44 protein-coding genes, 1 tRNA gene and 1 riboswitch (1 of these 46 cut by a window edge) are annotated in these 52,981 nt (G+C 63.6%); of the genes, 19 read left to right on the top strand and 26 right to left on the bottom strand.

Annotated features, from left to right (window positions below):
• Positions 1-74 precede the first annotated feature (74 nt).
• From OQE62_RS04535 to rlmE, 7 genes are all read right to left on the bottom strand, one after another.
• Positions 75-160: transfer RNA gene (locus tag OQE62_RS04535), tRNA-Leu, on the bottom strand.
• A 9-nt stretch (positions 161-169) separates the two neighbouring features.
• Complete coding sequence (gene secG, locus OQE62_RS04530; protein WP_265720803.1) at positions 170-574, bottom strand: preprotein translocase subunit SecG; 405 nt, start codon at positions 572-574, stop codon at positions 170-172.
• 70 nt (positions 575-644) lie between these two features.
• Complete coding sequence (gene tpiA, locus OQE62_RS04525; RefSeq protein WP_265720802.1) at positions 645-1,376, bottom strand: triose-phosphate isomerase; 732 nt, start codon at positions 1,374-1,376, stop codon at positions 645-647.
• A 211-nt stretch (positions 1,377-1,587) separates the two neighbouring features.
• Entirely contained in the window at positions 1,588-2,940 is a 1,353-nt protein-coding gene (gene glmM, locus OQE62_RS04520; protein WP_265720801.1) for a phosphoglucosamine mutase, read from the bottom strand.
• Between the two features lie 94 nt (positions 2,941-3,034).
• Entirely contained in the window at positions 3,035-3,883 is an 849-nt protein-coding gene (gene folP, locus OQE62_RS04515; RefSeq protein WP_265720800.1) for a dihydropteroate synthase, read from the bottom strand.
• A gap of 108 nt (positions 3,884-3,991) precedes the next feature.
• Positions 3,992-5,887: an ATP-dependent zinc metalloprotease FtsH gene (gene ftsH, locus OQE62_RS04510; protein WP_265720810.1), complete on the bottom strand. Its 1,896-nt coding sequence runs from the start codon at positions 5,885-5,887 to the stop codon at positions 3,992-3,994.
• A gap of 186 nt (positions 5,888-6,073) precedes the next feature.
• Complete coding sequence (gene rlmE / locus OQE62_RS04505) at positions 6,074-6,694, bottom strand: 23S rRNA (uridine(2552)-2'-O)-methyltransferase RlmE (protein WP_265720799.1); 621 nt, start codon at positions 6,692-6,694, stop codon at positions 6,074-6,076.
• 143 nt (positions 6,695-6,837) lie between these two features.
• Here rlmE and OQE62_RS04500 point away from each other — a divergent pair, with 143 nt between their 5' ends.
• Complete coding sequence (locus OQE62_RS04500) at positions 6,838-7,140, top strand: YhbY family RNA-binding protein (RefSeq protein WP_265720798.1); 303 nt, start codon at positions 6,838-6,840, stop codon at positions 7,138-7,140.
• A gap of 75 nt (positions 7,141-7,215) precedes the next feature.
• On the opposite strand, the gene OQE62_RS04495 is transcribed toward OQE62_RS04500, so the two are convergent.
• From OQE62_RS04495 to moaA, 10 genes are all read right to left on the bottom strand, one after another.
• Complete coding sequence (locus OQE62_RS04495) at positions 7,216-7,566, bottom strand: hypothetical protein (RefSeq protein ID WP_265720797.1); 351 nt, start codon at positions 7,564-7,566, stop codon at positions 7,216-7,218.
• Positions 7,567-7,582: 16 nt separating this feature from the next.
• Positions 7,583-9,169: a S41 family peptidase gene (locus OQE62_RS04490; RefSeq protein WP_265720796.1), complete on the bottom strand. Its 1,587-nt coding sequence runs from the start codon at positions 9,167-9,169 to the stop codon at positions 7,583-7,585.
• Between the two features lie 74 nt (positions 9,170-9,243).
• Positions 9,244-10,635, bottom strand: coding sequence for a Re/Si-specific NAD(P)(+) transhydrogenase subunit beta (gene pntB / locus OQE62_RS04485; protein ID WP_265720795.1), 1,392 nt, complete (start codon positions 10,633-10,635; stop codon positions 9,244-9,246).
• A 15-nt stretch (positions 10,636-10,650) separates the two neighbouring features.
• Positions 10,651-12,204, bottom strand: a complete 1,554-nt coding sequence (locus OQE62_RS04480) for a Re/Si-specific NAD(P)(+) transhydrogenase subunit alpha (RefSeq protein WP_265720794.1) — start codon at positions 12,202-12,204, stop codon at positions 10,651-10,653.
• A gap of 604 nt (positions 12,205-12,808) precedes the next feature.
• A complete protein-coding gene (gene moaE / locus OQE62_RS04475) occupies positions 12,809-13,261 on the bottom strand; it encodes a molybdopterin synthase catalytic subunit MoaE (protein ID WP_377535676.1) in 453 nt (150 codons plus the stop codon).
• Between the two features lie 2 nt (positions 13,262-13,263).
• Entirely contained in the window at positions 13,264-13,512 is a 249-nt protein-coding gene (gene moaD, locus OQE62_RS04470; protein WP_265720793.1) for a molybdopterin converting factor subunit 1, read from the bottom strand.
• The gene (gene moaC, locus OQE62_RS04465; RefSeq protein WP_265720808.1) at positions 13,509-14,024 is read right to left on the bottom strand and encodes a cyclic pyranopterin monophosphate synthase MoaC; all 516 of its coding nucleotides are present in this window, start codon (positions 14,022-14,024) and stop codon (positions 13,509-13,511) included. The genes moaD and moaC overlap by 4 nt, the downstream gene beginning before the upstream one ends.
• Before the next feature lie 10 nt (positions 14,025-14,034).
• On the bottom strand, positions 14,035-14,547 hold the full coding sequence (gene moaB / locus OQE62_RS04460; RefSeq protein ID WP_265720792.1) for a molybdenum cofactor biosynthesis protein B: 513 nt from the start codon (positions 14,545-14,547) through the stop codon (positions 14,035-14,037).
• Between the two features lie 42 nt (positions 14,548-14,589).
• Positions 14,590-15,165, bottom strand: a complete 576-nt coding sequence (mobA, locus tag OQE62_RS04455; RefSeq protein ID WP_265720791.1) for a molybdenum cofactor guanylyltransferase — start codon at positions 15,163-15,165, stop codon at positions 14,590-14,592.
• 1 nt (position 15,166) lies between these two features.
• Positions 15,167-16,135, bottom strand: coding sequence for a GTP 3',8-cyclase MoaA (gene moaA, locus OQE62_RS04450; protein WP_265720790.1), 969 nt, complete (start codon positions 16,133-16,135; stop codon positions 15,167-15,169).
• Positions 16,124-16,299: riboswitch (molybdenum cofactor riboswitch) on the bottom strand. It overlaps the preceding gene by 12 nt.
• Before the next feature lie 408 nt (positions 16,300-16,707).
• Between moaA and OQE62_RS04445 the strand changes: the two genes are divergently transcribed.
• The 12 genes from OQE62_RS04445 to OQE62_RS04390 all read left to right on the top strand — a co-directional run bounded on the left by OQE62_RS04445 (position 16,708) and on the right by OQE62_RS04390 (position 34,217).
• A complete protein-coding gene (locus tag OQE62_RS04445; RefSeq protein ID WP_265720789.1) occupies positions 16,708-17,292 on the top strand; it encodes an ANTAR domain-containing response regulator in 585 nt (194 codons plus the stop codon).
• The gene (locus OQE62_RS04440) at positions 17,289-18,356 is read left to right on the top strand and encodes a CmpA/NrtA family ABC transporter substrate-binding protein (protein WP_265720788.1); all 1,068 of its coding nucleotides are present in this window, start codon (positions 17,289-17,291) and stop codon (positions 18,354-18,356) included. Before OQE62_RS04445 ends, OQE62_RS04440 begins: the two co-directional genes overlap by 4 nt.
• Positions 18,357-18,648: 292 nt before the next feature.
• Complete coding sequence (locus OQE62_RS04435) at positions 18,649-20,115, top strand: NarK family nitrate/nitrite MFS transporter (RefSeq protein WP_265720787.1); 1,467 nt, start codon at positions 18,649-18,651, stop codon at positions 20,113-20,115.
• A gap of 121 nt (positions 20,116-20,236) precedes the next feature.
• On the top strand, positions 20,237-21,700 hold the full coding sequence (locus OQE62_RS04430) for a NarK family nitrate/nitrite MFS transporter (RefSeq protein ID WP_265720786.1): 1,464 nt from the start codon (positions 20,237-20,239) through the stop codon (positions 21,698-21,700).
• A gap of 15 nt (positions 21,701-21,715) precedes the next feature.
• The gene (locus OQE62_RS04425) at positions 21,716-23,467 is read left to right on the top strand and encodes a bifunctional protein-serine/threonine kinase/phosphatase (RefSeq protein ID WP_265720785.1); all 1,752 of its coding nucleotides are present in this window, start codon (positions 21,716-21,718) and stop codon (positions 23,465-23,467) included.
• A gap of 73 nt (positions 23,468-23,540) precedes the next feature.
• Positions 23,541-25,547, top strand: a complete 2,007-nt coding sequence (locus OQE62_RS04420; protein WP_265720784.1) for a clostripain-related cysteine peptidase — start codon at positions 23,541-23,543, stop codon at positions 25,545-25,547.
• Positions 25,548-25,834: 287 nt separating this feature from the next.
• On the top strand, positions 25,835-28,360 hold the full coding sequence (gene nirB, locus OQE62_RS04415; RefSeq protein ID WP_265720783.1) for a nitrite reductase large subunit NirB: 2,526 nt from the start codon (positions 25,835-25,837) through the stop codon (positions 28,358-28,360).
• Positions 28,361-28,526: 166 nt separating this feature from the next.
• A complete protein-coding gene (nirD, locus tag OQE62_RS04410) occupies positions 28,527-28,919 on the top strand; it encodes a nitrite reductase small subunit NirD (RefSeq protein WP_265720782.1) in 393 nt (130 codons plus the stop codon).
• A gap of 2 nt (positions 28,920-28,921) precedes the next feature.
• Positions 28,922-31,600, top strand: a complete 2,679-nt coding sequence (locus OQE62_RS04405; RefSeq protein ID WP_265720781.1) for a nitrate reductase — start codon at positions 28,922-28,924, stop codon at positions 31,598-31,600.
• Between the two features lie 107 nt (positions 31,601-31,707).
• Positions 31,708-32,958 (top strand): molybdopterin molybdotransferase MoeA, encoded by a 1,251-nt coding sequence (moeA, locus tag OQE62_RS04400; RefSeq protein ID WP_265720780.1) that lies wholly within the window; start codon positions 31,708-31,710, stop codon positions 32,956-32,958.
• A gap of 1 nt (position 32,959) precedes the next feature.
• Positions 32,960-33,376: a VOC family protein gene (locus OQE62_RS04395; RefSeq protein ID WP_265720779.1), complete on the top strand. Its 417-nt coding sequence runs from the start codon at positions 32,960-32,962 to the stop codon at positions 33,374-33,376.
• 115 nt (positions 33,377-33,491) lie between these two features.
• Positions 33,492-34,217, top strand: a complete 726-nt coding sequence (locus OQE62_RS04390) for a dienelactone hydrolase family protein (RefSeq protein WP_265720778.1) — start codon at positions 33,492-33,494, stop codon at positions 34,215-34,217.
• A gap of 216 nt (positions 34,218-34,433) precedes the next feature.
• Here OQE62_RS04390 and soxR read toward each other — a convergent pair whose 3' ends face one another.
• Positions 34,434-34,910, bottom strand: coding sequence for a redox-sensitive transcriptional activator SoxR (soxR, locus tag OQE62_RS04385; protein WP_265720777.1), 477 nt, complete (start codon positions 34,908-34,910; stop codon positions 34,434-34,436).
• A gap of 119 nt (positions 34,911-35,029) precedes the next feature.
• Here soxR and OQE62_RS04380 point away from each other — a divergent pair, with 119 nt between their 5' ends.
• The 4 genes from OQE62_RS04380 (at position 35,030) to OQE62_RS04365 (ending at position 38,691) form a co-directional block, all read left to right on the top strand.
• Positions 35,030-35,572: an NADPH-dependent FMN reductase gene (locus OQE62_RS04380; protein ID WP_265720776.1), complete on the top strand. Its 543-nt coding sequence runs from the start codon at positions 35,030-35,032 to the stop codon at positions 35,570-35,572.
• A complete protein-coding gene (locus OQE62_RS04375) occupies positions 35,569-36,798 on the top strand; it encodes an MFS transporter (RefSeq protein WP_265720775.1) in 1,230 nt (409 codons plus the stop codon). Before OQE62_RS04380 ends, OQE62_RS04375 begins: the two co-directional genes overlap by 4 nt.
• A 169-nt stretch (positions 36,799-36,967) precedes the next feature.
• Positions 36,968-37,933 carry an ABC transporter ATP-binding protein gene (locus tag OQE62_RS04370; RefSeq protein ID WP_265720774.1) on the top strand — a complete coding sequence of 322 codons (966 nt, stop codon included), beginning with the start codon at positions 36,968-36,970 and terminating at the stop codon, positions 37,931-37,933.
• A complete protein-coding gene (locus OQE62_RS04365; RefSeq protein WP_265720773.1) occupies positions 37,930-38,691 on the top strand; it encodes an ABC transporter permease in 762 nt (253 codons plus the stop codon). The genes OQE62_RS04370 and OQE62_RS04365 overlap by 4 nt, the downstream gene beginning before the upstream one ends.
• Positions 38,692-38,742: 51 nt before the next feature.
• Here the strand turns inward: OQE62_RS04365 and OQE62_RS04360 are convergent, their stop codons facing one another.
• Positions 38,743-39,378 (bottom strand): TetR/AcrR family transcriptional regulator, encoded by a 636-nt coding sequence (locus tag OQE62_RS04360; RefSeq protein ID WP_265720772.1) that lies wholly within the window; start codon positions 39,376-39,378, stop codon positions 38,743-38,745.
• A 105-nt stretch (positions 39,379-39,483) separates the two neighbouring features.
• Between OQE62_RS04360 and OQE62_RS04355 the strand changes: the two genes are divergently transcribed.
• Both OQE62_RS04355 and OQE62_RS04350 read left to right on the top strand, forming a co-directional pair.
• Entirely contained in the window at positions 39,484-40,614 is a 1,131-nt protein-coding gene (locus OQE62_RS04355; protein ID WP_265720771.1) for an efflux RND transporter periplasmic adaptor subunit, read from the top strand.
• Between the two features lie 293 nt (positions 40,615-40,907).
• On the top strand, positions 40,908-44,015 hold the full coding sequence (locus tag OQE62_RS04350) for an efflux RND transporter permease subunit (protein WP_265720770.1): 3,108 nt from the start codon (positions 40,908-40,910) through the stop codon (positions 44,013-44,015).
• 101 nt (positions 44,016-44,116) lie between these two features.
• Here OQE62_RS04350 and OQE62_RS04345 read toward each other — a convergent pair whose 3' ends face one another.
• The 7 genes from OQE62_RS04345 to OQE62_RS04315 form a co-directional block, all read right to left on the bottom strand.
• Complete coding sequence (locus OQE62_RS04345) at positions 44,117-44,986, bottom strand: glycerophosphodiester phosphodiesterase (protein ID WP_265720769.1); 870 nt, start codon at positions 44,984-44,986, stop codon at positions 44,117-44,119.
• Between the two features lie 92 nt (positions 44,987-45,078).
• Complete coding sequence (locus tag OQE62_RS04340) at positions 45,079-45,729, bottom strand: vWA domain-containing protein (RefSeq protein WP_265720768.1); 651 nt, start codon at positions 45,727-45,729, stop codon at positions 45,079-45,081.
• Positions 45,726-47,135 (bottom strand): hypothetical protein, encoded by a 1,410-nt coding sequence (locus OQE62_RS04335; RefSeq protein WP_265720767.1) that lies wholly within the window; start codon positions 47,133-47,135, stop codon positions 45,726-45,728. Before OQE62_RS04335 ends, OQE62_RS04340 begins: the two co-directional genes overlap by 4 nt.
• 223 nt (positions 47,136-47,358) lie before the next feature.
• A complete protein-coding gene (gene greA / locus OQE62_RS04330) occupies positions 47,359-47,835 on the bottom strand; it encodes a transcription elongation factor GreA (protein WP_265720766.1) in 477 nt (158 codons plus the stop codon).
• A 122-nt stretch (positions 47,836-47,957) separates the two neighbouring features.
• A complete protein-coding gene (carB, locus tag OQE62_RS04325; RefSeq protein ID WP_265720765.1) occupies positions 47,958-51,188 on the bottom strand; it encodes a carbamoyl-phosphate synthase large subunit in 3,231 nt (1,076 codons plus the stop codon).
• A 135-nt stretch (positions 51,189-51,323) separates the two neighbouring features.
• Positions 51,324-52,475, bottom strand: a complete 1,152-nt coding sequence (gene carA / locus OQE62_RS04320; RefSeq protein ID WP_265720807.1) for a glutamine-hydrolyzing carbamoyl-phosphate synthase small subunit — start codon at positions 52,473-52,475, stop codon at positions 51,324-51,326.
• 419 nt (positions 52,476-52,894) lie between these two features.
• Positions 52,895-52,981: the 3' end of a YfiR family protein gene (locus OQE62_RS04315; protein WP_265720764.1), read on the bottom strand. 501 nt of this gene lie beyond the right edge of the window; only the last 87 of its 588 coding nucleotides appear in the window; the start codon falls outside the window, past its right edge — the gene reads right to left on this strand; it ends in the stop codon at positions 52,895-52,897.

Below are 52,981 nucleotides of genomic sequence, written 5' to 3'. Positions count from 1 at the left end.
CCAGTCACGGCGCTACGCGCCATGCCTGGCACACATAAAAAAAGGCACTCGCTCTCGCGAGTGCCTTTCGATGTTGGTGCCCAGGGCGGGACTTGAACCCGCACGGCCAGAGGCCACTACCCCCTCAAGATAGCGTGTCTACCAATTCCACCACCTGGGCTGAAAACTGTTACTGCGGCTCCCCTTCCGGTTCACCTGTCTGCGGAATCTCGTCGGCGGACGGCACCTCTGCGGCGGGCTCGTCCAGCTCGGGAATATCGCTCTCCATCGCCGGCACTTCGCTCGGCTGGCTTTCCTCAATGGCCGGCGCCTGCGGCATGTCCGTGTCGATACCCGCACCGGCATCGCGCTTGGCCAGCAGTGCCAGGCCGAGACTGGTGACGAAGAAAACGGTGGCCATGATGGCGGTCAGGCGGGAGAAAAAGTTGCCGCTGCCCTGGCTGCCGAACACGGTCTGGGAGGCGCCGGCGCCGAAAGAGGCCCCCGCTTCAGCGCCCTTGCCCTGCTGCAGCAGGATCAGGGCGATAATGCTGAGCGCGGTCAGGACGTGAAAGATTAAAACCAATTTTTCCATTTTCAGGAAGCTCGCTATCGGGGCCCGAAAGCCCGTTGTTCAATATTCCGTTGTACCTGCGCGCCGGATTCTAACCCGCGGCGCGGCAGATTTGGGCAAACTCTTCCGCATCCAGGGATGCGCCGCCCACCAGCGCACCGTCAATATCCGGCTGCGCGAACAGGGTCTCGGCATTGCCGCTCTTGACGCTGCCGCCGTACAGGATCTGTACTGCAGCGCCGGCTTCACCGAGCTGCCCCCGTATGAATTCATGCACCTGCTGCGCCTGTTCCGGCGTGGCTGTCTTGCCGGTGCCGATAGCCCAGACCGGTTCATAGGCGACGACCGCCCTGTTCCAGATGCCCGGGCCGGCCGCGTCGATCACGGCCTCGATCTGGGAGCCAATCACCGCCAGGGTGCGCTCCTCTTCGCGCTCCTCCAGGGTCTCCCCGACACAGAGTATCGGCACCAGGCCGGCCGCCTGGGCGGCGATAAACTTGCCCGCCACCAGCTCACTGCTCTCGCCGTAGAGGCTGCGGCGCTCGGAGTGCCCCACTATCGCGTAGCGGGCGCCGATATCCTGCAGCATCTCTGCGGAAACCTCGCCGGTAAAGGCCCCGGAGGTCTCCCGGCTGAGGTTCTGGGCACCCAGTGCCACCCCGAGCCCTTTCAGCTTCTCCCCCACCAGTGGCAGGTAGGGGAACGGGGGGCAGATGGCCACCTCGGCAGTAGCGCCACCGAGATCGAGCCCGGCAAAAAATTGTTCGGCAAACTCGCGGCTGCCGTTCATTTTCCAGTTGGCTGCTACCAGCGGTGTACGCATGTGTGCTCCTTCAAGGGGCGCAGATCTTAGCGATATTGCCGGGGAATGTAAATGCGGAATGCGGAATACGCGCGCCGACTCCGTGCTGCAGGGCGGTCCGGCCGGGAGCGGCCGCTGGCCGCGATCGAGTTGCCGGGCTCCTCAGTCGCCGGGTCGCGGCCCCGGCCATATCCACCGCGCAGTGTCGCGCCGCGTATTCCGCACTCCGCATTTATGCGTTCCCGACCCGCTCGACCACCGCCGAGATCTGTCCGGCGAGCTCTTCCACCTGCACGCTGTCCTCGCCCTCGACCATGACCCGGATCAGGGGCTCGGTGCCGGACGGGCGCAGCAGCACCCGGCCGCGACCGGCCAGTTCGGTCTCGGCGGCGCCGACGGCGGCCTTGACGTCCCCGTGATCCAGCACCCCGTCCCGGTGCGCCAGGCGCACGTTGATCATATGCTGGGGCAACATCTTCATGCGCCCTTTCAACTGTTCGAGCGGCTCGCCAAAATCGCACACGGCCCGCAGCACCTGCAGGGCGGAGATGATGCCATCACCGGTGGTGGTGGCATCGGCGCAGATGATATGGCCGGAGGATTCACCGCCGAGTTTCCAGCCGTTGGCATACATTTTCTCCAGCACATAGCGGTCGCCCACCTTGGCCCGCGCGAACGGAATCTGGAGCTCGCCCAGGGCCAGCTCGAAGCCGTAGTTACTCATCAGGGTACCGACAACGCCGCTGCAGCCGCCGAGGAACTGATGGCGGTGGATGGCGATCAGGAACAGCAACTGGTCGCCGTCCACGAGCTCGCCGTTGCGGTCGACGAACAGGACGCGGTCGCCGTCGCCGTCGAAAGCAATTCCCAGGTCGGCGCCCTCTTCCCGCACCGCCTGCTGCAACCGCTGCGGTTTGGTGGAGCCGCACTCCAGGTTGATATTGACACCGTCCGGACTCACACCGATGGACGAGACCTCGGCGCCCAGCTCGCGGAACACCTTGGGCGCGATGTGATAGGTGGCACCGTTGGCGCAGTCCAGCACGACTTTCAGTCCCTCCAGGGAGAAGCCCCAGGGCGCCGAGGCCTTGCAGAATTCGATGTAGCGGGCGGCGGCGTCGTCGATACGCCAGGCCTTGCCCAGATCCGGGGCGGTGGTCATCGGCTCTTCCAGCGCCGCCTCGATCTGCTGTTCCAGCCGGTCCGGCAGCTTGCTGCCCTCGGCGCCGAAGAACTTGATACCGTTGTCCTGGTAGGGATTGTGGGAGGCGCTGATCACGATACCGGCGCTGGCGTGGAAGGTCTGCGTCAGGTAGGCGATGGCCGGCGTGGGCATGGGCCCCAGCAGGCCCACGTCGACACCGGCACTGATCAGGCCCGCCTCCAGCGCCGCCTCAAACATATAGCCGGATACGCGGGTGTCCTTGCCGATCAGGATGCTGGGACGGCCGGCGCGCTTGTCGGCGGCCATTTCGCCGAACACCTTGCCGGCGGCATAGCCGAGGCGCAGCATGAAATCGGGCGTGATCACGCCCTCGCCTACGCGGCCGCGAATGCCGTCGGTGCCGAAATATTTTCTCGCCATGTTTTGTACTTCTCTGTTTTTCCGGGTTTGCGGTGCGCGCGGCGCACCCTACGGCTGGTTTCGGGGCGGCCGTCGGCGGCCCTCTCCCCTCGGTTCAATTGCCTTGGGCGTCCACCAGCTGTTGCATTTTGAGGACATCCACCGTGGCGGCGACGTCGTGGACCCGCAGGATTTTTGCGCCGCGCTGGGCGGACAGCATGGCCAAGGCCAGGCTGCCGGGCAGGCGGTCCTCCACGTCCCGGTCCAGCAGGCGGCCGACCATCGACTTGCGCGATACACCCACCAGCAGCGGGATATCCGACGGCGCCAGTTGCGGGAGGTTCCGCATCAGCGCCAGGTGGTGCGCGTCGTTCTTGCCGAAGCCGAAGCCGGGATCGAAGACCAGCCGCCCGCGCGGGATACCGGCATCCTCGCAGGCGTGCAGCCGTTGCAGCAGGTAAGCGCCCACTTCGGCCACCACGTCGTCGTAGTGCGGGTCCCGCTGCATGGTGCCGGGTTGCCCCTGCATATGCATGACACAGACCGGCAGGTCGGTCTGCGCCGCAGACTCCAGGGCGCCGTGGCGCTCCAGGGCCCGCACGTCGTTGATCATACCGGCACCGGCGGCGGCCGACTCGGCAATCACCGCCGGTGTGCTGGTGTCCACGGATACGATGGCGCCCAGTCGGGAGACGATGGCCTCCACCACCGGCACCACGCGATCCAGCTCCTCCTGTTCGGACACGGGCGCCGCGCCGGGGCGGGTGGATTCCCCACCCACGTCGATGATGGCCGCGCCTTCCGCCAGCATCTGCTCGGCACGCTTCAGCGCCAGCTCCGGATCCAGCCGGTCGCCGGCGTAGTAGCTGCCGCCGTCGGAAAAGGAGTCCGGGGTAATGTTGAGAATGCCCATGACCGCCGGGCGGGTGAGGTCCAGGGTGTGGTTGCCGCAGGTTAGATGCATTGGATGAGGTGTTATTGGTGTAGGTAGGGAAGCCGGGGAGGCACCGGCAGGCCCCTCTCCCGGCGGGAGAGGGGAGCTCGCTTTCGGGTTTCCGGGAATCCCGGTCAATCAGTGGTCGCTGACGGGGCCGCCGATGGGCTTCTCGCCCTCGCCGGTGGTCTCGCCGCTGGCGCTGCCGCCGGGGCCCAGGTCGCTGTCGTGCCAATCCTGTGGCGGGCGCACCTTGCGGCGCGCCATCAGGTCGCCCACCTGCTCGGCGTCCAGGGTTTCGAATTCCATCAGCGCGTCTTTCATTGCCTCGAGGATATCGCGGTTCTCCTCCAGAAGCGTCTGCGCTCGCTCGTAGCAGCCGTCGATAATACGGCGCACCTCGGCCTCGATCTCGTAGGTGGTCTTGCCGGACACCGGGTTGCCGGCGCCGGGCTGGCCTCTCTCGTCCTCGCCGTAGTGCAGCGGGCCGAGCTTCTCGGACAGGCCCCACTTGGTGACCATATTGCGCGCCAGTTCGGTGGCCCTCTCGATATCGTTGGAGGCGCCGGTGGTGACGCCGTCGACGCCCAGGGTCATCTCCTCGGCGATGCGGCCGCCGAACAGGGAGCACAGCTGCGACTCGATGGCGCGCTTGGAGATGCTGTACTTGTCCTCCTCCGGCAGGAACTGGGTCACCCCCAGGGCGCGGCCGCGGGGAATGATGGTGACCTTGTGCACCGGGTCGTGCTCCGGCACCAGGCGGCCGATGATCGCGTGGCCGGACTCGTGGTAGGCGGTGTTCACCTTTTCCTTCTCGCTCATGACCATGGACTTGCGCTCGGCGCCCATCATGATCTTGTCGCGGGCCCGCTCGAACTCCTCCATGGTCACGGTGCGGCGGTTGGCGCGGGCGGCGAACAGCGCCGCCTCGTTGACCAGGTTGGCTAGGTCGGCACCGGAAAAGCCGGGGGTGCCGCGGGCGATGGTCTGCGCGGACACCTTGTCGTCCACCGGCACCTTGCGCATATGGACTTTCAGGATCTGCTCGCGGCCGCGGATATCCGGCAGGCTGACGACCACCTGGCGGTCGAAACGGCCCGGGCGCAGCAGCGCGTGGTCGAGCACATCCGGGCGGTTGGTGGCGGCGATGACGATCACGCCCTCGTTGCCCTCGAAGCCGTCCATTTCCACCAGCAACTGGTTCAGGGTCTGCTCGCGCTCGTCGTGACCGCCGCCCATTCCGGCGCCGCGGTGGCGACCGACGGCGTCGATCTCATCGATAAAGATGATGCAGGGGGCCTGCTTCTTGGCCTGCTCGAACATATCGCGCACGCGGGACGCGCCCACGCCCACGAACATCTCCACGAAGTCGGAACCGGAGATGGAGAAGAAGGGCACCTTGGCCTCGCCGGCGATGGCCTTGGCCAGCAGCGTCTTGCCGGTGCCGGGCGGGCCCGCCATCAGCACGCCGCGGGGGATGGCGCCGCCCAGGCGCTGGAATTTGCTCGGGTCGCGCAGGAACTCCACCAGTTCCTGAACGTCCTCCTTGGCCTCGTCCACACCCGCCACGTCGGAGAAGGTGGTCTTGATCTGGTCGTCGCCCAGCAGGCGGGCCTTGCTCTTGCCGAACGACATGGGGCCGGAGCGGCCGCCACCTCCGCCCTGCATCTGGCGCATGAAGAACATGAACACGGCGATAATGATCAGGATCGGGAAGCTGGCCACCAGCAACTGCTGCCAGATGCTGGGGGATTCCGGCTCGCGACCGACGAACTCCACATTGCCGCGCACCAGCTCGTTGGTCAGCTCGTCGTCGATGATCCGCGGCTGGATGGTCTTGAAGTGGCTGCCGTCGTTCTTCTCGCCGGTGATGGTGAGGCCGTCGACGACCACACTTTCCACCTGTCCGGCCTGCACATCCTGCACGAACTGGGAATAGCTGAGGGACTCGTCCCGGGACTGTGGTTTGAAGTTCTGGAATACCATCAGCAGCACCGCCGCGATGATCAACCACAGTACAAGATTCTTTGCCATATCGTTCAAAGGGATCGCCCTCTTGCGTTGTTTACCCTGTCGCCGGGCGGGCCCGGCAGGCGGCACGCCCTGTGCCGCAATACTATTCAGCCACACCAGTATAGGCATGTGCATCTCCGCGCCCGCTGGCGCAGGAACGCTTATACCATACCGGGGCGTCGGCCAGAAATGGCCCGGACCGGCCTTTCAGCCCCTGAAGCCCCGCGCCACCAGATAGACCTCGCGCGAGCGGGGCCTGGAGGCGCCGGGCTTGCGGGTCACCACGCTGCTGTAGCTGGCCCGCAGGTCGCGGATCAGCGCGTCGAACCCCTCGCCCTGAAACACCTTGGCGACGAAGGCGCCGCCGGGTTTCAGTACCTGTCGCGCCATGTCCACCGCCAGCTCCACCAGGTACATAGAGGCCGGCTGGTCGACGTCGCGCACACCACTCATATTGGGGGCCATATCGGAAATCACAAGGTCGGCCCGCTCTTCGCCCAGGCGGTCGAGCAGCTCGTTGAGGACCGACTCCTCGGTAAAGTCGCCCAGCACGAATTCCACGCCGGCCAGCGCGTCCATGGGCAGGATATCGGAGGCCAGCACCCGGCCCTTGTGACCCACCAGTTCCATCGCCACCTGGGACCAGCCGCCCGGCGCCGCGCCCAGGTCCACCACCGTCATGCCCGGCTTGATCAGCCGGTCCTTCTTCTGCAGCTCCCACAGTTTGTAGCTGGCGCGGGAGCGATAACCCTCTTTCTGCGACTGCTTGACGTATTGGTCGTTGAAATGCTCTCGCAGCCAGCGGTGACTGCTCTTGGATCGGCCCATCGGGTACNCCAGCGGTGACTGCTCTTGGATCGGCCCATCGGGTACAATGCTCTGTTTACAACATCCGTTGCAGGAGCGGCGGGGCGGCCATCCGCCCCGCCGCTCCTACAATAGGTATCTATATAGTGGTAATGGAGTATTGTATGCCTTTAACCGCCGACCGCAAAAAAACCCTGCGCACCGTGGGGCACAACCTGAAACCGGTGGTTACCGTCGCCGGCAAGGGCCTGACCGAAGGCGTACTGGAAGAACTGGAGCGGGCGCTGGAGGATCACGAACTGATCAAGGTCAAGCTGGTGGTGGCCGACCGCGACCTGCGTCGCGAGGTGATCGGCGAGCTGTGCGAGAAAAGCGGCGCCGAGCTGGTGCAGGAGATCGGCAAGATCGCGTTGATCTACCGGGCGGCGGAGAAGCCCAGCGCCAGGCTGTCCAATCTGCTGCGGTAAAGCCGCGTCCTCCCGTAGGAGCCTGCTTGCAGGCGAAAACCCTTCGCCTGCAAGCAGGCTCCTACCTCACCTCGTCTAGGCTTCCGGAACGCAGCGGACGCCCGGCAGCGGCCAGCGACTGCCGTCGGACGATTTCAGCAGCCAGCATTCGGCACCGTCGGTCATCAGGCGGAATTTTTCCGGTTTTTCCAGTTTGCGGCCGTGCAGGCCGCCGGGCTCCTGCAGGCTGCGCAAAGGCCGGCGCTCCACGATAAGATTACTCTGCCGAGTCAGGGCGTCATCGGCCAGGTTGGCGGAGGCACCGTTCAGTGCCTGGGAGACGGTTCTCTCCAACACCGCATGGACCGATGGATCCGGGCTCACCAGCAGCGCCGGGACCGCCTCGCTGCGCGCCGTCTGCACACTGCAAGCGGTCAGCAACGCCACTGCGATAGCCGCTGACTTAATGCTCGATATTCTCATCGGACCTCCGGGGCATCTGGACAATTCGACTGCGTTGCCACTCCGGCGGGGCAATACGGTTCACCTCCCCACCGTCTGCAACCATCGGTTTCACTCGGGCATAACTGCTGGCGTAGGCGCCACAGCTTCCACTGTCCATGTAATTGAGCGCCGCGGCCAGCCGCCGCTCCCCGGTATCACCCAGCGCGTGATCGAAGTCGTCGCTCACTTCACAACCTTCCACCAGCGCGTAGCCATCATCGTAAGAGTTGGGGACAAAGCCATCGGCATACTCGCCGAAGCCCTCATCGTTCGCCCCTTTGTAGTTAATGGTGAAATAGGTGGTGCCGCAATTGCCCGTGGGGTGAAATCCATACGGCTTGCCGCAAGTCGTGTCCCCGATCAGGATCACTTCGACACCGATACCGCGCAGGCCGTTGATGATCGATTCACTGGCCGAGCAGGTGGCCTGGCCAGACAGAACAAACACTCTTTCCAGGTCCAGCGTCGGCAACGCCTGGTTTTCATCCAGGGAAGAATAGCCGACCGTCACATCGATAAACGGGATCGGCTCCAGCGGTTCGCCATTGAACGGGTTGCGGTCCGGATGCTGATCGTTGAACAGCAACTCTTCGAAAATCCTGCCATCGGTGGCGTTGGAGCCGGCGATCATATAGGCGAGTTGGCTGGCAATGCCGAGGTAACCGCCACCGTTATAGCGCAAATCCAGCACCAGTTCGTCGATACCACCATTGGAGTTGAAGTCCGCCACCGCCTCGAACAATGCCTTCTCCGCCGTGGCGACATGGTTGTTGAAAAGCAGATACCCCACCGTTTTCCCACCGGGCCCGATGTTCGACTGGTAGTGTGTCGGCGCCGGATTCATATCGATCTCACCGGCCGTCAGGGTAGTGGTATAGGACAGGCCACTGCGGCTCTCGAATTCGAACTCGTGAGCTTGTCCTTCGGAGGAAGGCCACAACACGGCATTGATAAAATCCACGTCCTTCTGGCCATCGGCATAGGACATGCGCAGGTCATCAATGCGTACGACTCGCATACCGCGCTCCATGCCTGCCGGCCAGTCTGGCGATTCACTGTAGGCTGTATAAATCTGCTGTGGATCTCCATCGAGGATCGTCCACTGGAAACCGTAACTGAGCGATATACCTGATTCGGAGCGCCTCTCATATTCTTCGGTCGGCTCGGCGTAATGGTAGTTATCTTTGTAAGCGCCGGAGGGACTGCGTTCTTCGGTCTTCAAGAGTTCAAAGTATTTCAGCGGGTTGTCGTAATCGGCGGGATCACGATCGACAATCTCGTCGTACCACAGGTAGGTTTCATGGCTCCAGGAGCGGAGCCAGTGGTTCTGAGCAAGTACAGAGCCGCATTGATTCTTGAAGTCAGCGGAAGGGGGAAACACACCTTCCTCCCACTCATAGTCGAAATCGCCATCACTGCCGCCTCCGTCGCCATTACCGGGAGGATCGTCAGAACCGCCATCGCTCCCACCGCCGCAGGCAGACAGATACAGCGCACCGAAAAGAAGAGTAAGGGAAAATGCCAGGCGGCGGACGATAACCTCCATGAAAGCAGGCTCCTTTTTATTCTGGAAACCTGAAGGTTACCACCGCCACCGGCATTAGTAGAAGGGAAAAACGATCAGCCGGCCAGTTTGCCCAATACCGCCTGCAGGCTGTCCTTGGCATCACCGAACAGCATCCGCGAGTTCTCCTTGTAGAACAGCGGGTTGGCGACGCCGGCGTAGCCGGAGGCCATGGAGCGCTTGAGGATCACCACCTTGCCGGCCTTCCAGCACTCCAGCACCGGCATGCCGGCGATGGGCGAGCCGGGCTTTTCCACCGCGTCCGGGTTGACGGTGTCGTTGGCACCGATCACCAGCACCATGTCGGTTTCGGGGAAATCGTCGTTGATCTCGTCCATTTCCATCACGATATCGTAGGGCACATTGGCTTCGGCGAGCAGCACGTTCATGTGGCCCGGGAGCCGCCCCGCTACCGGGTGGATACCGAAACGCACTGTCTTTCCCTCTTTGCGCAGCTTGTCGGTCAGGTCGCTGACCGCCTGCTGGGCGTGGGCCACTGCCATGCCGAAGCCGGGGACGATGATGATGCTCTTGGCCATATCCAGATCCGCGGCTACTTCGTCCGCGCTGGTCTCCACCGCTTCGCCCTCGATCTCGCCCTCGGCCACTTCGCCGCCGTCGGAGCCGAAGCCACCCAGGATCACGCTGGCAAAAGAGCGGTTCATGCCGCGGCACATGATGTAGCTGAGGATGGCACCGGAGGAGCCCACCAGCGCGCCCACCACGATCAGCAGGTCGTTGCTGAGCATGAAGCCGGTGGCGGCCGCGGCCCAGCCGGAGTAGCTGTTCAGCATCGAGATCACCACCGGCATGTCGGCGCCGCCAATGGCCGCGATCAGGTGAATCCCCAGCAACAGTGCGATGGAGGTCATGATCAGCAGGTTGATCACGGTACCCGCATTCAGGTCGGCGGGAATAAACAGTGCACCCAGCACCACACAGGCGATGATCGCGGCCAGGTTCAGCCAGTGGCGCGCCGGCAGCACCAGCGGCTTGCCGGAAATCAGGCCCTGCAATTTGCCGAAGGCCACCAGCGAGCCGGTCAGCGTGATGGCGCCGATAAAGATCCCCAGATAGATCTCGGTATTGTGCACAATATGCTCGGCACCGGTGAGGGAGAGGCGCGGATCGAGAAAGCCGCCCCAACCGATCAGCACGGCCGCCAGGCCCACGAAGCTGTGCAGCAACGCCACCATTTGCGGCATCTGTGTCATGGCCACTCGCTTGGCCAGGAAGATTCCGACCACCGCGCCCACCGCCATGGCGATGGCCACCAGCCAGTAGGCGCCAGAGGCAATACCGGCGATGGTGGCAATAATGGCCACCGCCATGCCCACCATGCCGTAGATGTTGCCGCGCCGCGCCGTCTCGTGGCTCGACAGGCCTCCGAGGCTGAGGATGAACATCACCGCGGAGAAGAGATAAGCCATGGAAATCATACCGTTCATTATTCTTCTCCTCTGTTAGCGCCGAAACATTTTCAGCATGCGATAGGTGACAAAGAAGCCACCGAAGATATTGATACTGGCCACCAGCACGCCGATGAAGGCGAGCAGTGTGACCAGGCCGGAGCCGCTGGCGCCCACCTGCAGCAACGCGCCGACGACGATGATGCCGGAAATGGCGTTGGTCACACTCATCAACGGTGTGTGCAGCGCGTGGGTCACATTCCAGATCACCTGCCAGCCGACGAAAATGGCCAGCACGAACACGGTGAAGTGAGACACGAACTCCTGCGGCGCCACACTGCCGAGCCACAACAGCAGCGCGCCGGCCACCGCCCAGAAGGCCAGGATTCCCAGCGGCGATTTGCGCACCGGCTTTTTCTCCTCGGCCACTTCCGGCTCGGGTTCGGGCTTCTTCTCCGGCGCGGGTTTCGGTTGGGCGGTGATCTTGGGGGCGGGCGGCGGCCAGGTGACCTCGCCGTCTTTCACCACGGTAGCGCCGCGGATCACTTCATCGTCGAAATCGAGATTGATCTCGCCGTCCTTCTCCGGCGCCAGCTCGCTGAGCAGGTGCGCCAGGTTGGTGGCGTAGAGGGTGGAGGACTGGGTCGCCGCGCGGCTGGGCAGGTTGGTGTAACCGATGATGGTGACACCGCTTTCGACCACTTTCTCATGCGGCACCGTGTAGTCGCAGTTGCCGCCGTTCTCCGCCGCCAGGTCGACGACCACCGAGCCCTCGGCCATGCTGTCGACCATATCCGCGAGCCACAGCTTGGGCGCCGGCTTGCCGGGAATCAGCGCGGTGGTGATGACGATATCCACCTCCTTCGCCTGCTCCCGGAAGAGCGCCATTTCCGCGTCGATAAACTCCTTGGACATTTCCTTGGCATAACCGCCGCTGCCGGAGCCCTCTTCCTCGAAATCCACGGTGAGGAACTCCGCGCCCATCGACTCCACCTGTTCGCGCACTTCCGCGCGGGTGTCGAAGGCACGCACCACGGCGCCCATACTTTTGGCAGTACCGATCGCCGACAGGCCGGCGACACCGGCACCGATCACCAGCACCTTGGCCGGCGGTACCTTGCCGGCGGCGGTGATCTGGCCGGTGAAGAAACGGCCGAAGTTGTGCGCGGCCTCGACCACCGCGCGGTAGCCGGCGATATTGGCCATGGAGCTGAGCGCGTCCATTTTTTGCGCGCGGGAAATGCGCGGAACGGATTCCACCGCCAGGGCGTTGATATTTTTTTCCGCGAGCTTTTTGAGATAGTCCTCGTTCTGCGCCGGCTTGAGGAAGGCCACCAGGGTGGCGCCGGAGGGGATCAGATCCAGTTCTTCATCGCTCGGGGCCTGCACCTTGAGCACCAGGCCGGCACCTTCCAGGCACGCCTTGCCGTCTGCACAAATTTTCGCGCCGGCCTGCTCATAGGCTTCATCGGTGAAGCTGGCCGGGGCACCCGCACCTTGCTCGAGCGCGACCGAGAATCCCAGGTCGCGCAAACGCTCCACACTGTCGGGAGTGGCCGCTACCCGCGCCTCTCCCGGTGCAGTCTCTTTCGGTATGGCTATGATCACCGCTTTGCTCCGTCAATCTATTTGCCGGGTCGGCCCTACGCCTGCCACCAACTTCCTGCAACGTCGCAAAGCCAACACTGGCGTTCTATTTATCTCGGGTTTCGGGAGTTTTTTGGGGGCCGGTGCCATCGGCAGGCACCTTCAACTCCGAAACGCGAGTCTTTATAAATTTACTCTACTTCCCGAGTGCAAGCTGTCCGCATAAACCGAATATTTAACAGGGATTGCAGATATGGGAACTCTCGGAAAGGGCGAAAAATTCTATACGCCAGCAGGGCCCATTAAAAGAATATTTGGCTTATTCGCCTATAAAATTCATCAATAACGAAATTCGCGCCTGCCAATAGTCCCAATCTGCGCATTTCCAGTTGCAGTTGAAACATTGCCGGAGGCCCCGGAAACGGCGGCCCGCCCCCGACAATCGATTATCCGATTCGACCGTATCGGCAGGTCGATTCGATCATAGTCGATTCAACGGCGGGGTTCGAACCGATTTATCGGCGCACAGTTTCAAATGATACTGTGCGATATTGAACAGCCGGAAAGGAGGTGATTAGGGGGTCGGAAGCGGAGGGATTTGCAGATGGCTCCCCCCACCAATCGATCACCACCGGCGAAGCGCATCGCGATCGCTCTCCCGCGCTTCCACCCAGCGCTCGCCATCGGGGCCCGATTCCTTTTTCCAGAAAGGCGCGCGCGTCTTGAGAAAATCCATCATGAATGCGCAGGCGTCGAGCGCCGCCTGCCGGTGCGGTGCGGCGGCGCCCACGAAGACGATATCCTCGCCGGGATCCAGGCGGCCGAATCGGTGCACGATGCGGGCGCGCCCCAACTGCCAGCGCTGCCGGGCCTCCCCGGCAATTTCCCGCAACACCTTTTCGGTCATGCCCGGGTAGTGTTCCAGCTCCAGATGCGCTACCGATTGCGCGACATTGAAGTCCCGCACGGAGCCGACAAACATCGCCGTGGCCCCGTCTGCACTGTTGTCCCGGCGCAACTGCGCATATTCCGCGGCCACGTCGAATGCCTCGCGCTGTACCGAGACTGCAATCGCCACCCTCAGCCCCCGGTTACCGGCGGGAAGAAAGCGACTTCGTCGCCGCCGTCAACAGCGCTGTGCGGTTCGGCCACCGAGCGATTGAGCGCCATCTGCAGTTTGTCGTCGGCGAGCGCCGAGCGCCATTCCCCGCCGCGCTCACTCAGGTGGGAGCGCAGCTCCGCCAGGGTCGAGCATTCGCTCGCCGGCACGCTGACCTCGGCACATTGCAGCCGCTCGCGCAGCCCGGCAAAAAACAGTACCCGTATCACTGCTGCTTCTCCTCTTCTCCGCTCACCTGCGGGTCGCTGTCGCCGGGCACCCAGTGCCCGCGTTTGCCGCCGATTTTCTCCCGCAGCCGCGTGTGGGCGATAGTGATCGCCGGATCCACGGCCTTGCACATATCGTAAATCGTCAGGGCCGCGATCGAGGCCGCGGTGAGCGCTTCCATCTCCACGCCGGTGCGGCCGGCGAGTTTGCAGAAGCTGGCGATGCGGACGCGGTTGTCTTCGGGCTCCAGCTCGAAATCCACCTGCACCTTGGTCAGCGCCAGCGGGTGGCAGAGCGGTATCAGGTCGGCGGTTTTCTTGGCCGCCTGTATGCCGGCGATGCGCGCGGTGGCCAGTACATCGCCCTTCTTGTTCTGGCCGGCTCGCAGTTGCTCGAAGGCATCGGCGCTCATGCAGACCAGGGATTCGGCGCGGGCGATACGTTCGCTGACCTCTTTTTCAGTGACATCCACCATGCTGGCTTCGCCACGCCGGTTCAGATGGCTCAACACGATTCACTCCTCCTCAAGTGCGAGGCAACAGGTGCGCGACAAAATTGCAGGGTTTGAAGCTGGCATCCAGTTGCCGGCTGAGAATATTTTCCCAGGCGGTGCGGCAGGCGCCGGTGGAGCCGGGCACGGCGCAGATCAGTGTATTGTTGGCGAGCCCGGCCAGGGCGCGGGACTGGATTGTGGAGGAACCGATTTCGTCGTAGGAAATACTCCGGAACAGTTCGCCGAAGCCCTCGACGTGTTTGTCGAACAGCGGCGCCAGTGCCTCCGGGGTGGAGTCGCGACCACTGAAACCGGTGCCGCCGGTGGTCAACACCACCTGCACGGCCTCTTCCGCAATCCAGCGGGAAACTTCCGCGCGCAGCCGGTAGATATCGTCCGGGACGATTTTCTTTTCCCACAGCCTGTGGCCGGCGGCCCGGAGTACCTCGGTCAGGTATTGGCCTGAGGTGTCCGTGTCTTCGGTGCGGGTATCGGAGACGGTCAGTACCGCAATGGATAGTGAGTTTTCTTCTCGATTTTGCACTGTCTGATTTTCCTCGAAACTCGGTTGTTTTCTTGCAGGAGCCTACGGAAGTGTGAGATCCGCAAACTCCCGCATGGTATTCACATTTTTGTGCCAATCGCCCGGCGGCTTGGGTAACTGGCGCCCGCTAACGGCCTCTATCAGTGCGCGCACCGACGGTTTCTCTCTTTCCGCAACAGCGCCCCGCAGGTAATCGCGGCTGGGTTCGTCCAGCCGCAGCCACAGCGGCAGGTAACAGCGCTCGAAGCAGAGGGCGCCGGCGCGATTTGCCAGTCCCTCACTGCAGAGGGTTTGCAACTGCGCTCTCCGCAACAGCGGCATATCCACCGGTATCGCCAGCAGCACATCGCAGTGGATCCGTTCGCGCCGCAGGTGTTCGGCGGCGGCGTGCAGGCCGCCGAGGGGGCCGCAGTCGGGTACCGGGTCGGCAATACCACCGGGTCTGTCGCCGCTGATCAGCGGCGGCAGCAGGGCTGCACCCGCCGGCGCCCGCATTCGGCGCAACAGGGTCTCGGCGTGCACCAACAGCGTCTGCCCGTCGGCGAGTTGCATCTGCGCCTTGTCCCGCCCCATCCGCCGGGAGCGGCCGCCGGCCAGCACCAGCGGACAGATTCGCACGCTAGCCACCGAGCATCGCCAGGTTGCGCGTGGCGCCCACCTCTTCCTGCTGCAGGTAGTGGCTGGGCTCCTTGTGACCGATCAGCTCGCGCACTCGCTCCGCCACGGCGTCGCTGTCGCCGGAGCGGATGATGTCGTACAGGTCCATGCCCTGATCCGCGAACAGGCACAGGTGCAGCCGCCCCTGGGCGGAAATCCGCAGGCGGTTGCAGCTATCGCAGAAGTCCTCGCTGTAGGGGGTAATCAGGCCGATGCGGCCCCGGTAGTCCGGGTGCCGGTACTCCCGCGCCGGGCCGGCATCGCGGTCCCGCGGCAGCAGCTGCCAGCCCTCGCGCAACAGTTGCCGTTCGATGGTCTCGCCGCGCAGGTGGTTACTGGCGAAGTAGTTCCGGTTGTCGCCGGTGCGCATCAGTTCGATGAAGCGCAGCGTCACCGGATTGTCGCGCAGCCAATGCAGGAAGGCCTGCAGACGACGCTCGGCGCCGTCGGCCAGCAGTACGGCGTTGACCTTGACCTTGACTCCCAAGTCGCGGGCGAGGTCGATCCCCTCCAGCACCTTCGGCAGGCAGTCGTGACCAGTGAAGTCGGCGAATTCGCGGCGATCCAGGGTATCGATGCTGATATTCAACTGGTCGAGCCCGGCGTCGCGCCAGTCGTCGATGACCCTGGGCAGCTTGTAGCCGTTGCTGGTCACCGCCACCCGGCGGATGCCGGGGGTGTCGCTGGCGGCGGCGATGATTTCGGGCAGGTCGGCGCGCAGCGATGGCTCGCCGCCGGTCAGTCGCACCTTTTCCGTACCCAGGCCGGCAAAGGCGCGCACTACCGTGGCCGATTCCGCCGAGGAGAGATGGGGGGATTCGTCCGTGGGCTGATAGCCGTTCGGCAGGCAGTAGCTGCAACGGAAGTTGCAGACATCAGTGACGGACAGGCGCAGGTAGTAAAACCTGCGCCCGAGGTTATCTGTAAGCATCAAACGCCTTTCCAAGTCATCGAGCCACACCGCTGCGGGCTCTCGGGAGGCCGGAAGATTTCTCCGCCGACCCTGGTGACCCAAACCGCTCAAGCGGCTTCGGTCACGGCCCGCAGATCCTATTCGGTGAACTTAGATCGGCGGGCTCGGTGTTTGTAAATTTAGCGAATTCGATTTGCTCTCAAATACGAACAGCTCCGAGGATTGATCACATCTTTCTTCACGCAAACTCCGTGCCATGGCTCTCTCCCGCTCACCTCAACCGTCACCGGACCCGAGCGGCGGGAACGCACCAAAAGCAGGCCGGGCCTGCGGTCACCGCACCAGCATAGCGCAACGGAGGAGCCCTCTGAAGGCGCGGCCCCCTCGATAATCGGTGGATGGATCGTCGCGGTGCGGCGAAACGCCGCCGCCTACAAGGCGGGCGCTAATTGGCACGGCATTTGATTGCCTATGGGTAGAAGCAAGGAGACCCGGCGAATCCCCGCGATTCGCCGGGCTTTTCTGTGCGCCCCGACACTGCCCTTGCAGCGCCGGGGTGCGAAAACAGCAAAACCGACAAGACGGATTCGATGAGCAAACCCCTTGGCATCATGCTGGTGGACGACCAGCCAGAGCGCGCGGAGATGGTGAGCCGGCAGTTGCGGGCCGCCGGCTACCGCCTGCTCGTGCAGCTGACCAGTGCCGAGGGGCTGCTGCAGCACGTGGATAGCCACCGCCCGGATATCGTGCTGATCGATATCGAATCCCCGGACCGCGACATTCTCGACAGCCTCAGCATCATCAACCGGCAGAACCCCACCCCGGTAGCCATGTTCTCCGCCCGCGGCGGCAGCGACTTTATCGGCCGCGCGGTGGAAGCCGGGGTCAGCGCCTATATGGCCGAAGGCATGAGCGCTGAGCGGGTAACGCCGGCGATCGAGATCGCCATGGCGCAGTTTCGCAATTTCCAGCAGTTGCGCCAGTCCCTGGAGCGCACCCGGAAACAGTTGCAGGAACGCAAGACCATCGAGCGGGCCAAGGGCCTGCTGATGGCCAAAAAAGGATTAGACGAGGAAGCGGCGCACCGCACGCTGCGCAATATTGCCATGAACAGTAATTCCACCATGCTCGCCGTGGCGGAGCAGATCATCAACCATTTACAGTCCCAGCCATGACCGCAGCAACGCCACTGAAACCGGAAAAGCCCCGCCTCAAACTGCTGTATCTGCGGCTTACCGACAGTGCGCCGCTGATCGTTGCCCGGGAGATGGGATTCTTCTCTCGCTTCGGCCTCGACGTGGCGCTGCAGCGGGAGACTTCCTGGGCGACGCTGCGCGACAGGCTGATCGGCGGCGCCGCCGATGCCGCCGCCATGCTCGCGCCCATGCCGCTGACCCTGAAACAGGCCCTGCCCCACTGCGAGGAAAAACTGCTCACCGGCCTGATCCTGAGCTGCAACGGCAACGCCATCACCCTGTCGCGGAAAATGCATGGAAAACTGGGACTGGCCGCCGCGGATTCCGGTGCCGCCGGCAGTGCCCTGGCCGCCTACCTGCAGCGGCGCACCCCGGGCACAGCGCCCCTGAAACTCGCCACCGTCTACCCCTTTTCCAGCCACACCCTGCAGTTGCGCCACTGGCTGCGCGGCGCCGGTATCGATCCGGACCGCGACCTGCAAATCCAGGTGCTGCCGCCGGAACAGATGGTGGCGCGGCTCGAGCGCGGCGAGATCGACGGTTACTGTGTGGGCGAGCCCTGGAACACCATCGCCGCGCAACGCGGCCTCGGCACCATCGTCACCACCTGCAATGCACTGCTACCGGCGATGCCGGAAAAAGTGCTGGCCGCGACCGAATCCTGGCATCAGAGAAACCCACTCACCCACCTGGCGCTGCGCGCCGCGCTGCTGCAGGCCTGCGACTGGCTCGCCGACCGCGCCCAGCGGCGCGATGTCGCGGCGATACTGGCGCGGGGGGAATACCTGGACCTGGATGCGGAGAGCCTGACACCGTCGCTGAACGATCAACTTCAGGCCCGGAGCGGGCAGCCGCCATCAGCCAACCCCGACTGGCACCTGTTCGCCCACACCGACAGCGACTGCGGGCGGCCCGACGCGGACAAGGCCCAGCAGTTACTCGGCCTGTGCGAACGCTTCTCGCCCATCAGCGCCGGCGCCGAAAAGGCGTTTCGCGCGGATCTCTACCAACAGACACTGGATTTCCTGCAACGACGCAAATGATCCCGGGAGCGCGGAGCTCCAGCTCCGTATTGCGGGCCCCCGGCCGGCGGAAAGCCAAATGGTGGCACGCTATTTGAATACCACTGCATAGGGGCGAACCTTGTGTTCGCTCAAATAAAGAGTGCAACGGCAACCCCGCTGTTCGCGCAGGAAAATCACTGAATGGACAACGAAGTCCACCGGCCGCAGCCAAGGCCCTGCCAAGGCTGCACCCGTGGGCTTTTTTCGTGCCCGCGGACTATCGAGGTGTGGAAGCAATTCCGCACCGCGCAACCGATAAGAGGAAACGAGCATGTCCAGCAATGCCCTCAACCTGCTGTCCTTCCGCGGCAAGACCCGGATACTGCACCTGACCTGGGTGGCCTTCTTCATCAGCTTCTACGCCTGGTTCAACCACGCACCGCTGCTGATGGCGATTTCCGAGAGCCTGTCCCTGGCACCGGATCAGGTGAAAACCCTGCTGATCCTCAACGTGGCCCTGACCATTCCGGCGCGCATCGTGATCGGAATGTTGACGGACAAATACGGTCCGCGGTTGACTTTCTCGCTGCTGCTGGCGGTAGGCAGTATTCCCTGCTTCATTTTTGCGCTGGCAGACAATTTCGTGCAGGCCGCCATCGGCCGCTTCCTGCTCGGTTTTATCGGCGCCGGCTTTGTGGTGGGTATCCGCATGGTGTCCGAGTGGTTCCCCGCGCGCCAGCTGGGTACCGCCGAGGGGATCTACGGCGGCTGGGGCAATTTCGGCTCCGCCGCGGCGGCCATCACCCTGCCCACAGTGGCGCTGATCTTCGGCGGCGACGATGGCTGGCGCTACGCCATCGGGCTGACCGGTGTGATCGCGCTGGTCTACAGCGTCATCTACTACAACACCGTCACCGATACACCCAAGGGCTCCACCTATTTCAAGCCGAAGAAAATCGGCGGCATGGAAGTCACCGGCAAGGGGGATTTCGCGCTGCTGCTGGTAATGAAGCTGCCGATGTACGCGGCCCTGGCGCTGCTGACCTGGAAACTGTCGCCGGCCGGCGTTTCCCTGCTGCCGGGCATCGCGGCCGCCATCATCTACGCGGGCCTGGTGCTGCTCTATATCCTGGATGCGCGCAAGTGCTACGACATCAATCGCGAGGTACTGCAGACGCCGCCGGAGCCCATCCACCGCTACAAATTCAAGCAGGTCGCCATCCTGAACCTGCTCTATTTCGCCACCTTTGGCTCCGAACTGGCGGTGGTCTCCATGTTGCCGCTGTTTTTTTCCGAAACCTTTACCCTGGACCCGGTCAAGGCCGGCCTGCTGGGCTCCGCCTACGCCTTCATGAACCTGGTTTCCCGCCCCACCGGCGGCCTGTTCAGCGACAAGTACGGCCGCAAGATCACCCTGCAGATTCTGGTGCTGGGCCTGGCGGCGGGTTACCTGCTGATGAGCCAGATCAATTCGGCGTGGCCCATCTACCTGGCAGTGGCGGCGGCCATGTTCTGCTCCTTCTTCGTGCAGGCCGGCGAGGGCGCCGTGTTCGCGGTGGTGCCACTGATCAAGCGCCGCCTCACCGGCCAGATCGCCGGCATGACCGGCGCCTACGGCAATGTGGGAGCCGTCTTCTACCTGACGGTGCTGAGCCTGGTGTCCTACGAGGTTTTCTTTCTGGTCATTGCCGCCACCGCGGTGGTGGGCTTCGCCGCGCTGCTGCTGATGGAGGAACCGCAGGGGCAGATTGCGGAAACCCTGCCGGACGGGAGTGTTTCCCTGATCAATGTCACTTGATGTAAATAGCAAAAAACAAAAATTGAAAACCGGAAAGTAATTGGCGGGGATCCCCTGGAGTTTCCAGGGGATTCCCGTTTTTCAGCGTTTGAAACCTGAGAGAAACGGATAAGGAAAGAGTATGTCCGGAGATTCCCTGAAACTGTTTTCCTTTCGCGGGAAGAGCAGAATACTGCACCTGACCTGGCTGGCATTTTTCATCTGCTTTTTTGCCTGGTTCAACCACGCGCCGCTGTTGATGGCGATTGCCGACAGCCTGTCGCTGAGCAGCCAGCAGGTGAAGACACTGCTGATCCTGAACGTGGCACTGACCATTCCCGCGCGCATCATTGTCGGTATGCTCACCGATAAATACGGTCCCCGGCGCACCTACTCCGCGCTGTTGCTGGTAGGCAGCGTGCCCTGTTTCATCTTCGCACTGGCGGACAGCTTCGCCGCCGCGGCCCTGAGCCGCTTCCTGCTCGGCTTTGTCGGTGCCGCTTTTGTCATCGGTATCCGTATGGTATCCGAGTGGTTCCCAGCCAGGCAGTTGGGCACCGCCGAGGGCATCTACGGCGGCTGGGGCAATTTCGGCTCCGCCGCCGGGGCCATGAGCCTGCCCGCTGTCGCGCTGGTATTCGGCGGCGAGGACGGCTGGCGCTATGCGGTGGGGCTCACCGGTGTGCTCTGTGTGGTGTACGGCTGTATCTACTATTTCTCCGTCACCGACACCCCCAAGGGCGCCACCTATTTCAAGCCGAAAAAGATGGGCGCCATGGAGGTCACCAGCCCCGGCGACCTGGTGTTGCTGCTGGTGATGCGGCTGCCGCTGTACGCGGCCCTGGCGCTGCTGACCTGGAAACTCTCCGGCGAGGCCGGCCTGCTGTCCGGCTTCTGGGCCACAATCATCTACTCTGGCCTGGGACTGCTCTACCTGCTGGATGTCAGAAAGAGTTTCAGCGTCAACCGCGAAATGCTGACCACACCGCCGGAGCCGCTGCTGCGCTATAAATTCAAGCAGGTGGCGGTGCTGAACCTGCTCTACTTCATCACCTTCGGCTCCGAGCTCGCAGTCATTTCCATGCTGCCGCTGTTCTTCTCCGAGACCTTTACCCTGAGCCCGGTGATGGCCGGGCTGCTGGGCTCATCCTATGCGGTCATGAACCTGCTGGCGCGCCCCGCCGGCGGCCTGATCAGCGATCGCTGCGGACGCAAGGCCACACTGCTGGTGCTGGTGGCGGGGCTGGCCGCCGGCTACTGCGTCATGAGCCAGATAGGCGACAACTGGCCGCTGTTCCTGGCTGTCGCCACAACCATGGGCTGCGCCTTTTTCGTGCAGGCCAGTTCCGGCGCGGTGTTCGCGATGGTTCCCCTGATCAAGCGCCGCCTCACCGGCCAGATCGCCGGCATGACCGGCGCCTACGGCAATGTGGGGGCGGTCTGCTTTCTCACGGTGCTCAGCCTGGTGTCCTACCAGACCTTCTTCCTGGTCATCGCCGCCACTGCCGCGGTCGGTTTTGCGGCACTCTTCCTGCTGGAAGAACCGCAAGGACATATGGCCGAGGTGATGCCCGATGGCAGTGTCTCGCTGATCGATGTGGCCTGACAGGGGAACGCCGATTTGAACCTAGAAACACAAAAAGAATGCGCCCCTCTCCCTCCGGGAGAGGGGCCGGGGGAGAGGGCGAACGAGTCCCTGAAATTCTCCAGCGCCTCCATCGCCGGCCGCCGCCAACACAACGACGACGCCTGCGCCGTCTGCCAGCCAGAGGGCGCGGAGCTGCGCAGCCGCGGCGCCCTCGCCGCCGTGGCCGACGGCGTCGCCAGTGCCGAAGCCGGCGGCGAGGCGGCGCGGGCTGCGGTGAGCGGCTTCCTGTCCGACTACTACAGCACCCCGGAAACCTGGCCGCTGAAAAAGGCCGCCGCACGGGTACTGCAATCCCTCAACGGCTGGCTCTACCGCAAGAGTGGCGGCGGCGAAATCAAGCAGGGCTGGCTGACCACCTTCTCCACCGCCATTTTCAAGGGCGCCAGCGTGCACCTGATCCATATCGGCGATTCGCGCATCTACCGCCTGCGTGGCGACAGGCTGGAGTGCCTCACCCGAGACCACAGCCGCGCCCTGGGACCCGGCCGCACCTTCCTCGCCCGCGCGCTGGGCATGGACGCCCATGTGGACGTGGACTACCGCCGCGAAGAACTGCAGCCCGGCGATACCTACCTGGTCAGCAGCGACGGTGTACACGATTTCCTGCCGGCGGAAACGGTTGTCGGGATTCTGCATAACAGCGGCGATAACGCCGCCCGGGCGCTGGTGGACGCGGCCCTGGACGCCGGGTCCGGCGACAACCTGAGCGCCGTTGTCTGCCGGGTCAATCGCGTCGAGGCCAGCGACGACGACCTGCTGAACCACAACCGCCAGCTCCCCTTCCCCCCGGACCTGCGCCCCGGCAACAAACTGGACGGCTACCTGATTCTGCAGGAACTGCACACCAGCAGCCGCAGCCAGTTGTACCTGGCCCGGGACCTGGACACGGGCGAGCTGCGGGCCATCAAGACCCCCTCGGTGAACTTCTCCGACGACCCCCTCTATATCGAGCGCTTTATCGCCGAGGAGTGGACCGGCCGCCGCCTGGACCACCCGGGCATCATCCGCGTGTATCCGCCCAGGCCGGAACGGCAGTTTCTCTACCATGTGCTGGAATATATCGACGGCCAGAACCTGCGCCAGTGGATGCAACTGAACCCGCAGCCGGCTGTCGAGCAGGTGCGCGAGCTGATCGCGCAACTGGTCAGCGCCCTGCGCCGGCTGCAACGCATGGAAATCGTGCACGGTGACCTGAAACCGGAAAACATCATGGTCACGGCCGACGGCCGCCTGAAACTGATCGACCTGGGCGGCGCCGACGGTGCCGGGATACGCGAACACCTGAACCTGGCCGACGACACCCCGCCGGGCAGCAAGAACTACGCCGCGCCCGAATACTTCCTCGGCGACAGGCCCAGCCACCGCTCGGATATCTTTTCCCTGGGCGTAATCGCCTACGAACTGCTGACCGGTCGCTACCCCTATCCCGAGCGCGCCGGTTTTCGTCACTACCAGTTAAAGCACTACGCCAGTCTGCGCTACACCCGCGCCCGGCAACACCGCGAAGATATCCCCGAGTGGATAGACGGCGCCCTGCGCAAAGCCTGCGCGCCCGACCCCGGCCACCGCTACCCGGCGCTGTCCGAATTCGTGCACGACCTGCACACCCCCAACCCGGAATTCAGTCACGAGCGGGAACGGCCGCTGATGGAGCGGAATCCGCTGCTGTTCTGGCAACTGGTGGCGCTGTTGTTGCTGCTCTCCCACCTGCTGCACCTGCTTTGACGGGAGCGACTACACTTCGCATGACCCCGGGAGCACGGATGCCCCGCCCGACTCAACGGAAGAGACTGTATCGATGACATCGACAAACCCGCGCAAAGCCTCTATCCGCGCCCTGTACCCGCTGCTGGCAGTAGTCGCCCTGCTGCTGTTCGGCTGTGACAGCGATTCCGGCGCCTCCCGCCGCCTGCAACAAGGACCCGCCAGCGGGGAAACAAAGGAATGGACCTTCCTCGCCTATATGAACGGCGACAACGCCCTGGTGGACTCGGCCACGTCGGACTTCCAGCGAATGGCCGCCGCCGACCTGGGTGGCAACGTCAATCTGCTGGTGTTTATCGACTACGACGCGAGCCAGGAGAAAAGGAACAAACAAGGCGAAGGAACCGGCGAGAAATATCCGCGCGGCGCCTTTTTGTTCCGGCTCCCCGGCGGCGGCGGCGACCCCCAGTTGGTGCAGTGGTTCGACGAGCTGAATATGGACAACCCCGCGACGCTCCGACGGGCGGTAGCTCGGGCTTTCTCCCTCTTCCCGTCCAGGCGCCGCGCCCTCCTGCTCTGGGATCACGGGGGTTCCTGGCCCTGGGGTTTCGGCGGCGACCAGCAGGACGGCACCCTGGAATCGCCCAGGGGCATCCGCACCGCAGAAATCGCCGGGGCGGTGCGTTCGGGCCTGGAACGGGCGGCATTGAGCGCCCCACTCGATCTGCTGGGTTTCGACGCCTGCCTGCTCGCCGGTGCCGAAGTGACCCAGGACCTGGTGGGCGTGACCCGGCTGTACCTCGCCCCCGCCGAGATGGACTACGGCGGAAGCTGGAACTACACCGGCTTTCTCAGTTATCTGGGCGCCAACCCTGAAGCCGATCTGAAGCAACTGGGTAAAGCGGAAGTGGCCCTGTGGGACCAGTGGAAGACCGGCGGCGGAAAGCAGATCTCCGACCCGCTGCTGCGCTCGCAGATAGCGCTCGATATGGAGGCCTACCCGGATTTCGTCGCGGCATTCGCCGACTTCGCCGAGGGCGTGCGCCAGCTTTCCGCGACGGAAGGCATCGATTTCACCCGCGCGGCAATTTTCGCGCAACCCACCTATAGCCAGTCCCTGGCGGAGCCCGCCGAGCGCAACACCGAGCTGCGCGATGTGGGGCAATTTCTGGATGCGGTTGCCGAGGAGGTGGATGCACTCGCGGGCAAAGCTCTCACCGCGCGCATGGCCCTGGCGGAGGCCACCATTGCGGTATCCCAGGGCGACCTGCGGCGCGGGCAGAGCGGCTTCCACCTGGAACTGCCGCCGACCACCGAAACCACCCCCGAGCTGCTGGAGAACTACGCGCGCAATGCCACCGGTTTCGCGGAGGCCACCGGCTGGGACCGGGTGCTGGATCACTACGCCGATTTCAACGACCACAGCCCCCCGACCATCCAATCGAACCTGGACGAGTCCGGCAACCCGCCCGTGCTGACTTTCTCCGTCCCGGAAGCCGATGCGGCCGCCGCCGAGGTGGACCTGGCCATCGTCGATCCGGACAACCCGGACCAGGCAGTGCACACGGGCCTGATCGCACGCGGCGTCATAGAGCCGGGCACCGACTATCGAGTGGCCTGGGACGGCCGGGTCACCACCCTGCCGGATGGCAAGGGCGGCCAGCAACTGGTGGACGTACAGGTGTGGGAAGCGCCCCCGCACGACTTCACCGGGGCGCCGGCAGAGCCACCGATACTCGCAATCCCCGGCATATTTACCGAAACGGACGGCGACAAAGCCAATGCCTGGCTGCTCTACCGGGAGGGCGCCACTGCCGTGGAGGACATAGTCCTGACCCTGTCTCCCGGTGGCGCCTCCGCAATAGCGCTTGCGGAAGCCGCGAACGAAGGCACCTTCACACCCAGCCTGCAAGTGATCTCGCCGAACGCGCCGGATTCCACACCGGCGCCGCGGATGGGCAGCCCCATTCCGGTGCGGGCTCAGATTCCCATTTCGAAAGAACCCGCAGCCGCGGGACACTATGTACTGATCACCATCGCAGCCGACGTCTTCGGCAACGGCGCGGTCGCGCAGCACCCATTCGACTTCACCGGGCCCTGACGGCCGCCACGCCACCGTTTCCGGGCGGGGCAGCACCAGCCGGGTGCAAACAAGCCGGATTCGCACCAATTTATTGCAAACCATGCCGGCAATCCCGCGGCAACCCCACAAATATCAAGCCCTTAGCGGTTGGCACGCTACTTGAATAAGCAATATCACCAACACAATTTATCTTCCTAACGAGGCAACGGCGCCTGAACTCTTCGGCAGAAGAGGAGGCGCCCGTGCCAGGCCGCACCGCTCCCCCCTCTCCTGCCGGGCAATTCAGACACAACACGGCAGGCATTATGGTTAAGCAAAAACTGATCGTTATCGGCAACGGCATGGTGGGCCACCACTTTCTCGAACAACTGGCCTCCAGGCCGGAAAAAGAACTGTTCGACGTTACCGTCTTCTGCGCCGAACCCAGACCCGCCTACGACCGCGTCCACCTGTCCGAGTATTTCGCCGGCCGCAGTGCTGACGACCTGGCCATGGGCAAGATCGAGCAATACCGCGACTGGGGCTTCGAGCTGCTGCTGAACGACGCCGCAGTGAGTATCGATCGGAAAAACAAGGTCGTCACCTCCGAATCCGGCGCCGAAAAAAGCTACGACAAGCTGATTCTCGCCACCGGCTCCTATCCCTTCGTGCCGCCGATCCCCGGCCACGAGCACGAAAAGTGCTTCGTCTACCGCACCCTGGAAGACCTGGACGCGATTCGCGCAGCCAGTGAAAAGGCCACCACCGGCGTGGTGGTCGGCGGCGGCCTGCTGGGCCTGGAGGCGGCCAATGCGCTGAAGGAGCTGGGGCTGGAAGCCCACGTGGTGGAATTCGCCCCGGGCCTGATGTCGGTGCAACTGGACGAGGGCGGCTCGGAGCTACTGCAGCACAAGATCGAAGACTTGGGCGTAACCGTACACGCCAGCACCGCCACCGAACTGATCGAAGAGAAAGACGGCCGGCTGCGCATGCAGTTCAAGGGCGACCGCGAACTGACCACCGACCTGATCGTTTTCTCCGCCGGTATCCGCCCCGAAGACAAGCTGGCAAAATCCGCCGGCCTGCAACTGGGCGAGCGCGGCGGTATCGTCATCGACGAAGCCTGCCGCACTTCCGACGGCAACATCTTTGCCATCGGCGAATGTGCCCTCTACAACAATTTCATCTACGGCCTGGTGGCTCCCGGCTACACCATGGCCCGCAATACTGTGTCGATACTCTGCGGCGAAGAAGCCCTGTTCACCGGCGCCGACATGAGCACCAAACTGAAACTGCTGGGCGTGCAGGTGGGCTCCATCGGCGATGCTCACGGCCGCGCCGAGGGCGCCGCGGCCATTACTTTTGTGGACGAGCAGAGCGGTGTCTACAAACGCATGATCACCGACGCCGAGGGCAAGCAACTGCTGGGTGCGGTAATGGTCGGGGATACCGACGATTACGACCAGTTGCTGCAATACCACCTCAACGGGATCGAACTTCCCGAACAGCCGGAGCAACTGATCCTGCCCGCCGCCGACGGCGCGGCGCCGACCCTGGGTGCCGGCGCCCTGCCGGAGACCGCCACCATCTGCTCCTGCCACAACGTCAGTAAGGGCGATATCGTGCAGTCGGTACAGGGCGGCTGCTGTTCCCTGGGCGAAGTGAAGGATGCCACCAAGGCCTCCACCGGCTGCGGCGGCTGTTCCGCGCTGCTGAAAAACGTCGTCGACGAGGAACTGGCCGCACTGGGTATGGAAGTGAACAACGACCTCTGCCCCCACTTCCCCCACACCCGCCAGGAGATCTTCCATATGGTGCAGGTGGAGGAAATCAAAACCTTCGACGAACTGCTGGAAAAGCACGGCCGCGGCAACGGCTGCGAGATCTGCAAGCCGACAGTGGCCTCGATCCTCGCCTCCCTGTGGAACGAGCATGTGCACGAGAAACCGCACGTGGGCCTGCAGGACACCAATGACACCTTCATGGCCAATATGCAGAAAAACGGCAGCTACTCGGTAGTGCCGCGCGTGCCCGGCGGCGAGATTACCCCGGACAAGCTGATCGTGCTCGGCCAGGTGGCGAAGAAGTACGACCTCTACACCAAGATTACCGGCGGCCAGCGCGTCGACCTGTTCGGTGCGCGGCTGGAACAACTGCCGGAAATCTGGCGCGAGCTGATCGACGCCGGCTTCGAAACCGGCCACGCCTACGGCAAGGCCCTGCGCACGGTAAAATCCTGTGTCGGCAGTACCTGGTGCCGCTTCGGCGTACAGGACAGCGTCGCCATGGCGCTGGATGTGGAAAACCGCTACAAGGGCCTGCGCTCGCCGCACAAGATCAAGATGGCCGTGTCCGGCTGTACCCGCGAGTGCGCCGAGGCCCAGAGCAAGGACGTGGGCGTGATCGCCACCGAGAACGGCTGGAACCTGTTCGTCTGCGGCAACGGCGGTATGCGCCCGCGCCACGCGGACCTGTTCGCCACCGATCTCGACGACGAGACACTGATCAAGTACATCGACCGCTTCCTGATGTTCTACGTGCGCACCGCGGACAAACTGCAGCGCACCTCGGTGTGGCTGGAGAACCTGGACGGTGGCCTCGACTACCTCCGCGAAGTCATCATCGACGACAAACTTGGTATATGCGACGAACTGGAAGCGCAGATGGCCAATATCGTGGGCACCTACCAGTGCGAATGGAAAACCGCCATCAACGATCCGGAAATGCTCAAGCGCTTCCGCCAGTTCGTGAACACCGACGAGCCGGACGAAAAGATCGTCTTCGTAGAAGAACGCGGCCAGCCGCGTCCGGCGGAGGAAGAGGAAATCGTAAAAATCGCCGAGCCGGCATGATGAGTGGCTGATGGCGAGTGTAGGGTGCGCCGTGCGCACCGCCAGCGCCCGGAACAGCGCGTAGTCTTGTAGGGTGGATAAGTCCCACGCGCATCCACCAATAGCGGGCCTCCGGCCCGCAAGCCGAGCTGGAGCTCGGCGCTCCCAGCGTATTCAGGAGAACACCATGAACCAAGTTGCCATAACCCACACCCAGTGGCAGCCGATCTGTCAGCAATCGGATCTGGTTGCCGATTCCGGAGTGTGTGCCCTTGTGGGCGATGATTCTTCCGGCAAAACTTCCGGCAAAAAGAGTATCGCCCTGTTTTTTATTCCCGGCGCGGAGCCGCAGCTCTACGCCATCGACAACCGCGACCCCTTCGCCAATGCCGGCGTCATCGCCCGCGGCATCGTTGCCGAGGTGGACGGGGAACTGACGGTATCCTCGCCGCTTTACAAGCAGCATTTCCGCCTCAGCGACGGCGTCTGCCTGGAGGACGAAAACGTAAAACTGGCCACCTACCCGACCGCCTTTGACGGCGAGACAGTGCTTGTATCCACCGGGCCGGAAGAATCCTGAAAATGGCATTGATCGAGCGGTTTCGCGCACAGAAAACCTGCACTACCTGCCCCTACTGCGGCGTCGGTTGCGGCGTCGCCGCCACGCACAAACGCGGTGTCAACGAGGAGATCAGCGTCGAGGGCGACGCGCAGCACCCGGCCAATCTCGGCCGCCTGTGCGTCAAGGGGTCGGCGTTGGCGGAAACCCTCGGCGAGCGCGGCCGCCTGCTGCGCCCGCGCCTGCACGGCCGCGAGCACGACTGGGACAGCGCCATGGACTACATGGCCCGCAAGTTCGCGCGCACCATTGCCGAACACGGCCCCGATTCGGTGGCCTTCTACCTCTCCGGCCAGTTGCTGACCGAAGACTACTATGTCGCCAACAAGCTGATGAAGGGCTTTATCGGCAGCGGCAATGTGGACACCAACTCGCGCCTGTGCATGTCGTCCGCGGTGGCCGCGTACAAGCGTTCCCTGGGTGCGGATGCGGTGCCCTGCTGCTACGAGGACCTGGAGGAAGCGGACCTGGTGGTGCTGGTGGGTTCCAACGCCGCCTGGACCCACCCGATCCTCTTCCAGCGCATGCAGGCGGCGCAGACGAAACTGGTGGTGATCGACCCCCGCGCCAGTGCCACCAGCGAAATGGCGGACCTGCACCTGCCGATCACACCGGGCAGCGACGGGGCGCTGTTCAACGGCCTGCTGCGTTTCCTCTCGGAAGAAAATGCGCTCGACCGGGAATTCATCGCCAATCACACGGAGCACTTTGAGGAAACGCTGCAAACGGCGGGGGAGTGGACACCGGAGAAAACTGCAGAGAGATGCGGTGTGGCAGTCGCCGACCTGCAGGCATTTTTTACGCTCTTTGCGCGCAGCGAAAGAACGGTCAGCTTCTATTCCCAGGGCATCAACCAGTCCAGCAGCGGCACCGACAAGAACAACGCCATCATCAACTGCCACCTGGCGACCGGCCGTATCGGCAAACCCGGTAGCGGCCCCTTTTCCATCACCGGCCAGCCCAATGCCATGGGCGGGCGCGAGGTGGGCGGGCTGGCCAACATGCTCGCCGCTCACATGAATTTCGAGGCGGAGGAAATCGACCGCGTGGGCCGTTTCTGGCGCGCCGGCAATATGGCGCAGGGGCCGGGCCTGAAAGCGGTGGACCTGTTCCGCGCGGTGGAGCGCGGCGAGATCAAGGCCATCTGGATCATGGCCACCAATCCGGCGGTGAGCATGCCGGACGCGGCCCGCATCGGCCGCGCACTGGAAAAGTGCCCGCTGGTGGTGGTGTCCGACTGTGTCGCCGACACCGATACCGCCCGCTGCGCCGACCTGCTGTTGCCGGCCACCACCTGGGGAGAGAAAAACGGCACCGTCACCAATTCCGAGCGGCGCATCTCCCGGCAGCGGCGCTTTCTGGCACCGCCGGGCGAAGCCCGCCACGACTGGCAGATCATCTGCGACCTGGCGCAACGCCTCGGTTACGGCGAACAGTTTGACTACCGGCATCCGGCGGAAATTTTCCGCGAACACGCCGCCCTGTCCGGCTTCGAAAACCAGCCCGGAACGCCGGGCCAGCGCGCCTTCGATATCTCCGCACTGGCGGATATCAGCGAGCGGGAGTACGACCAGTTGCAGCCGGTGCAGTGGCCGGTCAATAACGCCAATCCCGGGGGCAGCCGCAGGCTGTTCGCCGACGGGCGCTTCTTTACCGACAGCGGTCGCGCACAGTTTCTCCCCGTGGAGCCGCTGGCGCCGCAGCAGCAGCGCAGCGGCGACTACCCCCTGTGGCTGAACAGCGGCCGTATGCGCGACCAGTGGCACACCATGACCCGCACCGGGCGCGCGCGCAAACTGCTGGACCACAGCGAAATGCCGCAGGTCCAGATCCATCCCACCGATGCCCGCGACTGCGCCATCGACGACGGACAACTGGTGGAATTGGCCAGCGCCCGCGGCCGGCTGCGCGGCCGCGCCCAGATCACCGCGGCGCAGAAACAGGGCGAGCTGTTCGCGCCGATTCACTGGAGCGAAAGCCTGGCCGGCGACAGCCGTGTCAGTGCACTGGCGGAACCGGCCATCGATCCCCACTCCGGACAACCCGAATTCAAGCAGGTGGCGGTGCGGCTGCGGCCGCTGTCCGTGCACAGCTACCTGTGCCTGATCTGCCCGTCGGAAACGGCAACCCGGTTTCAATCCCTGCTGCCGGAGATCGAATCCCTGGTGCACTGGTACCGGGTCCCCTGCGACGGCGGCTACCGTTACGAGCTGGCACTGAGCGAACCGCCGGATTGCCGCCCGCTGGCGCAGCAATTGCTGGAAGGTATCGGCGAGCCGCTCCGCTGGCAGCAACTGCAGTTGCCCGCGGACCAGCGCTGGCTGGTGTACACGGACGCGCTGCAACTGCTGCTGTTCAGCGCCACCGACTGGCGCCAGCTGCCCGACCGACACGCGCTGGAACAGTGGCTGACGGATCCACTGCCGGACAACCCGGCACTGTTGCTGCAGAAAATCACCCCGGCGGCGCAGATGGTCTGCAGCTGCATGCAGGTATCGCGGGACCAGATCGAAACCGCCATCGCCGAGGGCACCGACTCCGTGGAAGCACTGGGCGAACAGCTCGGCTGCGGTACCAACTGCGGTTCCTGCAAGCCGGAGATTGCATCGATTCTGCGGGCGCAGGCCAGAAGTGTCGCGTAATACCCATAAGTACCGACAGCCCCGTTTTTAAAGAGCTACCCACCGATTTAATTTTGGCGCCGATCGCGCTATGGTCGGGACCATCTCCGCAATAAAGACAAAAGCCCATGACCATCGATCCCCGCCTGCAGAGTGGCCTGCTTCCGGTGGAGCAGGCCCGCGCGCAACTGCTGGAATCCGTCACCCCGCTGCGGCAAACCGAGACGCTCCCACTGGAACAGGCCTGCGGCCGCGTACTGGCGGAGCCCGCCGACGCACAAGTGGACCTGCCCCCCTGCGACAATTCGGCCATGGACGGCTACGCCCTCTGCGGCGAAGGCAGGCAGTTCACCCTGGTGGGCAAGAGCCTGGCCGGCCACCCCCACAGCGGCAACCTGCAGCCCGGCCAATGCGTGCGCATCACCACCGGCGCGGCGCTGCCCGGGGGCGCCGACCGGGTTGTAATGCAGGAGAATGCCGACCTCGATGGAGAAACTGTCCTGCTGCAGAAGGAGGCTCGTATCGGCGAACATATCCGCCGCCGCGGCGAGGATGTCGGCAGCGGGGAACAGATCGTGCCGGCGGGCCGCCGGCTCAAGGTCGCGGATATCGCCCTGCTCGCCGCCGCCGGCGTGTCGCGGGTCACGGTTCTGCGCCGCCTGCGCGCGGCACTGTTGTCGGTGGGCGACGAACTCAAGCCACTGGAAACGCCGGCGGCGGAGTTGGGTACCGGCGATATCTACGACAGCAATCGCATCGCGCTCAAGGCCGCCCTGGGCGAACTGGATATCGAAGTCGTGGACCTGGGCTGCCAGCCGGACGATCCCGGACAGATTCGCGCCGCATTCGAAAAAGCGCGGGACAGCGCGGATATCGTCATCACCAGCGGCGGCGTTTCCGTGGGCGAGGCGGACTATACTCGCGACGTGCTCGAGGAGCTGGGGCAACTGGAAATGTGGCGCCTGGCGATCAAGCCCGGCAAGCCCTTCACCTTCGGGCGGCTGCCGCGCACCGAGGGCGTCAGCTATTTCTTCGGCCTCCCCGGCAACCCGGTATCCGCGCTGGTCACCCTCTACCAACTGGTACTGCCCGCGCTGGAAAAACTGCGCGGCGCCGGCGACGATGTTGTGCGTTTTCGGGGCCGCGCGCGCCTGCTGAACCCGATCCGCAAATCGCCGGGGCGCCTGGATTTCCAGCGCGGCTATACCTACCGCGACGGCGACGGCCTGCAGGTGGTGGAGACGGCGGGCATCCAGGGCAGCCATATCCTGTCCGGCTTTTCCCGCGCCAACTGTTTTATTGTACTGCCGCGCGAAAGCGGCAACTGCGATACCGGCGACTGGGTTACCATTGAACCTTTCCAGAAACCACTGACTTAAAATGCGCCCGTTCAAGATTCAACAGATCGACCATATCGTGCTGCGCGTCAGCGACCTGCAGGCGATGATGGATTTCTACATCGACGTGCTCGGCTGTACCCTGGAGCGGGAAGAGCGCGAGATCGGCCTCTACCAGTTGCGCGCCGGCAGCAGCCTGATCGACCTGGTGCCGGTCGATCGGAAACTGGGCCGCGCCGGCGGCGCGGCACCGGGCAGGGAGGGCCGCAACCTGGATCACCTGTGCCTGAGCCTGGCCCCTTTCAACGCCGACGCCATCATCCGCCACCTGCGCAGACAGGGTGTCGACCCCGGCCCGGTGGAATCCCGCTACGGCGCCGGGGGCGAGGGCCCCTCTATCTATATTGCCGATCCCGAAGACAATGTGGTGGAGCTCAAAGGCCCGCCCCGGGAGACCTGATCCGTAGGGTGCGCCGTGCGCACCGATACCATGATCTGCGTTCGCACTGAGCAGTGCGCAGGGCGCACCTACCCGCAAACAGACACATTCAATCCAGATGACAAGGAGAGCAAAGATGCACAGCGAAACGATCGAATACACGGTAGAGGGCGACTCCTTTACCGGCTATATCGCCTATGACGACAGCGCCAGCGGCAAGCGCCCCGGTATCCTGCTGATTCACGAGTGGTGGGGCCACAACGAGTTTGCCCGCGAGGAGGCCGACAAACTGGCGGCGGAGGGCTACACCGCCTTTGCCCTGGATATGTTCGGCACCGGCAAGCAGGCGGACAACCCGGACGACGCCGCCGCGCTGATGAACACCGCCCTGGAAACCCCCGGCGCCATCGAGGCGCGCTTCCGCGCGGCGCTGGAAATCCTGCAGAAACACGAGACTGTCGACGCGGACAAAATCGCCGCGCAGGGCTACTGCTTCGGCGGCGCCGTGGCACTGAACATGGCGCGGCTGGGACTGGACCTGAAAGGCGTGGTGAGTTTCCACGGCAACCTGGCCAGCGATATCGAGGCGAAACCGGGCGGCGTGAAAGCCGAGTTGCGTGTCTACACCGGCGGTGCCGACGATATGATTCCGGCTGACGAGGTGAGTGCCTTTGTCGAGGAAATGCAGAAAGCCGGGGCCAAGTTCGAGCTGACCAGCTACCCGGGCGTCAAGCACGGCTTTACCAATCCCGCCGCCACCGGGCGCGGCGAGAAATTCGGCATCCCTCTGGCCTACGATGAAGACGCCACCAGGGACGCCTGGGAGGGCGCCACCGCCTTTTACCGCAAGCTGTTTGGCTGATCGGGGCACCGGGCTCCTTCGCCCCCTCTCCCCCGGCCCCTCTCCCGGCGGGAGAGGGGAGCTAAGCCGGAAACACCGGGGACAAACCAACCTTCCATCCCTCTCAGGCCTCATACCAGTCCCCTCTCCCACCGGGAGAGGGTTAGAGCCTGCCCCGGACTTGATCCGGGGGAGAGGGGAGCTACATCGGAAACACCGGGGCACAACCGGAATTCCCTACGATTTTCGGCGCACCGATTCCAGGTACCAGGCGCCGCTGCCCCACTCCGCCGCCTTGTCGCCCGGATTGCGCAGCGGGCAGCTCTTCATCGACAGGCAGCCGCAGCCGATGCAATCATCCAGGCTACTGCGCAATCGCGTCAGCTCCTCGATACGCGTATCCAGTTCCTGCCGCCAGCGCGCCGACAGCCGCGTCCAGTCTTTCTTGTTGGGTGTGCGACCTTCCGGCAACGTATCCAGCGCCGACTTGATCTCCGCCAGTGGAATACCGGTGCGCTGGGCCACCTTGATGATACTCACCCGCCGCAGCACATCCCGCGGGTAGCGCCGCTGGTTGCCACCGGTGCGCCAGCTTTTGATCAACCCCTTGGTCTCGTAAAAATGCAGCGTGGATACCGCCACGCCGCTGCGCTCGGCCACCTCTCCCACGCTCAGTTCGCGGTTCAGCTTGTTGCAGCTTTCGCTTTTTTTCATAGCCATTCACCCGGGTTTGCCATAGCGAAAATAAATCGCCATTTTTTGTTGACCTAAAGTTTACTTGAGCTTTTACACTGCACGGCGTTCGATTGCAACAACCACCGGGAGAAATCACCATGGAAAACAGACTCCGCATCGCACTGATCTACGGCAGCACCCGCGAAGGACGTTTCTGCGACACCATCGTCGACTGGACCGCCGCCCAACTGGAAAGACTGGGCGACTGCCAGCTGGACCTGATAGACCCCGCGGCCCCCGACGCCGTGAACGAGCGCCTGGAGCGGGCGGATGGATTCATCGTTGTCACGCCGGAGTACAACCACGGTTACCCGGCACCGTTGAAGGCACTGATAGACACAACCGGTTCCGGCTGGCAGGGCAAGCCGGTGGGATTTGTCAGCTACGGCGGCGTATCGGGGGGCAGCCGCGCGGTGGAGCAGTTGCGGCAGGTGTTCGCGGAAATGCACTCGGTCACCCTGCGCGACAGCGTCAGCTTCATCAACGCCTGGGAGCAGTTCGAAGACGGCCAGCTGCGCGATCCGGCGCGCGCCGAGCGCTCGCTGAAACGGATGTTCACGCATCTGCACTGGTGGGCCGATGCCCTGCGCCGGGCCCGCGCGCGGGTGCCCTACGGGGAAATCGGGGAGATCGCCGCATGAATCACACCGAGCGGCACTTGGCCGGACGCCGTATTGCGTTGCTCTGCCTGGCGGCACTGACAGTCATGTCCGGGGCCACTATTGCGCCCTCGCTGCCGGCGCTGCAGTTGCATTTCGTCGACAATCCGCACAGCGAACTGCTGACGCGGCTGGTACTGACACTGCCGGCGCTGTTCATCGCGCTGTTTGCACCGCTTGCCGGTGTCGTTTCGGATCGCTTTGGACGTCGCCCGCTGCTGTTGGCTTCGATCCTGCTGTATGCGCTCGCGGGCAGTTCGGCACTGCTGCAGGACAGCCTGGCCGGCATACTGGCGGGCCGCGCGCTGCTGGGTATCGCCGTTGCCGGCACCATGACCTCGGTTACCGCCCTGGCAGGGGATTACTTTTCCGGCGCCGCCCGGGAAAAGTTCATGACCCAGCAGACTGCCTTCATCAGTTTCGGAGGCGTGGTATTTCTGGTGGGCGGCGGCCTGCTGGCGGACCTGCACTGGCGAGCCCCTTTTGCCATCTACGGCACGGCCCTGCTACTGCTGCCGGCGGCGGCACTTTTCCTGCGCGAACCGACAGCGGGCGGGAGAAGTGTGGCCGGTAACGCAGCCCCGGGCGGCGTCCGTCTGGCGCTGGCCGCGGTGTTCGCTGCGGCAATAGTCAACAGCCTGGCCTTCTACCTGATACCGACCCAGCTCCCTTTCCTGCTGCGGGACATCGGTATCGACCGGCCGAGCCTCACCGGTATCGCCATTGGCGGCGGCAACCTGCTCGGCGCCATCAGTTCGCTGTTGCTCTACCGACGACTGCTCGCGCGCCTGGGCACAGCGGGTGTCTTCGCCTTCTGCTTTGCGGTCATGGCCTGCGGTCTGATGCTGGTTGCAGGCAGCGGCGGCTTTACCGCGGTAGTGCTGGCAATGGCCCTGTTCGGTATCGGCATGGGTTCCGTGATGCCCCACCTGGCCAATACTGCCATCGGGCTGGCCCCGCCGGGGATGCGGGGCCGCGTATCCGGTGTGCTGACCGCCAGTATTTTTTTCGGCCAGTTTCTGTCGCCCCTGATCAGCCAGCCCTGGGCGCGGCATTTCGGGCTCGCCGACAGTTTCACCCATATGGGCGCACTGCTGTTGCTACTGGCTGCGGTCGCTCTGGTGGTCCCGCTCAGGCGCCGCAGGGCAGTGAGCACAGCGGATTTACCCCGGCGAACGACCGGGAATTCAGCTACTGACATATCCTGACAGGCAACTGCCATAAACTCGACAGTCTCGAACTCCGGACGGACAAAGCTGGCTCCGCCACGTCGACACACCGCCACGTCAATAGGGTAGGATGTCGACCTGCCCGGCTTACAGTCGACAGTATGAGACACCACACTCAAATGGGCATTTTCAGAAGGAAGAAAGCAAAGTGGAATCGATTATTTCCGTGAAGGGGCTGGGTAAAACCTATGCCGGCGGTTTTACCGCCCTGAAGAACGTGGACCTGGATATCCGGCGCGGCGAGATATTTGCGCTGCTGGGTCCCAACGGCGCCGGCAAGACCACGCTGATCAGTATCATCTGCGGCATCGTCAATCCGACCGGCGGCAGTGTGACCGCCGACGGCTGTGACATCATCCGCGATTTTCGTGCGGCGCGCAGCAAAATCGGCCTGGTACCGCAGGAACTGGCCACCGACGCCTTCGAGAGCGTGCTGGCCACGGTCACTTTCAGCCGCGGCCTGTTCGGCAAGTCGCCGGACCCGGCCTATATCGAAAAGCTGCTGCGCCAGCTTTCCCTGTGGGAAAAGAAGGACAGCAAGATCATGGCGCTGTCCGGCGGCATGAAGCGCCGGGTGATGATTGCCAAGGCCCTGTCCCACGAGCCGGCCATCCTGTTCCTCGACGAGCCCAGTGCCGGCGTGGACGTGGAGCTGCGCCAGGATATGTGGGAGATGGTGCGCGGCCTGCGCGAATCCGGGGTGACCATCATTCTCACCACCCACTATATCGAGGAGGCCGAGGAGATGGCCGACCGGGTCGGCGTAATCAACCACGGCGAAGTGGTACTGGTGGAAGAGAAAAACACCCTGATGCAGAAGATGGGCGAGAAGGAACTGAGCCTGCACCTGCCGGAACCGCTGCAGCAGGTGCCGGAGGCGCTACGGGATCTGCCGCTGACGCTGAACGACGACGGCAGCCGGCTGATCTACCGCTTCGATATCAAGAGCAACGATACCGGCATCACCGAACTCCTGCGGCGGCTGAACGAAGCCGAGATCGAGTTCCGCGACCTGCACACCCGGGAGAGCTCCCTCGAGGAGATCTTCGTCGGACTGGTGCGCGGCGAGCGCGAGGAAAAGGCAGAGCAGTTGACCAAGGAGACACTGGAATGAACTGGTATGGAATCCGCGCCATCTACAAATTCGAAATGGCCCGTACCGGGCGCACCCTGATGCAGAGTATCGCCTCGCCGGTGTTATCGACCTCGCTCTACTTTATCGTCTTCGGCGCCGCCATCGGCTCGCGCATGGGGGATATCGACGGGATCAGCTACGGGGCCTTCATCATTCCCGGCCTGCTGATGCTGTCACTACTGAGTGAAAGTATCTCCAATGCCTCTTTCGGTATCTTCTTCCCGAAATTTTCCGGCACCATCTACGAGGTGCTGTCGGCACCGGTATCGGCGTTCGAAATCGTCGCCGGCTATGTGGGCGCGGCAGCCACCAAGTCGATCATTCTCGGCCTGCTGATCCTGGTCACGGCGCGCTTTTTCGTCGACTACGAAATCGTGCATCCCTTCTGGATGTTCGGCTTCCTGGTACTGACGGCACTGACCTTCAGTATGTTCGGCTTCGTCATCGGTATCTGGGCGGACGACTTCCAGAAACTGCAGGTGATTCCGTTGATGGTGGTGACACCGCTGACCTTCCTCGGCGGCGCCTTCTATTCCATCAATATGCTGCCGGAGCTGTGGCAGAAGGTCATCCTCTTCAACCCCGTGGTCTACCTGATCAGCGGCTTCCGCTGGGCCTTCTATGGGGTATCGGACGTGAATGTGGGTATCAGCCTGGGGATGACACTGCTGTTCCTGGTACTGTGCATGACCGGGATCTGGTGGATTTTCCGAACCGGGTACCGCATCAAGACCTAAAGGTCGGATCCCCGGCGTGCCGGCAAATGTTGGCGAGGCAGGCTCCTGTCGTCAGTTTTCGTAGGCGCGCAGGAAAAACCGCACCACCTTGTCCACCCGCTCGCGGATTTCCGCTTCCGAGGGTGGCTCGCTGCAGCCGATCAACACCTGCGTGTTCCGGCAACCCATCAGCATACTGAAGAAATGCTCCGCGGCCGCGGCCGGATCCTCCAGCTGGAGCAGCTCCAGCTCCACCGCGCGCCGCAACAGGCACTCCATCTCTCCCAGGGTGCGCCTGGGCCCGGCTTCAAAGAACAGCTCCGCCATTTCCGGCTCCCGCGGCGCCACCGCGCACAGCAGGCGCATCAGCCTGATGGAATCGTCGCTGTCGACCATGGCCAGGAAGGCCGCGCCGATACGCTTCAAGACCGCCTCGATCGAGTCCCCCTCCTCCAGCGCAAACATCGGCAGTGGCATCTGGCTCTCGCACTTGGCACCGATCGCCGCGCTGAAGAGCGTCGCCTTGTCGTAAAAGTGGCTGTAGACGGTCAGCTTGGACACACCGGCTGCCGCGGCCACCGCATCCATACTGGTGCCGGCAAAGCCCCCGGACAGGAACAGCCCCTTGGCCGCATCGAGAATCGCCCGGCGCTTGGCCGGGTCCTTGGGACGGCCCCGCACTGCGGCCGGTGAAGACTGTTCAGACATAGCGCTCCATATACTGGACTCGGGAGTTCAATAAAATTACTATACTCGTCAGTATAACATTGCCGGCGGAGCCGGCGCCCTCTTTCACCGGCAAAGGGAATGTCCATGGCCCGATCGCTCACTCTCACAGGGGCTGTCGCGGCGGCGCTGCCGCTCTGTCTCGCACTCGCCGCCTGCTCGCAGAAGGAAGCCGACACGGCGGAGCAGCCGCGCCCCGCCATCGTCGTGCAACCGCAGCCTGCCGGCGTCCACCGGCAGGTTTATCCCGGCGAGGTGCACGCCCGCTACGAGCCCGACCTCGCCTTCCGCATCGGCGGCAAGATCAGCCGCCGGCTGGTACAGGAGGGCGACCGCGTGCAGCGCGGCGCCCCCCTGGCAGAACTCAACGCCGACGACCTGCAGCTGGAACTGGACAGCGCCCGTGCGCAGCTGGATTCGGCACAGTCGGATCACCATCTCGCCGACAGTGAACTGGAACGCCACCGCTCCCTGCTGGAACGCCAGCTGATCAGCCAGTCGCAGTTCGACACCGTACAGAGCCGCTTCGATGCCAGCGCCGCACAATTGAAACGGGCCCGTGCCAATCTGGAAGTAGCCCGCAACCGGGCCGGTTACGCGGTGTTGAAGGCCCCCCGGGACGGGGTGATCGCCCGGCGCCGGGCGGAAGCCGGCCAGGTGGTGTCCGCCGGCCAGACGGTCTTTACGCTGGCGGCGGACGGCGAGCGGGAAGTGCGCATCGACCTGCCGGAGCAGGAAATCGAACGCTTCTCCGTGGGACAGACGGTGACCCTGGAACTCTGGTCCCGCCCGGGCGAGCCCTTCCGCGGACAGATCCGCGAGCTCTCCCCCGCCGCCGATCCCGCCTCCCGCACCTATGAAGCGCGGGTGGCCTTCGACAACGGCGAGGTCAAGGCCGAGCTGGGCCAGAGCGCGCGGGTGTTTACCAATACCGCCGAGCGGCGCCACGCCCTGTCGATTCCACTGGCCGCACTGACCGCCGACGACGGCGAGCCCTTTGTCTGGGTACTGGACCCGGATAACAACACCCTGCACAAGACGCCGGTCACCGCAGGCGCCTTCGGCGCCGAGCGGGTACCGGTGCTCGCCGGCCTGGAGCCCCACCACTGGGTGGTGGCCGCCGGCACTCAACTGCTGCGGGACGGCCAGCGGGTACGACCGGTGGACCGGATGAACCGGCCGCTGGAAATCGGGCTTTCGCAGACCGGGCAGAACTGATGCGGGAGCTACGGGCGCACCCTACACCGACTCGTTCCCATCCTGCGGCTATACGCAAAGGCACAAGAAGAACCGGGGAACCGATACGAAGGTCCTGATACCGGGGCATGGTTTCGGGACTGTCAGCGAGAGGGACCTCGCTGACAAGCCTCCAGGGATGGATTTACGGGGGGCGCCTAGCTCGTGTCCCGAAACCATGCCCCGGTAGCAGGACCACCACGACATTGGCTTAAAGGCACCGATTCCCGGCCTCCAGGCCTCAAAACGCGCGAATTTATTCAGGAAGAATCACAATGGGCTTCAACCTCTCCGAATGGGCGCTGAAAAACCGCCCGCTGGTGCTCTACGCCCTGATCCTGCTGGGGCTGATGGGTATCTATTCCTATACCCAACTGGGCCAGTCCGAGGATCCACCTTTTACCTTCAAGGTGATGGTGGTCAACACCCTCTGGCCCGGTGCCAGCGCCGCGGAGGTCTCCCGCCAGATTACCGAGCGGGTGGAAAAGAAACTGATGGAGACCGGCGACTACGACCGCATCACTTCCTTCTCCCGCCCCGGCCAGTCCCAGGTCCTGTTTATGGCCCGCGACGATATGCGCTCGAGCGAAATTCCGGATCTCTGGTACCAGGTGCGCAAGAAAGTCGGCGATATCCGCCACACACTGCCACCGGATATCCAGGGGCCCTTCTTCAACGACGAATTCGGCACCACCTACGGCAATATCTATGCGCTCACCGGCAAGGATTTCGACTACGCCCTGAAAAAGGACTACGCCGACCGCCTGAAACTGGCACTGCAGCGGGTCGAGGATGTGGGCAAGGTACAGCTGATCGGCCTGCAGGACGAAAGAATCTGGGTGGAACTCTCCAACACCAAGCTCGCATCCCTGGGCATTCCCATGTCCGCGGTACAGGGCGCTCTGCAATCGCAGAATGCCGTGGCCAACGCCGGCTTCGTGGAAACCGGCAGCGACCGGGTACGCATCCGAGTCAGCGGCCAGTTCCGCACCGTGGACGAGATTCGCCGCTTCCCCATCAGCGTCGGCGGCCGCACCCAGCAACTCGGCGACATTGCCGAGGTACACCGCGGCTTCAGCGACCCGCCGCAACCGCGCATGCGTTTCATGGGCGACGACGCCATCGGTATCGCCGTCTCCATGAAAGCCGGCGGCGATATTCTCGAGCTGGGTGAAAACCTGGACGCGGCATTCACCCGGCTGCAACAGGACCTGCCGCTGGGGCTGGAACTGAGTAAGGTCTCCGACCAGCCGGCGGCGGTCAAACGCAGCGTGGGCGAATTCGTCAAGGTGCTGGCGGAGGCGCTGGCGATCGTGATGCTGGTGAGCTTTTTCTCGCTGGGCATGCGCACCGGCCTGGTGGTGGCCCTGTCGATACCGCTGGTGCTGGCGATGACCTTCGCCCTGATGCACTACTTCGATATCGGCCTGCACAAGATTTCCCTGGGCGCACTGGTACTGGCCCTGGGGCTGATGGTGGACGACGCCATCATCGCCGTGGAGATGATGGCGATAAAGATGGAACAGGGTTTCAGCCGTCTCAAGGCCGCGGGCGCGGCCTGGAACAGCACCGCCTTTCCGATGCTCACCGGTACCCTGATCACTGCCGCCGGCTTTCTGCCCATCGCCACCGCCCAGTCCGGCACCGGGGAATATACCCGTTCGATTTTCCAGGTGGTGACCCTGTCACTGCTGGCCTCCTGGGTAGCGGCGGTGGTATTCGTCCCCTACCTGGGCGACCGGTTGCTGCCCGATCTCACCCGGCGCGACAGCAGCGGCACGGTGCAGGATCCCTACCAAAAGCCCTTTTACCGGCGCTTCCGCCGGCTGGTGCACTGGTGTCTGCGCTACCGTAAAACAGTGATCGCGCTGACACTGCTGGTCTTCGTCGGCTCGCTGGCACTGTTCCGCTTTGTACCGCAGCAGTTCTTCCCCTCTTCCGCACGCCTCGAACTGATGGTGGACCTGAAACTGGCCGAGGGCGCATCGCTGGAGGCCACCGAACAGCAGGCCGCGCGGCTGGAAAAAATGCTGGCCGGCAACGAGCTGGTGGAAAACTACGTGGCCTATGTGGGCACCGGCTCACCGCGTTTCTACCTGCCGCTGGACCAGCAATTACCGGCGGCCAGCTTCGCCCAGTTTGTGGTGCTGACCCGCTCGATCGAGGAGCGCGAGCGAGTGCGAAGCTGGCTGATCTCGACAATGCGCGAGGAATTTCCCACGGTGCGCTCGCGTATCTCGCGGCTGGAAAACGGCCCGCCGGTGGGCTACCCGGTGCAGTTCCGCGTCTCCGGCGAACATATTCCCGAAGTGCGAAAAATCGCCCGCGAAGTGGCGGACAAGGTGCGGGAAAACCCGGCGGTGAACAATGTACACCTGGACTGGCAGGAGCCCAGCAAGGCGGTACAACTGAATATCGACCAGGCGCGTGCCCGCGCCCTGGGCGTAACCAGCGCCGATCTGTCGCGCGCCCTGCAGAGCTCCCTGTCCGGTATCGCCGTCAGCCAGTACCGGGAGGACAACGAACTGATCGACGTAAAGGTGCGCGGCGACGACAGCGAGCGCAGCGCACTCGGGCGGCTGGACAACCTGGCGGTGCAGACGGAGAGCGGCCGCAGCGTGCCGCTGAACCAGATAGCGACTCTGGAATACGGCTTCGAGGAGGGGGTGATCTGGCACCGGGACCGGCTGCCGACGGTGACCGTGCGCGCGGATATCTACGGCGAACAGCAACCGGCCACGGTGGTCAACGAAGTCTGGCCGCGGCTGGGCGAACTGCGCGAGGTACTGCCGCCGGGCTACCTGCTGGAAATCGGCGGTGCGGTGGAGGAATCGGCGCGCGGCCAGGAATCGGTGAACGCCGGTATGCCGCTGTTCGTACTGGTGGTGATCACACTGCTGATGCTGCAGCTGCGCAGCTTTTCCCTGTCCACCATGGTGTTTCTCACCGCACCGCTGGGAATTGTCGGCGTGACCCTGTTCCTGCTGTTTTTCCGCCAGCCGTTCGGCTTTGTCGCCATGCTCGGCACCATCGCGCTGGCGGGCATGATCATGCGCAACTCGGTGATTCTGGTGGACCAGATTCAGCAGGACATCAAACAGGGGCTGGCGCCCTGGGAGGCGATTGTCGAATCCACCGTGCGTCGCTTTCGGCCGATTGTGCTGACGGGGCTAACCGCGGTGCTGGCAATGATCCCGCTGTCGCGCAGCGACTTCTTCGGCCCCATGGCGGTGGCGATCATGGGTGGGTTGATTGTGGCCACGGCACTGACATTGCTGTTCCTGCCGGCACTCTACGCGGCCTGGTTCCGGGTCCGGGAGGAGAGTGGCGAAGAAACCGAACACAAACCGATTCGACAGGGGGAGCTTGTCGGGGAAATGTAGGGGCGAACCTTGTGTTCGCCCGGGCGGAATGCCCCGGAAAACCTGCAGTGCCGGTCTCAAACAGGGCGAACACAAGGTTCGCCCCTACGGTTTCAGTGCCGCTATTCTTCCAGCAGCGACAGCAGCCTGTCCGGCCGGTTGGTGACGATACCGTCCAGTTCCAGGTCGATATAGTCGCGCATGTCCGCTTCCCGGTCCACGGTCCACACCGAGATATGCAGCCCGCAGTTGCGCGCCGCGCGCACAAAGCGCGGCGAGAAAACCGGGATGCCGTAGTAGTGCATCGGCAGCTGCATTGTCTGGTAGGCGGGGCTCAGCAGCCGCTCGGCGAAAAACCACTGGGCCAGGAAGAACAGCAGCGCCTCGGGCATGCTGGCCCCGGTGGCCACCCACGGCGACAGGCGGCGGAACTCGCGGATCACGCCGCGGTGGAAAGACGATACGATCACGCGCGCCTCACAACCGGCCTCGGCTATCGCACTGCTGAGTACCCGGGCTGCGAAGGGATCGTCGTTTTTCAGTTCGATGATCATGGGCGTCTGCGGCAGTGCGGCGAAGACCTCATCGATGGTGGCGATGCGCAGCGGCCTGTCGCGATAGGGATAATTCCCGCCGTCGCCGCGCCAATGGTGGGCCACATTCAGCGAACGCAACTCGTCGAGCGTCATCCCGATAATGGCGCCGCTGCGGTCGCTGGTGCGATCGACGGTGTTGTCGTGCATCAGCACGAGATGACCGTCGGCGGTGAGATTCAGGTCCATCTCCATGGCATCTACCCCCAACTCCACCATTTTTTGCAGATAGAGCAGTGTATTGCCGGGGTAGAGGCCATTGCCGGCCTCATCGCCGTGGGAGATGACCAGCGGGCTCTGTCTGTGGGACAGGGAGAGCGAGGTCAGCGGTGCGGGACGCGCGGTGGCGTAGCACCAGAGTAGGAAAACGACGATTGCGAAAAGTGCCAGCCAGAGCATCTGAAGCCTTGTTCAATAAACAGGTAGGGTGCGCCGTGCGCACCGGCCCGGTTGCGGTATCCACCCAACAATCATGGTGCAAACGGCGCACCCTACGGTAGGATTTTTTCCAGCCGTTCCAGGTCGTTGATGACCCGCCAACTGCCGCCGCTTTGCTCCACCCGGCCCTGCCAGTCCTCCAGCCGCCCCAGGTATTCGGTGGGATCGATATTGTCGCTGCGCAGCTTGGTCACGTTCAGTGCCACCAGGTTGAAGCCGTCCAGGGCCAGCGGCACGTCGCGGTTGTAACCCTCCTTGATCTCCTCCTTCAGGTCGGAAAAGATCAGGATGGTCTTGGTGCCTGGCCGTTTTTCGTTGAGGTATTCCACCGCCTGCAGCAGGCCGCCGGTAATATCGGTATAGGCGGCCGCTTCCGTTTCCTCCACAAACTGCTGGATGGACTCCTGGAAGGCCCGCTTCTGCTTGTTGGTCACGCTGGGGCGATCGTCGAAGGTGACCTTGGCCTGGATGTTCTTCTCGCTGAAGCTGCCGGTATTGATGCTGGCCACGGCGAAGGTATCGCCCGGGTTCAGTTTCGCCAGGGTGAAGTTGATCACCTGCTGCGCCTTGTCCAGCTCCCGGGTGTAGGTACCGGAAGTGTCGATCAGCATATAGACGCCCTGGTTGCGCGCCACCGGCTCACCACAGGCATTCAGCAACAGGCTGCAGGCGAGCACCGCCATACTCGGGAATACAATTTTCATGAGGCTTTCTCCACACTTTTCGACCCGCCGGTACGGGCGCGCCAGTCGAGCACTTTGTTTTCCAGCCACAGGGGAAAGAAGATGACGATATCGTAGAGCCGCACCAGCATGGTGCCGGCGCGCAGCGCCGCGGTACCGGCGAGGCGCAGGGTCACCGACAGGATACGCAACAGGAAGGCGGTGACCACGCCGATCACGGTGCGCGCCGAGGCGATAAAATTCTCCAGCGGAATGGCGACGAAAGTCAGTGCAAACGGCAGGATAAAGCCCATCCCCATCTGCGCCGCGGTGGTGATCCAGTAGACACCACCGCTGGTCGCCGCCACCTCGTCGCCGCGCAGTTGCGCGCTGACCGCCAGGTCTTCCTGCATCAGTATTTCGCGCATGAAGGCGAGTCCCGCCTCCACCGTGGCGAGGAAAAACAGCAGCACAAACGCGGCCCACATCATGCGCGTGCGCAGTTTATCGCTCAGCGAGCCGATCACCGGAAAGAGCCGCGTGATGCGCAGGCACTCCATTGCGAAGAGCCCCATCGTGATCTCCACCAGGATGATCACCAGTGCCGAGATATCGGCGATCTTGAAGCTGCCGATATAGCTGGTGCCGCCCACCATCTCGGTCATGGGCCGGGCGATTAAATGAAAATTGATCAGCGCGCCGCCGACGGCGATCGTCAGCACAAACGCGGAAATAAAGAACTGACTCAGGGAAGAGGAGGAGAGCATGCGCCGGGCGCGCTCGCTGCCGGCCTGGATTTCCTCGTAGCGCTCCATATGGCCGTCGATGGCCCCGGCGCGGCGGATCACCGAGTCGACACTCTTGTTGACGCGCCCCAGCGTGGTCAGCATGGAGCGCCAGTGGGGCATCATGCGTTTCAGCAGCTGGTGGCGCTCCCGCGCCGATTCCCGGTAGACCTCCAGCGCCTTGGATTCCGCCTTGCGCATCGAGTTGTGGATCGTCTCCAGCACATCGCCCACCACCGGGTCCTGCTTGGCCGGGATATCCGCTACCGCCTTGATCGCCTTGGCCCAGTTGGTGGGCTCCGGCGGTACCTCGGCGCTGCGCACATAGTCCTCGTCGATGGCGGTGAGCTGCTCGCACAGGTGGCGATGCAATGTGGGATATTGCGCCAATTCTTTCTTCATGGTGCTTTCGATACGGTCGAACTCGCGCTCCACGTGCCGTTCGGCCGCCTCGCGCCCCACCGCCAGCAACACCTCGCGATTGCGCTCCTGCAGGCGCAGCTCCGCCGCGGACACCGCACTGGCGCCCAGTCGCAGGGACTGGTGAAAAAAACGCGCCAGGGAGAAGATGCCCTGATGCACCGGTCTGCGTGCGACAAACAGGGCCACCAGCGCCAGCACAAACCACAGCCAGAGCGGCAGGCTATCCAGAAGTCCGGTCACGGTGTTGCCTCCTCGAATTTATTGGTTTTTACCCATCCTATCAGTAGTAGGCAGCGCAATCGCCTTCCAGTTCACATTTTGCATTGCCGCATGTTGCACCATCGAGCGAGATAGGCATGGGCTCCCCAATGGGACAGCTCGGGACCCGCAGGCTGTGGCGCAAACGAAGAAGGGCGGCCAGAGGCCGCCCTTCTTCGTTTGCCCGCGGAAAAGGAATGCGGGATCAGATATGCTCTACGGAGTCGATCTCGTATTCCACCGCGCCGGAAGGCGTGTGCACTTCCACCACGTCCCCCACTTCCTTGCCGATCAGGGCACGGGCGATGGGCGAGTTGACGGAGATCTTGCGATCTTTCACATCGGCCTCGTCGTCGCCGACGATCTTGTAGGTCACTTCCTCGTCGTTGTCCATATGGATGATGGTGACGGTAGTGCCGAAGATCACTTTCTCGCTGGGCTCGATGGCTTTCACATCGATGATCTGCGCGTGGGACAGCTTGCCCTCGATATCCTGGATGCGGCCCTCGATAAAACCCTGCTTTTCGCGCGCGGCGTGGTACTCGGCGTTCTCTTTCAGGTCGCCGTGCTCGCGCGCCTCGGCGATGGCCTGTACCACCGCCGGCCGCTCTACCTTTTTCAGGTTCTCCAGTTCGGCGCGCAGGGAGTCGGCGCCTTCAACGGTCATTGGTACCCGGTTCAATGTGGGACCTCCAGATTTATTCATTAGCAAACCCGGCCTCGCCAGTCGGCGCAGCCCGGTCGGTATTCACAATTCGATATGGATGCGGGGACCCGCTCCCGGGCCTCGCATGCGCGCCGGCGCTATTCCGGCAGCTTGACCACCTGCTGGTGCAGATCCTGCAGGCGGCGCACTTTCAGCGGCTCGCCCAACTGCATCGCCAAGGCCATGGCCTCGGCTGCGGCCAGCGTGGTGGTGTAGCACACCTGGTGATTCTCCGCACTGCGGCGGATACCGGCGGAATCGCGGATGGCCTGGCGCCCCTCGGTGGTGTTCACCACCAGTGCGATCTCGTCGTTCTTGATCATATCGACGATATGCGGGCGGCCCTCGCTCATCTTGTTGACGGTTGTAACGGGAATATCGGCATCTTGCAAGGCTTTGGCGGTGCCGCGGGTGGCCACCAGCTCGAAACCGAGACCGACCAGGTCCCGCGCCACACTCACCACCTCGGGCTTGTCGGAATCCCGCACCGAGATGAACACCTTGCCGGACTCCGGCAGCCTGTCGCCGGCGGCCAGCAGGCCCTTGTCGAAGGCCTCGGCAAAGGTCGCGCCCACGCCCATCACCTCGCCGGTGGACTTCATCTCCGGGCCGAGGATCGGGTCGACTTTCGGGAACTTGTTGAACGGGAACACCGATTCCTTCACGGAGAAGTAATCCGGCACGATTTCCTCGGTAAAGCCCTGCTCTTTCAGGCTGATGCCGGCCTGTACCCGCGCGGCCACCTTGGCCAGGGAGGTGCCGATGCACTTGGAGACGAAGGGCACGGTGCGGGAAGCGCGCGGGTTCACCTCGATCACGTAGATCTCGCCATCCTGGTAGGCCAGCTGGGTGTTCATCAGGCCCACCACGCCCAGTTCGCGGGCCATGGCTTTTATCTGCTCGCGCATCCGGTCCTGCACGTCCGCCGACAGGCTGTAGGGCGGCAGGGAACAGGCGGAGTCGCCGGAGTGTACACCGGCCTGCTCGATATGCTGCATGATGGCACCGATCACCACATTCTCGCCGTCGGAAACCGCGTCCACATCCACCTCGATCGCCGCGTTCAGGAAGTGGTCCAGCAGCACCGGCGAATCCTCGGAAACTTCCACCGCCTCTTTCATGTAGTTCAGCAGCTCGTCTTCCTTGTAGACGATCTCCATGGCGCGGCCGCCCAGCACATAGGAGGGGCGCACCACCAGCGGGTAGCCCACTTCCTTGGCGGCCTGGATGGCCTCGGAAACGGAGCGCACTATGGCGTTCTCCGGCTGTTTGAGGCCCAGGCGCACAATCATCTGCTGGAAGCGCTCGCGGTCCTCGGCGCGGTCGATCTGGGTCGGGGTGGTGCCGATAATCGGCACTCCCTCGGCGGCCAGGAAGCGCGCCAGGTTCAGGGGCGTCTGGCCGCCGAACTGCACGATCACGCCCGCCGGCTTCTCTTTGCGCACGATTTCCAGCACGTCTTCCAGGGTCACCGGCTCGAAATAGAGGCGGTCGGAAGTGTCGTAGTCAGTGGACACGGTCTCCGGGTTGCAATTGACCATGATGGTCTCGTAGCCATCCTCGCGCATCGCCAGCGCCGCGTGTACGCAGCAGTAATCGAACTCGATGCCCTGGCCGATACGGTTGGGACCACCGCCCAGTACCATGATCTTTTCCCGGTCGGACGGGTTCGATTCGCACTCCTCGTCGTAAGTGGAGTACATATAGGCGGTGCTGGTGGCAAACTCCGCCGCACAGGTATCCACCCGCTTGTAGGAGGGGAAGACCCCCAGCTTGTGGCGGAATTCGCGCACGGTTTTCTGGCTCACGCCGAGCAGATCGGACAGGTGAATATCGGAGAACCCCTTGCGCTTGAGGAAACGCATGGCGACGGCGTCTATCGCCGAGGTGGGCATCGTCTTGAGAGGCTCCTCGATCCGGATCAGCTCCTCGATCTGCACCAGGAACCAGGGGTCGATGCCGGACAGTTCGTAGACGTCCTGCACGCTCATGCCCATGCGGAAGGCGTCGCCGATATACCAGATGCGCTCGGCACCGGGCACGGACAGCTCGCGGCGCAGGCGCTCCTTGGCGCCCTCCTCGCCCGGGTCGATGCGGCTTTCCAGGCCGTAACTGCCCACTTCCAGGCCGCGCAGGGCCTTCTGCAGGGATTCCTGGAAAGTGCGGCCGATGGCCATCACCTCGCCCACGGATTTCATCTGCGTGGTCAGGCGCGCGTCCGCCTCGCCGAACTTCTCGAAGGTGAAGCGCGGAATCTTGGTGACCACGTAATCGATGCTGGGCTCGAAGGAGGCCGGCGTGGCGCCGCCGGTGATTTCGTTCTGCAGCTCGTCCAGCGTGTAGCCCACCGCCAGCTTGGCCGCCACCTTGGCGATGGGGAAGCCGGTGGCCTTGGAGGCCAGCGCCGAGGAGCGGGATACCCGCGGGTTCATCTCGATGATCACCATGCGGCCGGTGTCCGGGCAGACACCGAACTGTACGTTGGAGCCGCCGGTCTCCACACCGATCTCGCGCAACACCGCAATGGAGGCGTTGCGCATCATCTGGTATTCCTTGTCGGTCAGGGTCTGCGACGGCGCCACGGTGATGGAATCGCCGGTGTGCACCCCCATGGGGTCGAAGTTCTCGATGGCACAGACGATGATGCAGTTGTCGTTCTTATCGCGAACCACCTCCATCTCGTATTCTTTCCAGCCGAGCAGGGATTCGTCGATCAGCAGTTCGTTGGTGGGGGACAGGTCGAGACCGCGCTTGCAGATTTCCTCGAACTCGGGCCAGTTGTAGGCCACGCCGCCACCGGAACCGCCCATGGTGAAAGAGGGGCGGATGATTACCGGAAAACCGAATTCCTCCGGTACCTTTTTTGCCTCCTCCATGGAGTGGACGATCTTGGCGCGCGGGGTTTCCAGATCGATGGCTTCCATCGCCTTGTCGAACAGGTCGCGGTCCTCGGCCTTCTCGATCGCGTCTTTATCCGCGCCGATCAGCTCCACGCCGAACTTTTCCAGCACCCCGTGCCTGTCCAGGTCCAGTGCGCAGTTCAGCGCCGTCTGACCGCCCATGGTGGGCAGGATCGCGTCCGGGCGCTCCTGTTCGACGATCTTGGCCACATTGCGCCATTCCACCGGCTCGATATAGGTGGCGTCGGCCATGGCCGGGTCGGTCATGATGGTGGCGGGGTTGGAGTTCACCAGGATCACCCGGTAGCCCTCTTCCCGCAGCGCCTTGCAGGCCTGGGCACCGGAATAGTCGAATTCACAGGCCTGGCCGATGACGATCGGGCCCGCGCCTATGATCAGAATGCTTTTGATATCTGTGCGTTTGGGCATCTTTCTTCCGTTTTGCTCCGGTCGCTTGCCGGTAGGTAGAGTAACTGTGTCAGGCGTAGGATGGGCAAAGCGCAGCGTACCCATCGCCACCGAACAGATGGGCACGCTGCGCTTTGCCCATCCTACAGATCACACTCAGCGGCGCGCCTGCATCATTTCGACAAACTGGTCGAACAACGGCGCCACATCGTGCGGGCCCGGGCTGGCTTCCGGGTGACCCTGGAAGCTGAAGACCGGCTTGTCTTTCACACGGATGCCCTGCAGCGTGCCGTCGAACAGGGATTTGTGGGTCACCTCGATATTGTCCGGCAGCGTATCCGCATCCACCGCAAAGCCATGGTTCTGGGCGGTGATCATTACCTTGCCGCTGTCCAGGTCCTGAACCGGGTGGTTGCCGCCGTGGTGGCCGAACTTCATTTTCATCGAGCGCCCGCCCACCGCCAGGCCCAGCAACTGGTGGCCCAGGCAGATGCCGTAGGTGGGAATGCCCCTGTCGATAAAGGTTTTGATCGCCTCGATCGCGTAATCGCAGGGCTCGGGGTCGCCGGGGCCGTTGGACAGGAAGATACCGTCCGGATTCATCGCCAGCACTTCGGCCGCCGGGGTCTCCGCCGGCACCACGGTGATTTCGCAGCCACGGTCCACCAGCATGCGCAGGATGTTGCGCTTTACGCCGTAGTCGTAGGCCACCACCCTGAAGGGCTGTTCCGCCGGCGCCGGCCGGTAGCCCTGCCCCAGTACCCAGGTACCCTCGTTGAAGGGGTAGCTCTTTTCGGTGGAGACGACCTTCGCCAGGTCCATCCCTTTCAGGCCGGCGAATTCCTTCGCTCTGGCAAGCGCTGCCTCGCGATCTATGTTTTCTCCGGCAACGATGCAGCCGCTCTGGGCGCCCTTGTCCCGCAGCAGGCGGGTCAGGCGGCGGGTGTCGATATCGGCGATACCCACCACGTTGCGCGCACGCAGGTAGTCGTCCAGCGACTGCTCCTTGCGAAAGCTGCTGGCCAGCAGTGGCAGGTCGCGGATCACCAGTCCGGCGGCCCAGATATCTGCGCACTCCTCGTCCTCCGTATTGGTACCGGTGTTGCCGATATGGGGATAGGTGAGCGTGACGATCTGTCGGGCGTAGGAGGGATCGGTGAGGATTTCCTGGTAGCCGGTCATCGAAGTATTGAAGACCACTTCGCCGATGGCACTGCCGTGGGCACCGATCGCGCACCCCTCAAAAACACTGCCATCTGCCAGCACCAGCAGGGCCGGGGTTGTACTCTGCATAAAGTCGTGGGACATCGAGGACTCCGGCGTGGGGACAGTCTTAGTCAAATTGATCTCCAGTCGCTAGCGGGCGGATTTTGCGGGCTCCAATTGCATCCAAACCGCCGGGAGCGGCTCGGCGCGGCGAGAGCCGCCCAACGGCCAGGGCGCACTTGCTCGCCCTATAAAAAAGCGAGATGAAACTCCACGGCTCCATCTCGCTCTTTTCGGTTATTCACGCGCGGCTCTCACTCTGTGGCCGGCGATTGCCGCCGGCGTTGACGGGCCGCGGGGCCGACCCAAACCGGGCGCAGATTCTACGCGAATCCGCCGGCTTGTGCCAGTTCTTTTGAATGCGGAGCGGAACAGGGCTGTGGGGAAAGTATCTGCAGCGCCTGCCGCGAGCGCCCGCCGACCCGGTCGCCCCGAAGCCCGGGCTATTCCGCACTCCGCATTCAATCCACCTCCCGGCTCAGGCGGAAGAGGCTGCTGCCGATTTTCAGGTCGGCGCGCTCGAGCATCGTCTTGTTCAGTTGCAGGGC

This window comes from Microbulbifer halophilus (genome assembly GCF_026183675.1).
Classification (GTDB): Bacteria; Pseudomonadota; Gammaproteobacteria; order Pseudomonadales; family Cellvibrionaceae; genus Microbulbifer; species Microbulbifer halophilus.
Note: the sequence above shows the minus strand (reverse complement) of the source record. Positions and strands in the feature narration are given on the sequence as shown.

Bases quoted from the DNA above. Each gene is read 5' to 3' on its own strand.
- OQE62_RS04435 (WP_265720787.1), top strand. From the start codon at position 18,649: ATGTCCAGCAATGCCCTCAACCTGCTGTCCTTCCGCGGCAAGACCCGG.
- ftsH (WP_265720810.1), bottom strand. From the start codon at position 5,887: ATGGCAAAGAATCTTGTACTGTGGTTGATCATCGCGGCGGTGCTGCTG.
- rlmE (WP_265720799.1), bottom strand. From the start codon at position 6,694: ATGGGCCGATCCAAGAGCAGTCACCGCTGGCTGCGAGAGCATTTCAAC.
- folP (WP_265720800.1), bottom strand. From the start codon at position 3,883: ATGCATCTAACCTGCGGCAACCACACCCTGGACCTCACCCGCCCGGCG.
- nirD (WP_265720782.1), top strand. From the start codon at position 28,527: ATGAACCAAGTTGCCATAACCCACACCCAGTGGCAGCCGATCTGTCAG.
- OQE62_RS04500 (WP_265720798.1), top strand. From the start codon at position 6,838: ATGCCTTTAACCGCCGACCGCAAAAAAACCCTGCGCACCGTGGGGCAC.
- carA (WP_265720807.1), bottom strand. From the start codon at position 52,475: ATGTCCCACGACTTTATGCAGAGTACAACCCCGGCCCTGCTGGTGCTG.
- OQE62_RS04350 (WP_265720770.1), top strand. From the start codon at position 40,908: ATGGGCTTCAACCTCTCCGAATGGGCGCTGAAAAACCGCCCGCTGGTG.
- nirB (WP_265720783.1), top strand. From the start codon at position 25,835: ATGGTTAAGCAAAAACTGATCGTTATCGGCAACGGCATGGTGGGCCAC.
- OQE62_RS04380 (WP_265720776.1), top strand. From the start codon at position 35,030: ATGGAAAACAGACTCCGCATCGCACTGATCTACGGCAGCACCCGCGAA.
- OQE62_RS04340 (WP_265720768.1), bottom strand. From the start codon at position 45,729: ATGAAAATTGTATTCCCGAGTATGGCGGTGCTCGCCTGCAGCCTGTTG.
- OQE62_RS04430 (WP_265720786.1), top strand. From the start codon at position 20,237: ATGTCCGGAGATTCCCTGAAACTGTTTTCCTTTCGCGGGAAGAGCAGA.
- glmM (WP_265720801.1), bottom strand. From the start codon at position 2,940: ATGGCGAGAAAATATTTCGGCACCGACGGCATTCGCGGCCGCGTAGGC.
- soxR (WP_265720777.1), bottom strand. From the start codon at position 34,910: ATGAAAAAAAGCGAAAGCTGCAACAAGCTGAACCGCGAACTGAGCGTG.
- OQE62_RS04375 (WP_265720775.1), top strand. From the start codon at position 35,569: ATGAATCACACCGAGCGGCACTTGGCCGGACGCCGTATTGCGTTGCTC.
- OQE62_RS04390 (WP_265720778.1), top strand. From the start codon at position 33,492: ATGCACAGCGAAACGATCGAATACACGGTAGAGGGCGACTCCTTTACC.
- OQE62_RS04445 (WP_265720789.1), top strand. From the start codon at position 16,708: ATGAGCAAACCCCTTGGCATCATGCTGGTGGACGACCAGCCAGAGCGC.
- pntB (WP_265720795.1), bottom strand. From the start codon at position 10,635: ATGAACGGTATGATTTCCATGGCTTATCTCTTCTCCGCGGTGATGTTC.
- OQE62_RS04365 (WP_265720773.1), top strand. From the start codon at position 37,930: ATGAACTGGTATGGAATCCGCGCCATCTACAAATTCGAAATGGCCCGT.
- OQE62_RS04420 (WP_265720784.1), top strand. From the start codon at position 23,541: ATGACATCGACAAACCCGCGCAAAGCCTCTATCCGCGCCCTGTACCCG.
- tpiA (WP_265720802.1), bottom strand. From the start codon at position 1,376: ATGCGTACACCGCTGGTAGCAGCCAACTGGAAAATGAACGGCAGCCGC.
- OQE62_RS04395 (WP_265720779.1), top strand. From the start codon at position 32,960: ATGCGCCCGTTCAAGATTCAACAGATCGACCATATCGTGCTGCGCGTC.
- carB (WP_265720765.1), bottom strand. From the start codon at position 51,188: ATGCCCAAACGCACAGATATCAAAAGCATTCTGATCATAGGCGCGGGC.
- moeA (WP_265720780.1), top strand. From the start codon at position 31,708: ATGACCATCGATCCCCGCCTGCAGAGTGGCCTGCTTCCGGTGGAGCAG.
- secG (WP_265720803.1), bottom strand. From the start codon at position 574: ATGGAAAAATTGGTTTTAATCTTTCACGTCCTGACCGCGCTCAGCATT.
- moaA (WP_265720790.1), bottom strand. From the start codon at position 16,135: ATGCTTACAGATAACCTCGGGCGCAGGTTTTACTACCTGCGCCTGTCC.
- OQE62_RS04440 (WP_265720788.1), top strand. From the start codon at position 17,289: ATGACCGCAGCAACGCCACTGAAACCGGAAAAGCCCCGCCTCAAACTG.
- OQE62_RS04360 (WP_265720772.1), bottom strand. From the start codon at position 39,378: ATGTCTGAACAGTCTTCACCGGCCGCAGTGCGGGGCCGTCCCAAGGAC.
- OQE62_RS04345 (WP_265720769.1), bottom strand. From the start codon at position 44,986: ATGCTCTGGCTGGCACTTTTCGCAATCGTCGTTTTCCTACTCTGGTGC.
- OQE62_RS04490 (WP_265720796.1), bottom strand. From the start codon at position 9,169: ATGGAGGTTATCGTCCGCCGCCTGGCATTTTCCCTTACTCTTCTTTTC.
- OQE62_RS04405 (WP_265720781.1), top strand. From the start codon at position 28,922: ATGGCATTGATCGAGCGGTTTCGCGCACAGAAAACCTGCACTACCTGC.
- OQE62_RS04355 (WP_265720771.1), top strand. From the start codon at position 39,484: ATGGCCCGATCGCTCACTCTCACAGGGGCTGTCGCGGCGGCGCTGCCG.